This is a genomic window from Salinispora sp. CH2A1_6 (assembly GCF_056820975.1).
Genome location: NZ_JBXEDG010000016.1, coordinates 1 through 55,952, shown reverse-complemented (window position 1 = coordinate 55,952; position 55,952 = coordinate 1). Strand labels below are relative to the sequence as shown.

Genomic DNA, 55,952 nt, shown 5'->3' with positions numbered 1-55,952 from the left:
GTAGGTGTGAAAGTCGATGTTGGCCTTGATCTGCTGGACTCCGCCCACGACCCGGCTGTCCACGAAGTCGCGCACCGCATCAGTCTCCGGGGCGGAGAAGGGCGACGGGCCCCGGTAGGTGTTCGACGAGGGGGAGCCGGAGGAGCCGCCGCAGCAGCCCCAGAGGTAGTCCCAGTTGCGGTTCAGGTCGGTGCCGACCCAGGACGAGCCGCTGTTCGGCTGCCGGTTCTTGCGCCACGACCGGTACGAGCCGGTGGCGATGTCGTACTCGCTGCCGTCCGGGTTCACGGTCGGGACGATCCACAGCTCCCGGCTGTTGACCACATTGGTGACCCGGGAGTTACTGCCGTAGTTGTCGGTGAAGAGGTTGAGCAGGTAGATCGCCATCTCCACGGTGAGGTGCTCCCGGGCGTGCTGCTGGGAGTTGAAGAGAATCTCCGGTTCGTCCTCGTCGGTCCCGACGTTGTCGGAGATCTTCACCGCCATCAGGTCCCGGCCCTCGTACGAGGTGCCGATGCTGATCTTCCGCGCGATGCTGGGGTGGTCCGCCACCACCTGGTTCACCACCGCCGTCAGCTCGGCGTAGTTGTGGTAGTCGGAGTCGGCGGGCGGAAAGTCGAAGGTGCCGACTTCCCCGTGGTCGTGATCGTGGTCGGTGAGCGTTACCGGAACCTCCTCCAGCTCGAAGCCCAGCCGCGTGATCGCGGCGGCCTCGGCGGCGGTGGCGGAGACGTGCAGGACGCCGTGCTCGGAGTAGTCGATCGCGGCGCCGGTGCTGGCCACCGCGCTGCGGTCGGTCAGGGTACGCGGGCCGAGCACCCGGTACTGGACGGCGGCCGACTCACCGGTGGGGTCTGGCGTGGTGTTCGCGGAGACCGGTGCTGCGGCAAAGGTGAGCAGGCCGAACCCCGCGGCGACGACGAGCGCGAGGCGGCGGCGAAGGGTGGGGGTGCGGAAGGCCATAGACAACCTCCTGATGAGCGCGGGAAAGCTTTCCCGCCTGGTACCGCACACTCCACCACTCAGCGCATGGTCATATCAATATTCTTACATCTATAAATTAGGCAATGATCCCGCCGGTACCGCGTTCTTGCTGCCTGGAGGCCCCGCCGCCGAAGCCGGGACATCCCGGCCCGACGGGCCCGCCACGTCGATCCCGGCGACGGCCCGAGTTTCCCGGCCAGAGATCAGGACTTCGGCGCGTCGCCGCCCGGCTCCGTCGCATCCGTCCCCGCGTCGTCCTCGCCGGCCAGCGCGGAACGCAGCCGCTCCTTCTCCGCGCGCCGCCGCTCGGTGGCGGCGGCCATCTCCTCGGCCATCTCCTCCCGCCACGGCCGCAGCAGGAAGAAGGAGAGCGCCGCCGAGAAGATCAACGCCACCATCAGCTTGATGAAGAGATTCAACTCCACGAACCACAGGGCCGCCAGCACGACGACAAACAGTCCGATCCGGCCCAGCGTGTACTTGACCGCCGCGCTCATCTCCGTACTCCGTTCTCCGCCGTCAGCGGGCGGCCTCAGCCCGTCCTCCGGGCGAGCCACCGCACGCCGTGGAACCACACCACCGCGTACCCCACGGTGAAGGTCGCCGCACCCAACCCGCCGGAGAACACCGGCGGCAGGTCAACGGTGAAACCGGCCACCACCAGACCGAGGGTCAGCCCCACGGCCCCGGCCGCCAGGCCCGCCACCACCCGGGCGGCACCGAACCCCCAGGCACGGAAGTCATCCCAGTAGAGCCAGGCCGGCAGGATCACCGCCAACCACCCGTTGGCCTGGCCGAAATCCCCCGAACCGAGCGAGGTGACGCCCCAGTCCAGTGCCACCAGCGCGAGCACCCCGATAACCCAGCCGGCCAGGCTCACCCCGAGCAGGTCCCCCAGGGTCAACACGCGCCCCTCGGAATCTCGCCGGGGAATTCTGTTGCGCTGCTCGGTCATAGCCCTACGAGGGTACGCGAACCGCCAACCAGCACGATCAGGCCCACACCTGCTGCGGCTGGGCGCGACGCTCGGCGAGCGAGGGCGCGGCGTCGTACTCGCGCACGACGTCGTACCGGGTGTTGCGCTCGACCGGGCGGAACCCGGCATCCCAGATCAGGTCCAGCAGGTCAGCCCGGTTCATGGTGCTCGGCGTGCCGTAGGAGTCGGCATCATGGGTGATCTTGTATTCCACCACCGAGCCGTCCAGGTCATCCACGCCGAAGTTCAGCGACAGCTGGGCAACCGAGAGCCCGTGCATCACCCAGAAACACTTCACGTGCGGGACGTTGTCGAAGAGCAGCCGGGACACCGCATACGTCTTCAGCGACTCCGCCGGCGAGGCCATCGTCGTCCGCGCCTGGATCTGGTTACGGATCTTGCCGTCCGCCGAGTCGACGAAATCATGCTGGTAGCGCAGCGGGATGAAGACCACGAAGCCATTGGTCTCGTCCTGCAGTTCCCGCAGCCGCAGCACATGGTCAACCCGGTGCCGGGGCTCCTCGATGTGCCCGTACAGCATGGTTGACGGGGTCTTCATGCCCTTGTTGTGCGCCAGCCGGTGGATGCGGGACCAGTCCTCCCAATGGCAGGCGTGGTCAACGATGTGCTGCCGCACATCCCAGTCGAAGATCTCCGCACCGCCGCCGGTCAGCGACTCCAGACCGGCGTCCATCAGCTCGTCCAGGATCTCGTCGGCGCTCAGGCCGCTGATCTTCTCGAACCACTGCACCTCGGTCGCGGTGAAGGCCTTGAGCCGGACATTCGGCAGCGCCGCCTTCAGCTCACGGAGCACCTTCGGGTAGTAGCGCCACGGCAGGGTGGGGTGCAGCCCGTTGACGATGTGCAGCTCGGTGAGCTGCTCGTCCTCCATCTCCTTGGCCTTGCGGACCGCCTCGTCGATCCGCATCGTGTACGCGTCCTTCTCGCCCGGCTTTCGCTGGAACGAGCAGTACGCACAGCTGGCGCTGCAGACGTTCGTCAGGTTCAGGTGCCGGTTGACGTTGAACATCACCCGGTCGCCGTTGCGCTCGGTCCGCCGGTGGTGCGCAAGCCGCCCCAACCAGGTCAGGTCGTCGCTGTCGTAGAGGGCGATCCCGTCCGCACGGGTCAGCCGCTCGCCGGCGTACACCTTCGCTTCTAGCTCGCGCTTGAGTCCGGCGTCCATCTCCAGCCCCGTCCCTTCCGCCTGCGGTCCCGGTCGAGCCTACGTGGGCCGGCGCACCCACGGTCAGCGCGGGCGGTCGGCCGCGACGAACCTCACCGCCGCCCGTCGGCGCTACCCGAATTCTCAGCTACTCGTAACCCGGCCACACATCGACACTGCTGCGCGCGTGCGATAGACAGGTAGGCCGAGCGCGATACCACTGGTAGCGTCCGGGCACCTGTGCACCGCAATGCGCGGATTGAGCCAGACAAGGAGTGGAATGGGCGACAGCGGCTACGGACGGCGACCTCGACGACGCCCGGTGATCTCACCGGTCCTCCGCCCGAAGCTCTGGTCCGCGTTGCTGGGCATCATCGCTGCCGGCGCGCTCAGTGCGCCGGTCTACGCCGATCCGCCACTGCCCGACGCCGTACCCGACAGCGGCGCCCGCCCGGTCCTGTCCGGCCCACTGCGCCTGCCCGGCGGTGAACCCCTCACCCCGCCTGCGGCAACTCCGGTCAACAACCTCATCGACGGACCGCTCGCCACCCAGATCTACGCGGCCGAGGCCCGCATCGGCCAACTGAGCGACGAACTGCTCCTGCTGAAGCGGCAGCGCACCGAGGCGGAGACGCAGCTCGTCGCCGCCGAGCAGGAGCTGAACCTGGCCCTGACCGCGCTGGCCAAGGCCCAGTCGCGAGCCGATGCCGCGGCCGCCGAGGCGATCAAGGCGGCTGCGGCGCTGCCACCCGTGCCCTTCGCCGATGATCTCCAGGATCTGAACGAGCTCTCCGGCCTTGCCCGGGGAGAGAAAGTCGCGGTCGGGGAGACCAACGCGGCGACCCGGGAGCTCAACCGGGCGCGCGCCGACGAGCAGACCGCGCAGCAGGCCATGACGGCTGGGCAGACCCGAGTACGCTCCATCAACACCGCCTATGCCAGCACCGAGCAGGCGCTGCACAGCGAGCGGGCGAAGCTCGCCACCCTCCGCCAGGACAACGCCGCCCAGCTGCTGGAACTGGAGCGTCAGCAGGAGGCGGCGGAGCAGGCGCTCGGCGCGCAGTGGGTCGCCAACGAGACGGCGAACGGGCTCGCCGCGCACCCCATCGCCCACGCGGCGGTCGCCTACGCGATGGACCAACTCGGCGATCCGTACCTCTGGGCGGCCGAAGGGCCGGACCGATTCGACTGCTCGGGCCTGATCTGGGCCGCCTACCGCTCGGCCGGCTACCGCAGCCTGCCCCGGGTCTCCCGCGACCAGTACTACGCGACCCGGCACCGCACCGTTGCCCGGACCGGCCTACTCCCCGGTGACCTGCTCTTCTTCGCCTCCGGAGCTAGCTGGACCAGCATCCACCACATGGGCATGTACATCGGCGGCGGACGGATGATCCACGCCCCGAGCAGCGGCGACGTGGTCAAGATTTCCACCGTGACCTGGTCGCGCCTCTACGCGGCAACACGAGTGATCGGCGGGGTCCCCGTACCAACCACGCCCACGCCCACGCCAAGCGCCACGACCGCCCCGACGCCGACACCACCCCCGTCACCGTCCTCCTCGGCCACGAGTCCCTCGTCGCCCTCGGCATCTCCGACCAGCACCTCGTCCCCCACCACCAGCCCGAGCAACACCCCGTCCCCCAGCACCTCCCCCTCAGCGCCCCCGACCAGCACCCCGTCCCCCACCGCCTCGGCCTCAGCACCCCCGACCAGCACTCCATCCCCCACCACCAGCCCGAGCAACACCCCGTCCCCCAGCACCTCCCCCTCAGCGTCCCCGGCCGACACCCCGCCCCCCGCCATCTCGTCCTCGGCCGAGCCGATCGAGCCCCCATCGCCCTCGACGATCGGCAGCTCATTCCTGCCGTAGCCCGGCACGACCACTCCGACCTGCCGTCCTGCGGTCAGGGCCGCGGACCGCAGGGGCGTCCGAGGTGCTGCGACAAACGGCCGGCAGCCCTGCTCCAGCTGTGTTCCCTGGACGAAATGTGGCACGGTGAGACCAGGCATCCCCGGCTCGGGTGGCACGAGTCCGGGTGCGAGCACGGCGCGGAGGGCGAACATGGCCGAGCAGAACGACCCGGTGGACCCGTCCGCCGCCGACGCGGCGGCCATTCCGTCGGCGCCGGGGCAGGCCCGGGTCTACCACCAGGCTGGCCCCAGAGAACCTGAGCCGGTGCAGCCGCCCGAGCCGGCGCGACCGCCCGAGCCGGCGCGACCGCCCGAGCCGGCGCGACCGCCCGAGCCGGTGCAGCCACCCGAGCCGTCCGTTCCGGACCCGACCCCACCGGTGCCCCCGCCGCCGGCGCCTCCGGCCCCCGGCCCCCACCCGCCGGGTCCAGTCCGACCACAACCGGCACCACCCGCCCCGCTGCCACCCGGGCCGCCGGCACCCGCGCCAACCGACCCGGCGCCGACTTCCCCGTTCCCACCACCACCCATCACCAGCGGCAGCACCGGGCCGGCCTCACGAGCCAGCACCCCCACGCCCGGCCCCTTTCCCACGCCGCGCACCGCGACATCGCCGGTCTCCGGAGTCCGCGCGGGTTCACTACCGCCGGCGGCCTCGTCCGACAGCACCCAGGTAATCCGAGCACCCGGCCACCAGCACCCACCCACGGCCTCATCCGACAGCACCCAGGTAATCCGAGCACCCGGCCACCAGCACCCACCCACGGCCTCATCCGACAGCACCCAGGTAATCCGAGGCCCCGGCCACCAGAAACGCCCGGGCATGGGGCACCACATCCCACCGGAGGGTGACCTGAGCAGCCTCTACGGCGACGGTTCGGGCCTGTCCACCGTCGCTTTCCCGGTCAACCCGATGGAGAACTCGGGCTCCCTGACCGGGCACATCCTCGCCCAGGGCCGGACGGAGGCATCGAACGAGCAACCGTCCAGCAATACCCGGGTGCTGGTCGCCCTGGCCGCCTCGCTCGCCCTGCTGGTGGCGATCGGTGTGGTGGTCGTCCTCATCGCCAACAGTGCGCTGGACGGGGCTTTCGAGAGCCTGTTGAGCGGGTGAGCCCGCCCACTGTGTCACGGCGGGTGTACGGCGCGGTGGGGAAGCGCCGTACACTGGCGCGGAAACTGACCTGGCGCGCGCCGTAGCGCGCCCATGGGCGATCTTGCGGGTAATCCGGCGGCATTCCGTCGTGGCGGCCATCGCGAAGATGCGCCCCACTCGAGAGGCCATTCTTGACCACGTCGATCGACCCTGGCATGCCCCCGTCCGTCCCCGAACTCGTCGACTTCGCCGCGCTCGGCCTGCCGCAACCCCTGGTCCGGGCGTTGGCCCGGCAGGGAATCACCACTCCATTCGAAATCCAACGCGCCACCATGCCGGATGCGCTCGCCGGCCGGGATGTCCTCGGCCGCGGCCAGACCGGCTCCGGAAAGACGCTGGCGTTCGGCCTCCCCCTGCTCGCCCGGCTGGCCGCCGGGGAACGGGCCCGCCCCCGGCACCCCCGCGCCCTCGTGTTGGTGCCGACTCGGGAGCTGGCTATGCAGGTCAGCGACGCCCTGTTCCCGCTGGGTCGGGCGATCGGCGTATTCCTACGGACCGCGGTCGGCGGAGTGCCCTACGACCGGCAGATCAGTGCCCTACGACGTGGCGTCGAGGTGCTGGTGGCCACACCTGGCCGGCTCGCTGACCTCATTGAGCGAGGCATCTGTCGCCTCGATGACATTGAGGTAACCGTGCTGGACGAGGCGGACCAGATGGCCGACATGGGCTTCCTGCCCGAGGTCACCGAGCTTCTGGCGAAGACCCCCGCCGACGCGCAGCGGCTGCTCTTCTCGGCCACCCTGGACCGAGACGTAGACGCGCTGGTGCGGCGCTTCATGACCGACCCGGTCACCCACTCGACGGCGCCACCGACGGCAGCGGTGGCAACGATGGATCATCACCTGCTGCTGATCCCGCCGCACGACAAGTTCTCGGTCGTCGCGTCGATCGCGGCCCGGGAGGGGCGGACGATGGTCTTCGCCCGGACCCAACTCGGCGTGGACCGGTTGGTGGGGCAGCTCGCGGCGGTCGGGGTGCGCGCCGGCGGCCTGCACGGCGGCAAGACCCAACGAATGCGCACCCGCACCCTGGCCGAGTTTCGGGAAGGCCGGACGAATGTCCTGGTCGCCACCGACGTCGCCGCCCGCGGCATCCACGTTGACGGCGTCTCGCTGGTGCTACACGTTGACCCGCCGAAGGATCCGAAGGACTACCTACACCGGGCAGGGCGGACCGCACGGGCCGGCGAGACCGGGGCGGTGGCGACCCTGGCGCTACCGAAACAACGCCGCAGCACCCTCGCCATGTTGGAGAAGGCAGGCGTGGCCCCGGCACAGACCCGGGTGCGAGCCGGCGATCAGGCGTTGGCCGAGCTGACCGGAGCACGGGAACCGAGTGGCGTACCCGTTCAGGACGAGCCCGAGCCACGCCGACGGGCGGGCCGACCTGACGGGGCTCGCCGATTCCCGGACCGGCACCGCCGCGGCGAATCGGGGCGTTCCGGCGATCGCCGCCATCCGAGCCGGCCGGCGGAAGGCCGGTCGGAGCGGCGGTCGGGAGATCGACGTTTCGGCGGACGGCCGGCCGCGGGCACCCACTGAGCCAGCCGTGCCGCCTGGCCGGCCTGAGGGTGCCCCTCAGGCCGGCCAGGCGCCGGTGGCCAGAAAGCGCTCGATGGTCGCCAGATGCGGGGCGAGATCGAGCCCCTGGGCGGCCACCCAGTCGTCGGCGTAGTAGGTGTCGGCGTAGCGGTCCCCGGCGTCGCAGATCAGGGTGGCCACCGAGCCGGTCTTCCCCTCCGCGAGCAGGCCGGCGATCAGGCCGAAGGCACCCCAGAGGTTGGTGCCGGTCGAGCCACCGACCCGACGGCCGAGCACTGCGGAGCCGGCCCGCATCGCGGCCAACGAGGCGGCGTCGGGCACCTGCACCATCCGGTCCACCACCGATGGCAGGAAGGAAGCCTCCACCGTCGGTCGCCCGATGCCCTCGATTCGCGAGCCACGGCCAGTGCACACCGACCAGTCGGAGGTCTGCCACGCCGGATAGAACGCTGAATTCTCCGGGTCCACCACGCAGAGCTTCGTGGGCAGCCGGCGGAAGCGCGTGTACCGGCCGATGGTGGCGCTGGTGCCGCCGGTGCCGGCCCCGACCACGACCCACGCCGGCACCGGGTGCCGCTCCAACGCCAGCTGCGAAAAGATCGACTCGGCGATGTTGTTGTTGCCCCGCCAGTCGGTGGCCCGCTCGGCGTACGTGAACTGGTCCATGAAGTGGCCGCCCGTGTCCTCGGCCAGCCACCGTGCTTCGATGACCACCTTGGCCGGGTCGTCCACCAGGTGACAGCGCCCCTCCTGGAACTCGATCTTCGCGATCTTCTCCGGCGAGGTGGACGCCGGCATCACCGCGATAAACGGCAGCCCCAGCATCCGGGCGAAGTACGCCTCGGAGACCGCCGTCGATCCCGAGGAGGCCTCCACGATCGTGGTGCCGGGGCCAATCCACCCGTTGCAGAGTCCATAGAGGAACAGGGAGCGGGCCAGCCGGTGCTTCAGGGAGCCGGTGGGATGCACCGACTCGTCCTTGAGGTAGAGGTCGATTCCCCACTGCCGAGGCAGGGGGAACGGCAACAGATGGGTGTCGGCGGACCGGTTGGCGTCCGCCTCGACGGCGGCAATCGCCTCGGTCACCCACCCCCGGATCGCCTCGTCACACCGGTCCAGATGAGTCACGCCCAGCAACCTAGCAAAGCCGGGCCGGCGCGGCCTGATCCCGGCCCACGCGCAGTGACCGAACTCCACAAGGCGGTAGACCGGACCCCGAGGGCCGGATCAGCCCGGACCCGTGCACCGGATGGACCCGGTCGCCCCGGGCCGGCGGAGCGCCAGCCGGGCCAGGCCGCCGGAGAGCCAGCCAGGTCAGGCCGGCGGCATACCGACGGGCTGAGGGCGGTTCTCCCACTTGGTCGACAGGGCGATCCCGGTACGGGTAGAGGCGACACCGGGAGTACGGTTCAACCGTACGATCAGCGCCTCCAGCTCCCCGATGGTGCCGACCCTCGCCTTGAGCAGGAACGACTCCACGCCGGCCATGAAGTAGCAGGACTCGATCTCCGGGATGGCGCGGAACGACTCCAGCACGTCGTCGGTGTCCGCGGCGGACTCCTCAATGATCTCGATCAGGGCGGTCACGCCCAGCCCAATGCTCTCCGGCTCGACCTCGGCTCGGTACGCACGGATAACTCCGCTGGACTCCAGCTTGCCGACCCGCTCATGCACTGCCGGTGCCGAGAGGCCCACCTGGCGGGCAAGCTCGGCGTACGAGAGGCGGGCGTTGCCCCGCAGCAGTTCGATGAGGTTCAGGTCGATCGCGTCCACGGACTGTAGACCCTAGTAGCACTGACCCGCCCTCGGGTGTCCGGTCCCGATGGTCGACCCCGCACCCTGCCATTGTTGACGAACCAACCGCAACAGGGCACAGCTGCGGGTACCATTGCCTAACCTCCTGATCAGTGCTTTTCTCGCGTTTGGCGGACACGACCGGTCGCCGGTGCTGTAATTGCCATACGTCCCTCATGACGGCTCTGGGCTCGCACCGCCGGGGGCAGTGTGTTCAGCCGGGGGCTTCGTCGATGCGAGGAGGGGGCTGTGGACACTGGAGATCGCCTGCTGACACCGGGTGAGGTTGCCGCGCTGTTTCGGGTTGATCCGAAGACTGTGACCAGGTGGGCGGCGGCCGGCCGGATAGGCAGTATCCGGACTCCGGGCGGGCATCGCCGATTTCGGGAATCCGAAGTTCGGGCCCTGCTCGAGGGCGAGGGAATGTTGGACGAGGCGGAGGAGGCAGAGCGACCGAACAACACTGGTCCCGCCGCCCCGACCGGCCCTGGACCGGGTCCGGCCAACGCCGGGATGTACTGAGGTGGTGGCCATCGGGTGATCGCCGGCCGCCGCGCCGCGCCGCAACGGCCAGCTCAGGAGCGCCCCGCTCCCAACTCACCCGCCCAGCGGCGAGCGAGCGTATGCGGCACGCCCAGGGCGTCCAGCACCTTCCCAGCGACGAAGTCGACCAGCTGGGCGGCGGAGGCCGCCGCTCCCGCCCCGTAGAAACCGGGGCTGGCGGGGAGCACCACCGCGCCAGCGTCGTGCAACGCGACCAGATGCTCCAGGTGGCTCCGGGTCACCGGCGTCTCCCGGGGCACCACGACCACCGGGCGGCGCTCCTTGAGGTTGACCTCGGCGGCGCGTTGCAACAGGTCCTTGGAGAGCCCGATGGAGATCCCGGCACAGGCTGCCGTACTCGCCGGGACGACCGCCATCCCACGCACCCGGTAGGAGCCGCTACTCGGCCCGGCGGCGAGATCGCCGGCCGGCCAGTGCCGGAGGTCTGCTCCGCTCAGGTCGTGCCCCAGCCAGGCGGCGAGATCCTCCGCCCAGTGCCCGTCCCGAAACGACCGCCCGGTCTCGTCCAGGATGGTCAGCCGGGCCGCCCGGGACACGATTAGATCAACGGCTTCGCCCGCGTCGAGCAACCCCCGCAGGACAGCAGCCGCGTACGGCGTGCCGGAGGCTCCGGAGACACCGACCACCCATGGTTCACGCATGCTCCCAGCCTGCCTGGTCGCCCTCGACCACCCACGGGCACCCCCGGTCCGGGGTCAGGGCCGCAGCCCGAGGCGTACCACCAGGTCAAGCAGGGCGAAGCCGAAGAGTGCGATGCCGACGAAGCCGTTCGCGGTGAAGAAGGCCCGGTTGACCCGGCTCAGGTCGGTCGGGCTCACCACCACATGTTGGTAGGCGAAGGCCAGCGCGGTCAGCGCCAGCCCGATCCACCACAGCCAGCCGAAGCCGACCAGGGCGCCGAACCAGACGAAGAGCGCGAAGGTCACCACGTGCGCGACGGTGGAGGCGTGCAGCGCGAACCGCAGCCCGTACCGGGCCGGAACGCTGTGCACGCCGATCTCCCGGTCCACCTCGGCGTCCTGACAGGCATAGATCAGGTCGAACCCGCCGATCCACAGCCCGACCGCCACACCGAGCAGCCACGCCGGCCCGGAGCCGGCGAAGGTGCCGGTCACCGCGAGCCACGCACCGACCGGGCCGACCGCCTGCGCCACCGCCAGGACCACGTGCGGCCAGTTGGTGAACCGCTTCGCGTACGGGTAGCCGACCAGCGGTATGACCGCGAGCGGCGCCAGCACCAGGCAGAGGGGGTTGAGCAGCGCGGCGGCGACCAGGAAGACGGCCAGGGCGATGCCCGCGCCGGCCCACGCCGTACGCAGGCTGACCGTCCCGGTCACCAGTTCCCGGCTGGCGGTGCGCGGGTTCAGCGCGTCGATCCGCCGGTCCAGGATCCGGTTGGCGGCCATCGCGAACGTCCGCGCCCCGACCATCGCCACGGTGATCAGTAACAGGTCGAGCCAGCGCACCTGACCGCCGCTGACCTGCATCGCGGTCAAGGCGGAGAGGTAGGCGAAGGGCAGCGCGAAGACGGAGTGCTCGATCGCCACGAGGTCGAGGAACGCCCGGATCCGCCCGCGCGGGTCCGCGTTGGCGGACGCGGCGCGGGCCGAGACGGCGAGGTCCCGCGGATCGGAGGAGCCGGACATCAGATGCCGTACTCCTTCCAGCGCTTGTCGACCAGCGACACCACCTCGGGGGACATGGTCATCTCCTCGGGCCAGCCCCGGGTGTAGCCCTCGCTGGGCAGCTTGCGGGTGGCGTCGACGCCGGCCTTGCCGCCCCAGAACTGCTGGTACGAGGCGTGGTCCAGGTGGTCCACCGGCCCCTCGGTGAGCAGCAGGTCCCGGGCGTAGTCCACGTTGCCGAAGGCCCGGAACGCGACCTCGTTGTAGTCGTGCACGTCGCAGTCCTCGTCCACGATCACGATCAGCTTGGTCATCGACATCAGGTGCGCGCCCCAGATCGCGTTCATCACCTTCTGCGCGTGCTTCGGGTAGCGCTTCCGGATCGACACGATCGCGCAGTTGTGGAAGACCCCGGCGGCCGGTAGGTCGTAGTCGACGATGTCCGGGATGAGCAGCTTGAGCAGCGGCTGGAAGATCCGCTCGGTGGCCTTACCCAGGCCGTGGTCCTCCTGCGGCGGCTTCGAGGTGACGATCGAGTGGTAGACCGGGTTGCGCTGCATGGTCATCGTCTCGATGTGCAGGACCGGGAACGGCTCGACCGGCGTGTAGTAGCCGGTGTGATCCCCGAACGGCCCCTCGGGCAGCCGCTCACCGGGCTCCAGGTAGCCCTCGAGCACCACCTGGGCGTGCGCCGGCACCTGGAGTGGCACGGTCAGGCAGTCGACCATCTCGACCCGCTCCCCCCGCAGGAAGCCCGCGAACAGGTACTCGTCGATGTCGCCGGGAAGCGGGGCGCTCGCGGCGTACGAGATCACCGGGTCACAGCCGATGGCGATGGCGACCGGCAGCCGCTGGCCGAGCCGCTCGGCGACCGCGTGGTGGGCGGTGGAGTCCTTGTGGATCTGCCAGTGCATGCCCAGCGTGTTCCGGCTGTGCTGCTGCAGCCGGTAGAGACCGAGGTTGCGCGCGCCGGTCTCAGGGTGCTTGGTGTGGGTCAACCCGTAGTTGTGGAAGACCCCGCCGTCACCGGGCCACACCTGCAGGCCGGGCAGCCGGTTCAGATCAACGTCGTCGCCCCGGTACACCACCTGCTGGCAGGGGGCCGTCTTCACCTTGCGCGGCGGCACCGACTTGAGCTGCATGACCTTGCCGAGGCCCTCCCGGATGCCGCTCCAGCCGACCGGCAGCTCCGGTCGCACCAGCGCACCGATCCGCGCCCCGATCTCGTCCAGCGACTCGACGCCGAGCGCCATCGCCATCCGCTTCTCGGTGCCGAACAGGTTGATCGCCACCGGCATCTCGCCCCGGGTCGGCTGCGCGAACACCAGCGCCGGGCCCCCGGCGCGGACCGTCCGGCTAACGATCTCGCTCAACTCCAGCGACGGATCGACCGGAACCTCCACCCGCCGTAGCTCACCCGCGCGCTCCAGCGCCGCGAGGAAGTCCTTCAGATCGGAGTACGGAAAGCCACGAGCCGCCATACCGGCAAGTCTCCCCCACCGCCCGGCCCACCACCCCAGCCGGGGTACGGCAACGGGGCCTCGCGCACGTCACCGCTGACGAGATCAGTCGAGGCCGCCGTAGGAGTGCAGCCCCTCGAAGAAGAGGTTCACCCCGAAGAGGTTCATCATCACGGTGAGGAAACCCAGTATCGCGAGCCAGGTGGCCACGTTCCGTTTGACACTCGGGGTGGCCCGGGCGTGTAGGTAGCTGGCGTACACCACCCAGGAGATGAACGCCCAGATCTCCTTCGGGTCCCAGCCCCACGCACGACCCCACGCCGCTTCGGCCCAGATCGCGCCGGCGATCACCGCGAAGGTGAAGATCGGAAACGAGAACGCGTGCAGCGCGAAGGTCAGCCGCTCCAGGGCCGCCGCAGCCGGCAGGCGCTTCGCCAACAGGTAGGGGAAGCTGCGCCGGCCCTGCTCGTAGCCGGCCCGCATCAGGAAGGCGCACGCCGGGACCACGCCGAGCAGGAAGATGCCGGAGCTGAAGACGATCGTGGCGACGTGGATGATGAACCAGTACGAGTTGAGCGCCGGCACCAACGGCACGATCGGGGTGTAGAGCAGCAACTCGGCGGTGGCCACCAGGAGCACCATCACCAGCGTCAGGAACAGCCCGAGCCGGCGCAGCGTGGGACGCTTCCAGAGCACGACGAACCAACTGGCGACCCCGATGAAGGAGACCGTCAGGACGAACTCGTACATGTTGCCCCAGGGCATCCGGTCGGCCGCGACCCCGCGGGCGATCAGCGCACCGAGGTGTAGCAGGGCGGCCAGCACGGTCACCGCGACCGCGCCCAGACCAGCCATCCGGGCGCGGGCAGCGGTCCGCTGGGCGGCGGTGGCAGCAGCGTCGGTCGGCTCCGGCCCGGAACCCGTACCGCCGGCCGCCCCGACCCCGGCGCCGACCAGCTCGCGGGCGGGCGGGCCGACACGGACGCGGGCGTTGCCCAGCGCGTACTCGACGGCGTGCACGACCATCGCCACCAGGTAGGCCAGGATCGAGAAGGTCACCAGCTGGTCGGAGAGTACGGACATCACTCGGCTCCTACTCGCGCTCCGGCCGGCCCGTCAGGATCGGCCCGCCGCCCGGCTCCGCTGACCGCCGCCACGAGCCGGGTGAACTCGTCGGCGAAGCCGGGATGGTCAACGCGCGGCAGACCACCGGCGTCAACCAAACTACTACCGGGCGTCGAAGATTCACCTGCGGGGTCAGCCGGGCGCACCCGAAAAAAGACCCGCCGGCGGCGGCCGAAGAGCGAACCCATCAGGCCCAGCAGCAGCGTGCCGGAGCTGACCAGCAGCAGCGCCGAGCCGGGGTCGTAGCGCACGGACAGCACGATGTACGGCTCGGTGCCCAGGAACTCCAGCGTGGTGCCGTCGTCCAGGGTCCAGACCTCACCAACCTGGAGGAGCTTGGTGCCGATCTCCTTGACCCGGCCAGCGTCGACCTGCCGCTGATCCAGCTCGTACACCGAGCCGGGGATACCGGCATCCAGGCCTAGATTGCCCCGGTACGCGACGAGATTAAGCATCGGATTGCGCTCGGTCGGGAACTCGGACCGAACGAACGGGCCCTCCTGCGGGGCGGTGGGCAGGTACAGGCCGGTGAAGGCCAGCTGGAGCTCCGGGTCCCGCTCACCGGTCTCCGGGTCCACGTTCGCGTCCGGGAAGGCTGCCAGCCCCTCCCCGGTCAAGCCGATGTCCCCGGTGCTGAGGAAGGGATTCGGGCTGCTCTGACTCCGCCCGAACCGATCGGTGTAGCGAACCACCGGGGCGTACCCGTGGCCGAGCAGGTAGACGTTCGCCCCGTCCAGCCGCAGCGGGGAGTTCACCGAGAACTCCGCCGGGCGGGGGGCGCCGCCGTTCTCGTCCACGGTCACCTTCGCGTTGAAGAACTCCGGCTGGCCGTTGGACTCGAGGAACCTCGCCTCGAAGTCATCCAGCTGCAAGCAGAACCGGGGCAGATCGGCGCTGCCCACCCGGGGACCGAACGATGTCTCGGCGTACTGCTGCTGAGTGTTACAGAAGGCGTTGTCCGCGCCGGCAACCAGGACCCGGTTACCACTCCAGCCGTACCAGGAGCCGATGGCCACGCCGATGAGCACCACCACCATTGAGGCGTGGAAGAGCAGGTTGCCGGTCTCCTTCAGGTAGCCCTTCTCGGCGGATACCTCGTCGCCGCGTACCTCCACCCGCCAGCGGTGCCGACGCAGCACGGCGGCGATCTCCGGCGCGCCACCGGCCGGGGCCGCGAACACGGTGTGCTGGGGCAACCGGTCCAGCCGCTTCGGTGCCGCCGGGGGCCTGGACCGCAGGGCGCGGACGTGGTCACGCAGCCGGGGCGTGATGCAACCGACCAGCGAGGTGAAGAGCAACAGATAGATGGCGGAGAACCAGACCGAGCTGAACGCGTCGAAGGCACCGAGCCGGTCCAGCACCGGCGCCAGATCGGGGTACGCGACGAAGTAGTCCCGGACATCCTCGGGGTTGACGCCGCGCTGTGGCAGAACCGACCCGGGAATCGCGGCGATCGCCAGCAGGAAGAGCAGCACCAGCGCCGTACGCATGCTGGTGAGCTGCCGCCACGAGTTGCGTAGCAGCGCCAGTACCGGGTTGGGGCGGCGCCGGGGGGTCTCGGCCGGTGGCGCCGGCCGGTCGTCGGTGACCGTCATCAGATGCTTACCTGGCCCGTCCCGAAGGTGGTCTGCAGCAGGGTGACGAAGCTGGTCCAGCCACCGGTGACAAGCGCGAGGCCGATCAGGATCAGCAACCCACCACCGATCCGGGTGACCCACCGGCTGTTGCGACGCACCGTCTGGAAGACCCCGAGCAGGCGGTTGAACCCCAGCCCGAAGACGATAAACGGTATCCCCAGCCCGAGGCAGTACGCCACGGCCAGCACGACCGCCCGGTTGGTCTGCCCCTCGACGAGGGCCATGCCCATCACCGCGCCGAGGGTCGGACCGGTGCAGGGCAGCCAGCTGAGCGCGAAGACCGCGCCGAGCACGGGCGCGCCGAGCAGCCCGGCAGCCGGCAGCCGTTGGATGCGCAGCTCGCGCTGCAGCCCCGGGACCACGCCGAGGTAACCCAGTCCGAGCAGCACCACCACGCCGCCGATGACGATCTCCAGCGTCCGCTCGTAGGCGAAGAAGACCTGGCCGACTGTGGTGACCAGGACCGCGGTGGCGGTGAAGACGGCCGTGAAACCGGCGATGAACAGCAGCGTGCCGGCGAGCACCCGGCCCTTGACGGCCGCGGTCACGACGCGGGCGGTCCGCTCCCGCACCGCGACGGCCCCGGCGGCGGCACCCGGGGCTCCCCCGGCCACCGGCGGCGCGCCTCGGGAGTCTTTGCCCGCTCCCCGGCCTTCCAGGTCGGCGCCGGCCAGGCCGGTCACGTAGGAGAGGTAGCCGGGCATCAGCGGCAGGACGCACGGCGACAGGAAGCTGACCAGCCCGGCCAGCGCCGCCGTACCGATGGCGAGCAGCAGGGGACCCGACTGCGCGATCTCCCGGAACGTCTCGCCCATCAGTGGTCGCCGGTCGAGGCGGGCGACTCCGCGGCGACCCGCTCGACGATCGGTTGGAGCCCCTCCTGCTTGACGGCGGCCCGGATCACCGCCGCGATCCGTCCGTCCCGGTCCAGCACGACCGTCGCCGGGATGGTGTTCGGCGGGATCTCCAGCTCCAACGCCAGTCGGCTGCCGGGATCGAAGATGCTCGGATAGGTGACCCGGCCCTCCTCGAAGGCGATCGCCTTGTCCCGGCTGTCCTGCACGTTGATGCCGAGGAAGGTCACCCCCGAGCTCTTGGTGGCCTGGTAGGTGGCCTCCAGGTCATCGGCTTCCGCCCGGCAGGGCGCGCACCACGAGCCCCAGAAATTGACCACCACGACCTGCCCACGGTCCTGCGCCACGTCGTAGCTGCCCCCGTCGAGCAGCTCGCCGGCGAGCTCGGGCGCGGCGGAACGCTGATCGGGGGCACACTCGATCACACCGTCGGCGTTGGTGTCGCAGGCCTTCCCCCAGTCCGGGGTGGCGCAGGCGCCGAGCGCCACCGCGACCATGATGGCGAGCAGGCTGGCAGACCACCTCCGGACAGTCATCAGGCCCCCTTGGCCGTCCGAGCCGTCGGCGAGCTCGCGATCAGGTGGGCGGCTGGCTCGCTGTAGCCGATCCCGACCACCTTCGACCCCTCGAAGTGAAAGGTGGTGAGACTGGCCAGCCCGCACTGCCGCTTACGCGGGTCGTGCCAGAGGCGCTTACGCTCGACAAACCGACGCAGCGTCCAGATCGGCAGCTGGTGGGAGACGAGCACCGCCTCCCGCCCCTGCGCAGCCTCCCGGGCGGCCTGCAGGGCGGCGAACATCCGCTCCGCGATGGCGCGGTACGCCTCGCCCCAGGAGGGGGTGACCGGGTCCCGCAACACCCACCAGTTGCGCGGGTCGCGGAACGAACCATCACCCGGCGAGACCTTCTTGCCCTCGAACCAGTTGGCGCTCTCGATCAACCGCTCGTCCACCCCGATCGGGAGCCCGAACTGCGCGGCGATCGGCTCGGCGGTCTGCTGGGCACGCTCCAGCGGACTGGCGACGACGTGCACCACCTCCCGCTCGGCGAGGCCCTGCGCGGCGGCCTTCGCCATCTGCACGCCCAGCTCCGACAGGCGGAAGCCCGGCAGCCGCCCGTACAGAATGCCCTCCGGGTTGTGCACCTCACCGTGCCGCAGCACGTGGACCACAGTCTTACTCACCGTCACTACCCCCCGTGACCTGCCGCGGCTGCCGCTGCCGCCGCCGCTGGCAGCGCCGCGGCGATCTGCTCCAGGGCGGCATCGTCGATCGCCGCCGAGACGAACCACGACTCGAAGGCGCTCGGCGGCAGGTAGACGCCGGCCGCCAGCATCGCGTGGAAGAACGCCCTGAACGCGGGCACCTGCTGGGCGCTCGCGGAGGCGTAGTCGAAGACGTCGGCGTCGGTGAAGAAGACGGAGAACATGTTGCCGGCGGAGGACAGCCGGTGCGGCACTCCTTCGGCGGCGAGCGCCTCGCTGGCGAGCCGGCCCACGACGGCGGCCGTCTCGTCCAGCCGACGGTAGAGGGCGTCGTCGGCGAGCCGCAGCGTGGCGAGCCCGGCAGCGCAGGCGAGCGGGTTACCGGAGAGGGTGCCGGCCTGGTAGACCGGACCGGCCGGAGCCAGCTGGGACATGATCTCCGCTCGCCCGCCGAAGGCGGCGGCGGGCAGGCCGCCCCCCATGACCTTGCCGTAGGTCCAGAGGTCGGCGGCGCAGGGATCGAGGCCGTGCCACCCGGCGCGGGAGACCCGGAAGCCGGTCATGACCTCGTCCACGATCAGCAGCGCACCGTTGGCATGGGCGAGGGCGGCGAGTCGCTGGTTGAAGTTGTCGCGGGGCGCGACCACGCCCATGTTGCCGGCGGCGGACTCAGTGATCACCGCGGCGATCTGCGGGCCCTCGGCGGCGAAGACCGCCTCGACGGCGGCGAGGTCGTTGTACGGCAGCACAATAGTGTCCCCGGCCGCCGCGCCGGTCACGCCCGGCGAATCGGGCAGGCCGAGCGTGGCGACGCCGGAACCGGCGGCGGCGAGCAACGCGTCCGAATGACCGTGGTAGCAGCCCGCGAACTTGATGATCCGGCTACGACCGGTGTAGCCCCGGGCCAGCCGGATCGCCGACATGGTCGCCTCGGTCCCCGAGTTGACCAGCCGTACCTGCTCGACGGGCGCGCGGTTGACGATCTCCGCGGCCAGCTCCACCTCACCCGGGGTGGGGGCGCCGAAGCTGGTGCCGAGCGCGGCGGCGGAGCGAAGGGCCTCCACCACCGCGGGATGGGCATGTCCAAGGATCATGGGGCCCCACGAGCAGACCAGGTCGACGTAGCGCCGCCCGTCGGCGTCGTAGAGCCACGGCCCCTCCCCCCGGACGATGAAGCGCGGGGTGCCGCCGACGGCACGGAACGCGCGGACAGGGGAGTTCACCCCGCCGGGCACAAGGGCGCAGGCGCGGTCGAACAGGGCCTCGGAGGCCGGCGCGGCGGCCGGGTAGCGGCCGGGTCCGGCAGGGAAAACGTCGGTCACGATGCCGCCATTGTGTCAGCGTCGGCAGGCAGACCGGCAGGCACCCCGGGGCTCCGGGTCACCAGTCTCACCCGGGCCGACGGCCGAGACAGCTCGCCGTCCTGGGGCGGCACCTCACGGTCGCGCTAGGCTGACCGGGTGGATCGTGCCGAACTGTCCATCACGCTACACCGGTTGGGGGACGAGGTTGTCCTTCGGCTCGCCGGTGAGATCGACATGGTGACGGCCGCCCAGCTCTCCACCGTCGTCCACGAGGTGTTGACCGAACCGCCCCCGCGAATCGTCCTGGACCTGGCCGCCGTCACCTTCTGCGACTCGCAGGGCCTGGGCACGCTGGTCGTGCTCAGCCGCAAGACCAGTCACTCCCAGAGCCTGCTGGTCCTCACCAACGTGGCCGAGTTCCTACGCCGTGTCCTCGACATCACGGGCCTGCGTAGCGCCCTGATGATTCGCGACGACTGATTCTCAGCCGGGGTTGCCCCAGCGAGCCTGTTCCAGCAGGCCGATCGCGCGCTGCACCGCCGTCGGGTCGGTCTCGGCGCGAAGCAGCGCGGTGGCCTCGTCAATGGCGTCGGTCAGCAGCCGCCGCTGGGTCTCCCGCTCCTGAAGCAGGGCCGACTGAGCGGTGAGCTGCCCGGTCTTCACCCACAGGTCGACGAAGACCGACACCTTGGCCCGCAGCACCCACGGGTCGAATGGCTTGGTGAGGTGGTCCACCGCGCCGGCGGCGTACCCGCGCATGGCCAGCTGGGCGTCCTGGTCCGCGGAGGTGAGGAAGATGATCGGTACATGTCGGGTTCGTTCCCGCCGCTTGATGTGACTCGCCGTCTCAAAGCCGTCCATCTCGGGCATCTGGGCGTCCAGGAGGATCACCGCGAAGTCGTCAACGAGGAGCCGCTTCAGCGCCGCCTCGCCGCTCTCCACGGCCACCGACTGGACCTGAAGCCCCTGCAGGATCGCCTCCAGAGCCGTCAGGTTCTCCCGACGATCATCCACCAGCAGCGCCTTCGCCATCTGCGTCATCGGCTCTCCTCGCTCCGGCCTCCGCTGACCCAGGACGAGATGAGCTCGATCAACTCATCCAGATCAACGGGCTTGGTGATATATCCGCTGCCCCCGGCCGCGAGCGCGGACTCCCGATCACCGGGCATCGCCTTCGCGGTCAGGAAGACGATCGGGAGGTCGGCGAAGCGGTGGTTACGCCGGATCTGCCGCGTCGTCTCGTATCCGTCCTGATCGGGGATCATGGCATCCATCAGCACGATGTCCGCCTCCGGATGCTCGGCCAGCAGACGTACGCCGTCGGCCCCGTTGTCCGCGTACAGCACGGTCATCCCGTGCAACTCCAGGGCGCTGGTCAGGGCGAACACGGTACGCACGTCGTCGTCCACGATCAGTACGGTGGCGCCGGCCAGCTGGCGGGTCACCGTCGCCTCAACGGTGGTGGGCAGCAGCTCCACGGCGGGCATCAGTAACGACGACGGGAGACCGGCTCGCGCGGGTGAGGGCGGCGCCGGCGCCACGACCGCGTCCGGGGCCAGGACGTCGGGGAGGAAGAGGGTGAAGGTCGAACCCTGCCCGGGCACCGACGAGACACCGATCGCGCCACCCAGCAGCCGGGCCAGATCCCGACTGATCGACAGCCCCAGGCCGGTCCCCCCGTACCGGCGGCTGGTTGTCCCGTCAGCCTGCTGGAACGCCTCAAAGATGATCGACAGCTTGTCGTCGGAGATGCCGATCCCGGTGTCCGTGACGGTGAAGGCGACCACCTGCCGCGCGTTGGTCAACGCCGGCACGTCGAAGACAGCCGACTCCGGCACGGGGCCGATACCCAACCGCACCGCCCCGGCGTCGGTGAACTTCACCGCGTTGGAGAGTAGGTTCCGCAGGATCTGCTGCAGCAGCTGTACGTCGGTGACGATCTCCTTCGGCAACTCCGGGCTGACCTGGACCTCGAAGGTGAGACCCTTCTCCTCCGCCTGCGGGACGAACGCCTGCTCGACATAGCCGCGGACCTCGGTGAACTGAATCTCGGTCGGTTCGACATCCGTCCGACCAGCCTCGATCTTGGACAGGTCCAGAATGTCGTCGATCAGCGAGAGCAGTTCGGTGCCGGCGTTGTGGATCGTCCGGGCGAACTCGATCTGCTTCGGACTGAGGTTCTGCTCCGGGTTCTGGACCAGCAGCCGGGCCAGCAGCAACAACGAGTTCAGCGGCGTCCGCAGCTCATGGCTCATGTTGGCCAGGAACTCCGACTTGTACGCCGAGGCGCGGGTGAGCTGCTGCGCCGTCTCCTCCAGGCCCAGCCGGGCCAGCTCGACCTCCCGGTTCTTGGTCTCGATGTTGCCCTTCTGCTCGAAGAGGAGCTTCGCCTTCTCCTCCAGTTCCGCATTCGTCCGCTGGAGTTCGGCCGACTGCTCCTGCAGCTCGTGGGCCAGCCGCTGCGACTGGGCGAGCAGCTCCTCGGTACGCCGGTTCGCCTGGATGGTGTTGACCGCGACGCCGATGGTGAGGACGAGCCGTTCCAGGAAGGAGAGGTACAGGTCGGAGAGGGGTGTCACGCTGGCAAACTCGATCACGCCGAGCAGCTCACCCTCGAAGATGACCGGTAGCACCACCAGATCAGCCGGTGGAGTGTCCGCGAGGCCGGAGCGGAGCCGGAGCCGGTTGTCCGCCGACCCGGTAACCCGGATCGTGCGCCGGGACAGCGCCACCTGGCCGACCAGGCCCTCTCCGGGGCCGAACGTCACGTCCTGTCCCCGAGCCACGTAGCCGTACGAGGCCGTGAGCCGCAGCCGGAGGTTCCCCTCGACGTCATCCACCAGGAAGAACGCGCCGAGCTGCGCGTCCACCAGCGGAGTCACCTCCATCATGATCATGCGGCAGACCTCACCGAGGTCCCGCTGCCCCTGCAGCAACCCACCGATCCGGGCCAGGTTGGAGTCCAGCCAGCCCTGCTCGGAGTTCACCGTGGTCGTCTCCCGGAGAGTCCCGATCATCTGATTGATGTTGTCGGTAAGCTCGGCGACCTCCCCCTGCGCCTCGACCGCGATCTGCTGGGTCAGGTCGCCGCGGGTCACCGACGTGGAAACCTCGGCGATGGCGCGCAGCTGAATGGTCAGGGTGGAGGCGAGCTGGTTGACATTCTCGGTGAGGTCCCGCCACGTCCCGGCGACGCCCTTCACCTGGGCCTGACCACCCAGCTTCCCCTCGGTACCCACCTCCCGGGCCACCCGGGTCACCTCGTCGGCAAACGACGACAACTGATCCACCATCGTATTGACAGTGTTCTTCAGCTCCAGAATCTCGCCCTGCGCGTCAACCGTGATCTTCTGCCCCAGATCACCCCGGGCAACCGCCGTCGACACCTGCGAGATGTTGCGGACCTGGCTGGTCAGGTTGCCGGCGAGCTGGTTGACGTTCTCGGTGAGGTCCCGCCACGTCCCGGCGACGCCCTTCACCTGGGCCTGACCACCCAGCTTCCCCTCGGTACCCACCTCCCGGGCCACCCGGGTCACCTCGTCGGCAAACGACGACAACTGATCCACCATCGTATTGACAGTGTTCTTCAGCTCCAGAATCTCGCCCTGCGCGTCAACCGTGATCTTCTGCCCCAGATCACCCCGGGCAACCGCCGTCGACACCTGCGAGATGTTGCGGACCTGGCTGGTCAGGTTGCCGGCGAGCTGGTTGACGTTCTCGGTGAGGTCCCGCCACGTCCCGGCGACGCCCTTCACCTGGGCCTGACCACCCAGCTTCCCCTCGGTACCCACCTCCCGGGCCACCCGGGTCACCTCGTCGGCAAACGACGACAACTGATCCACCATCGTATTGACAGTGTTCTTCAGCTCCAGAATCTCGCCCTGCGCGTCAACCGTGATCTTCTGCCCCAGATCACCCGTCGCCACCGCCGTCGACACCTGCGAAATGTTGCGGACCTGTGCGGTCAGGTTCGCTCCCATGGTGTTCACCGAGTCCACGAGGTCCTTCCAGGTGCCGGCGGCGCCCCGGACGTCAGCCTGACCACCCAACTTCCCCTCGACGCCCACCTCCTGCGCCACCCGGGTCACCTCGTCGGCGACGGACGACAACTGGTCCACCACGGTGTTCACCGTGCGCCCGATCCGCAGGTACTCCCCACGCAGCGGGCGGTCATCCAGCTCCAGCGCCACGTGCTGGGAAAGATCGCCCTTGGCGACCGCCGCGATGACCCGAGCGAGCTCGATGGTCGGGCGCCCAAGGTCCTCGATGAGCGAGTTGACCGCCTGCGGCCCCTCCGCCCAGGAACCATCAAGGTCCTCGTCGTCGAGGCGCTCGGCGAGCCGCCCGTCCCGGCCCACGATCCGGCTGATCCGGCGCAGATCGTGGTACTGCCGTTCCTGGAGCGACACCACCTCGTTGAAGGCGTCCGCCACCTCGCCCGCCCGGCCCGACCGGTGCGGCAGCCGAACCTTGAGATCGCCCTGGCGAACGCGCCGCAGCGCCTCGGTCAGCTCGATGAGGACCGCATCGGGTTCCGGCGCGGACAGCTCCACCGCCGGCTGCTTCGCCGTGGTCATCATTCCTCGCTCACGTCGGGGGCCGCGTTCACTCTGGTGCCGCCTGCCGCCGGCAGGCCGGACATCCCACTATTGTGCCCACCACCGCTACCCGCCAGACCGACGCGACGTGAGCTGGCACCGGCTCGGGGCCGACCGACGTCGGCTCGCCGCTGGGTCCGGTTGGCGCCCACCAGGGCAGCGGTGGAGGATACGGGGGTGTCAGCGGAGAGGGGGCCCGCGCCGACCGGAGGCCGAGACGAGTACGTCCGGCGAGTCCGGCTCCCCGCCGACCCCCGGACCCCCGCCGCGGCGCGGGCACTCGTCCGGTCCCTGCTCGCCGAGGCGGACCTGGCGGAGCTGACCAACGAGGCGCTCCTACTCACCACCGAACTCTCCACCAACGCGGTGGAGCACGCCCGCACCGACTTGGACCTCGAGGTGGTCGCCGACCGAAGGGGTCTCACCGTCACCGTCTCCGACTTCGCCCGCGGCCCGGTCGAGGAGCTGACCATCGGCGTTCGCAACGAGAGCAGCGACATCGCCGACATCGCCGAACGGGGCCGGGGCCTGCTCCTGGTTGACCACTTCGCCAGCCGCTGGGGCACCACGTACCTGCCCGCCGGTAAGGGTGTCTGGTTCCGGCTCGACCGGCCCGACTCTCTCGATCGCCCCGGCCGGTCGCCGGTCAACGGCGCGTCGGCCGCGGCGGTGGCCGGCGACCAAGCCGCCAGCGAGGGCAGCTTCACGCCGAGCGCCGCGGCGATGAGTGAGCTGATGCAAACCGCGCCCGACCCGTACGCGGAGGACTCCCTGCCAGACTTCGCGACCAGCCTGTTGACCCGGGTGGCCGAGATGGTCGGCGCGGCCGGCGGCCTGGTCCGGCTGGACCGGGGCGACGGGCAGGGCCCGCAGCTACTGGCCCGCTACGGCCGGCAGCTCCGGGTCGACCATGACCTGGTACGGGTGCCGCTGACCGTGCACCGGCCGTACGTCGGCGAGTTGGAGCTGGACGCGGCACCGTCCGCGTACGCCCACCCGCTGGCGGCGTTGATGGCCGAGCGGCTCTCGCTGCACCTGGAGAACGACCGACTACACCGGGCCGACCTGCGCCGGCAGGCCTGGCTGACCTTCCTCGCCGAGGCGAGTGAGCTACTCGCCCAGTCGCTCGACGTCGAGTTGACCATGGCGCTCATCCCGCAGCTCGTGGTGCCCCGCCTGGGGCAGTGGTGCGCGGTGCACACCAGCGATGAGTGGGGGCGGCTGCGCCTGGCGGCGGCCAGCCACGCGGACGAGTCGATGCTGCCCCAGCTACACGCGGTACTGGCGGAGACCGGGCCGGATTCGGTCCAGTCCCGACTGCGGGAGGCCTCCCGCAACGGCACCCAGCTCCCGCTCGGCGCGCCGACCGAGGGCTTCGCCGTCCCGCTGATCGCCCGGGGCCAGCGGCTCGGCACCCTCGCTGTTGGCCGGCACCAACGGCACCGGCACGACCCGGACGAGGTCGCCGTACTCGAGGATGTGGCTCGGCGCGCGGCGCTGGCGATCGAGAACGCGCGCATCCACGCCGAGCGCCGCCGGGTCGCCCAGGCACTCCAGCAGTCGCTGCTGCCGCCCGTACTGCCGGTGGTGGCGGGGATCGGCTTCGCCGCGGAGTACGTCCCGACCGGGGACGACGCGGACGTCGGCGGCGACTTCTACGACGTACTGCCGCTGCCGGACGGGCGGTGGCTGGTGGTGATCGGTGACGTCTCCGGCAAGGGAGTGCAGGCGGCCGCCCTCACCGGCCTGGTCCGGGACGTCATCCGGACCCTGATCAGGGACGGCAAGCCACTGTCGGAGACGCTGATCCGGCTCAACGAGACGCTGGTCGAGCGGGGCGGCGGGCGCTACTGCACCCTGGCCCTGGCCGCGGTTGGACCGGGTGCGGGTAACCAACTGGAGGCGGGTAACCACCTGGAGGTCAGCCTGCACCTCGCCGGGCACGACCGGCCGGTGCTGCTGACGGCCGCCGGTACGGCCGGGTTCGTCGGCACCGGCGGCACCGCGCTCGGGCTACTCGACTCGATCTCCTCGCCGGCCACCGAGCTCACCCTGGAGCCCGGCGAGGCACTGATCTTCTACACCGACGGGGTCACCGAGCGGCGGCGCGGGCGGGAGCTCTTCGGGGTGGACCGGCTCCGGGAGGCGACGGCGCCGCTCGCCGGCTACTCGGCGGACGTGGTGGCGGCACGGCTGCGCTCGACCGCGCTCGGGTTCTCCACCGAGACGCCCCGGGACGACATCGCGATCCTGGTCCTGCGCAATGACGCCAGCTAGCCGCGGCACCGCGCCAGTTCCTCGTCACCACGGCGCCGGTCCCCGATGGCCACCAATGTCGCTGAGCGGACGAGGCACGTCGCCGCTGGTCACAGCGCCGCCTGCAGGGGCAGGCCGGCGTGGAACCGCAGCAACCGGACCTTGTGCTCGCCCAGGATCGGGCGAGCACGCTCGATCAGCTTGTCGAGTTCGGCCGCACGCTCGCGGGACGGCCCGTGGTAGGTCGTAGCCGCCTGCCGATCGAGCCACCCGGTGAGGTCCGCCCGCGCGCTGCCACGCAACCGGTCGTCGGGATCAGCGATCAGCCGCAGGTTGGTGATCAGCCGTTGCCAGGCGTTCCCCGCCGTCAGAAGCCGGTAGCCCGCGAACCGGACATGCGGCGGGTTGCCCGGACCGAGCAGGGCCTGCAGCATTCCCGGATCAAGAATGCCGAGGTCGTGCCGCAGGGCAACCACCACCTGGCGGGTCACCGCTCCAGACTCGTCGCGCAGCAGCGGTACCAGTTCAGCCGACGGGGTCACGCTGAGGCGACGCAACGCTCGGACCGCTTCGACCCGACCACGCGAACGTGGATGCGCCAGCCATCGCCGAACCAGGCCGGCGTCCTCGGCGTCACCGGTCTCGCCCAGCCCGGCAATCGCCCCCGGCGCCGGTGACTCCCCCACAGCGAGCAGGCGATAAGACTCTGCTGGATCCGCGCCGCTGCGGCGGAGCACGGCCTGCGCGATGGCCCGCACCAGGGGATGCCGATCAGGCAGCGCCGCCTCAGCCGCCCCCAGATCACCGACCGCGGTCACGGCCTGCAGCGCCTCAGCCCGCACCAGCGCAGTACGGCTGACAAACAGCCCGCGCAGTTGAGCCGGACTCGTCGCGGACTCCACGGCAGCCCGGGCACACAGGGCCCGAATCAGCACGTCGTCGTCTTTCATCGCGACCGTTGTCAACCGGCGCAAACTCAACAGGCCCCGGGTTGTCGCAGCGCGGTACGCCGCCCGCCGGGTCCGGCGATCCCGCGCTATCAGCAACGGCTCCAAGCCATCCAACGGCAGGTCCCACAGGACACCCTCGACGCGCTCGGCCAGCCACGCGCCCTCACCCCGACCGCGCAGGGCGAACGCCATCTCCGCCAGCTGGGCCAACGACCCCTGCGATGACGAAAGCCAACCCTGCACCGCACTCCTTGCCCGTTGACGCACCTCAGCGACCCAGTCGACCGTCCGAAGCGCCAGCACCGCCAGCGCCGCCGGGTGCGCGTAATCAGCCAGGTGAACGACCGCCGCCTCGCGGATCCGCCCGTCACGGTGGCAGCCCGCTAACACCAAGTGCAGTAGCTCCACCTCACCGTCAGCCAGATCCGCCGCGAGGATCCGCGACCAGCGTGGCGCCGACCACCACTGCTCCCGTAACGCTCCATCCACCGCCAACCACCACCGCGCCTCAGCGGAACCAAGCACATCCACAGTCGCGGCCCGCATACCCGGCTCGCCATCGCGGGCCACCGCCAGCAACCCAGCAGAAAACTCCGCTGGACTCACACTTCGATCGAACCCGCCAACCCCAGCACGCAGCCATTCGACGGGCAGCAGCTCAGGCAGATAGTCACGTTCAGGCAACTCGCTCGAGCCGACACTCACATTACGCAGCCACCGCCGCAACGTCGTCCCCAGCGACACGCTCACCGACGCCCCCATACCCGATCACCATGGTCGCGGCCATCCTGTCGCCCTTGCGTCGAACGAGCGACCGCATTCCCGCTGCGCCACAATGACGCTGCTGCAGCGGCAGCCCGGCAACCCGATGCACCTCGACCCCGGCCGTCCCAAGCAGATGGTCGCCGAGGCGCGGGGCGCCGTCGGCTACATCATCGGCAGGAGGGTGGCGGGGCGGCCCGGCCGGTAACGTAGCGCCGTGACCACCGAGACCCCAGCGCCCGTCGCCACGCGGATGCCGACCGAGCGAACCCACCACGGCGATACCGTCACCGACGAGTACGCCTGGCTCGCCGACAAGGACGATCCCGCCACGATCGCCTACCTCACCACCGAGAACGCCTACACCGAGGCCCGGACCGCCCACCTCGCGGACCTGCGCGAGCAGCTGTTCGAGGAGATCCGCCGGCGGACCCAGGAGACCGACCTGTCGGTGCCCACCCGCAAGGGCGGCCACTGGTACTACACCCGCACGGTCGAGGGGCAGCAGTACGGGGTGCACTGCCGCCGGGTCGTCCACCCCGGCGATACCGACCCGCCGGTCAGCCGCGACGGTGCCCCCCTGGCCGACGAGGAGGTGCTGCTCGACGGCAACGTGCTCGCCGCAGGGCACGACTTCTTCGCGCTCGGGGCCTTCGACGTGAGCCCGGACGGGCGTTGGCTGGCGTACTCGACCGACTTCTCCGGCGACGAGCGGTACACGCTCCGGGTCAAGGACCTCAGCACCGGGGAACTGCTGCCCGACGAGGTGCCCGGCACGTTCTACGGTACGGCCTGGTCCGCCGACGCCTCGGTGCTCTTCTATGTCACCGTTGACGACGCATGGCGGCCGAACCGGGTCTGGCGGCACACGCTGGGCACCCCGGCCAGCGAGGACGTGGTGGTCTACCAGGAGGACGACGAGCGGTTCTGGGTCGGTGTCGAGCTGACCCGCTCCGAAAAGTTCCTCCTCATCGACATCCACAGCAAGGTGACCAGCGAGATCCTGGTCATCCCCGCCGGCAATCCGACCGGCGCCCCGGTCCCGGTGGCCCCCCGCCGCCAGGGCGTGGAGTACACGGTCGAGCACCACGGCCACCGGTTCCTGATCCTGCACAACGACGGCGCCGAGGACTTCGCCCTCGCGTACACCTCGGCCGATGCCCCCGGCGACTGGGTGCCGCTCATCGAACACTCCCCCGGCACCCGCCTGGAGGCGGTCGACGCGTTCGAGAACCACCTGGTGGTCACGTTGCGCGCCCACGGGCTGACCGGGCTGCGGGTGCTACCGATCGGGGGCGGCGACCCGCACGACATCGACTTTCCCGAGCCGCTGTACAGCGTCGGCCTGGACAGCAACCCGGAGTACCGCACCGGTCAGCTCCGGCTCCGCTACACCTCGCTGGTCACCCCGGACTCGGTGTACGACTACGACCTGACCACCCGCCGGATGATTCAGCGCCGGCAGCGGCCGGTGCTGCCCGGGCCGGACGGCCGCCCGTACGACCCGGCCGGCTACGAGCAGCACCGGGACTGGGCGATCGCCGACGACGGCACCCGGGTGCCGATCTCATTGGTCTGCCGGGCCGGCACCCCGCGCGACGGCTCCGCGCCGTGCGTCATCTACGGCTACGGCTCCTACGAGGCGAGCATGGACCCGTGGTTCTCGGTCGCCCGGCTCTCCCTGCTGGACCGGGGTGTCGTCTTCGCCGTGGCGCACATCCGCGGCGGCGGCGAGCTGGGCCGGCGCTGGTACGACCAGGGCAAGCTGCTGGCCAAGAAGAACACCTTCACCGATTTCGTGGCCGGCGCGCGGCATCTGGTCAAGGCGGGCTGGACCGCGACCGACCGGCTGGTTGCCCGGGGCGCCTCCGCCGGCGGGCTGCTGATGGGCGCGGTGGCCAACCTCGCCCCGGACGCGTTCACCGGAATCGTGGCGCAGGTTCCCTTCGTTGACGCGCTGAACTCGATCCTCGACCCGTCGCTGCCGTTGACCGTCACCGAGTGGGAGGAGTGGGGCAACCCGCTGGACGACCCCGAGGTGTACGCGTACATGAAGTCGTACACGCCGTACGAGAACGTGCGCGCCGTGGACTATCCCGCGATCCTCGCGGTGACCAGCCTCAACGACACCCGGGTGCTCTACCACGAGCCGGCGAAGTGGATCGCGCGACTGCGGGCCACCGCGCCGCGCGGCGACTACCTGCTCAAGACCGAGATGGGCGCCGGGCACGGCGGGCCGAGCGGTCGGTACGACGCCTGGCGGGAGGAGGCCTTCATCAACGCCTGGCTGCTCGACCAGCTCGGCCGCGCCGGGAGCTAGTCGGCGAGCGCCGCGGCCAGCACGGCCGGCTCCACGTTGCCACCGGTCACGACGGCAGCCGTACGCCCGGCGGGTAGCTCGGCGCGGCGGAACAGCCGGGCGGCGACCGCCACCGCGGCGCTCGGCTCCACGACGAGCCGTGCGTCGCGGACCAGCCGGCTCAGCGCCGCCCGAATCTCGTCCTCGGTGACGGTCACGATCCCGTCCAGCCGCGCCAGCAGGTGCGCGAGGGTCAGCTCGGACGGCGGCAGGCGCAGCCCGTCGGCACAGGTCCGGTAGGTGCGCTCCTCGCCCCACGACACCACCGACCCGGCCGCCAGCGAGTCCCGGGTGTCGGCGGCCAACTCCGGCTCCACGCCGATGACCGCCGCCGCCGGCCGAAGCGCCCGGACCGCGGTCGCGACGCCGGACGACAACCCACCCCCGCCGACCGGCACCAGCACCACATCGACATCGGGTAGGTCCGCCACGATCTCCAGGCCGATCGTGCCCTGGCCCGCGATGATCCGCCGGTCGTCGAAGGGCGGCACCAGCACCGCGCCGGTCTCCGTCGCGATCTGCTGCGCCGCCGGTGCACGGCGCGACGGTGGCACCGGCACCACCTCGACGCCGTACGCCCGGATCCGGTCGACCTTGACCGCCGGCGCCCCCTCGGGTACGACGACTCGGCACGGCACACCGGCGGCGGTAGCCGCGTGCGCCAACGCCAGGCCGTGGTTGCCCGAGGAGTGGGTGACCACGCCGGCTGACCGCTGCTCCGCGGTGAGCCGGGCCACCGCGTGGGTCGCGCCACGCAGTTTGAAGGAGCCGACCGGCTGCAGGCTCTCCGCCTTGAGCCACAGCTCCGCATCCCATGGGGCCCGCATCAGCGGGGTACGCAGGACCTGGCCGGTGAGATCGGCGGACGCACCCCAGATGTCGTCAACAGTCACAAGCTCCATCACCTGATCCTGCCCGGTGGTGATCCCGCCTAGACTTCCGGGGCGTGAGCAGCGAGCGTCCGGTCGCCAGCGGCGGCGACGATCCACCGATGGGCGGCCGGCCCCGCCCCGGCCTTCGCGTGATCGCCCGGGACCGACGGGTCTGGGTAATCCTCGGTGTGGTCGCCGCCGTGCTGGGCTGCTGCTGCGCATCGGCCGCCGGCACCCTGTTCGCCCTCGCCACCGGCCTCTTCGCCGCCGGGTGAGCAGGAGGTCGGCGAGGGCCGTGATCAACCTCCTGATCTGCGTAACACCCCCTGGTGACATACCGTTTTTCTGGTAGCAGGAGGTCCGGCGGATGTCGTTGACGGTGCACACCCAACAGCGCGGCGAGTTCGCCGTCATATCGGTCGGCGGCGAGCTGGATCTGGCCACCGCGCCACGGTTACAGGAGCACATCACCGACCTGTTGGACCGGGGCCGCAGCCGGCTGGTCTTCGACCTGACGCAGGTCTCGTTCTGCGACTCGACCGGGCTGGCCACCCTCATCCACGCGAAGAACAGCTGCGACGAGGCGGGCGGATTCGTACGGCTGGCCGCCCCGCCGCGCGAGGTGCTGCGCATCCTCGAGGTCTGCGGGCTCGTCGAGGTGCTACGGACATACCCGACGGTCGAGCAGGCCGTCAACCCCACCGCGGCGTCATCGTGACGCCCCCGCGTCACCGGCTCGGGGACGCTACCCCTCGTCCTCGATGTAACGCGGACGGGCGATGACCAGGCCCGCGCTGGTCTGTACCGCAAGCGCCAAGATTAAAAATCCGACCGGCACGACCCACCCACCGGTAGCCCCGTAGAGGACGCCGACGAGCAGCGGCCCCAGCGCCGCGATGAGGTAGCCGGTGCTCTGTGCGAACGCCGACAGCGCCACCGTTCCCTCCGCCGTACGCGCCCGTAGCCCGATGGTCGCGAGGACCAACGGGAAGGCGCCCTGCCCGACGGCCAGCAGGGCCGTCCAGAGCAACGCGCCGCGGTACGGCGCCAGGGCCAGCCCCAGGTAGGCCAGCGTTGAGGCAGCGGCCAACGACAGCACCAGTGGTCGCAGCGTCCGCAGCCGACCGGCCAACGTCGGCATCAGGAGTGCGACCGGCACGCCCAGCGCGGTGACCCCGGCGAGCAGGAGGCCCGCCGTAGCCGGGCGGAACCCGGCGTCCCGGTACAGCTGCGCCAGCCAGCCCATGATCGCGTACCCGCTGAGGGACTGGGTGCCGAAGTACACGGCCATGGCCCAGCCGAGCCGGGTGCGCGCCGGGCGCACCCGAACGCGGGTGGTGGTATCGGTCGGCGTCGATCGCCGGGCAACAGAGCGGGCCCGGCGCGCCAACGGCACCCACGGGAGGACGGCTACCGCGGCCAGCCCGGCCCAGACGCCGAGCCCGGCCCGCCAGGAGCCGAAGGCCTGCGCGATCGGCACCGCGCTGGCGGCGGCGACCGTCGTGCCCGCGGCCATGGCCATCGTGTACGCCCCGGTGGCCAGGCCGGTGCGGTGCGGGAAGTACTGCTTGACCAGCAGGGGCAGGAGGATGTTCGCCACCGCGATCCCGGCCAACGCCAGCGCGCTGGTGAGGACGAAGACCAGTGCCGAGTCGGTGGCCACCCGAAGCACCTGGCCAGCGGCGAGCACCGCCATCGCCACCACCAGCACCCGAGCCGGTGCGACCCGACGGACCAGCCACGGGGTGATCGCCCCGAGCCCGGCGAACGCGATCGTCGGCAGCGTGGTGACCAGGCCAGCGGCGGCGCCGGAGAGTCCGAGCCCGGTACGGACCTCATCCAGCAGCGCACCGAGGCTGGTCACCGCCACCCGCAGGTTCGCACCGACCAGAACTATCCCGACCAGCACGAGCGCGGCTCGGCGCGCCACCTGGCGCTCTCCGACCAGAGCCGTGGCCGTGTCATCCGGAGCGCCCTTCGTGGCTGCGGCGCTCGGCGCGCTCTCCGTGGCCACGCCACCCGGAGCACCCGTTTCCGCTGGGCCCGCGCCCTGCGGGCGAGGGCGGCCGGGCACCTCCGGAAAGTTGCTCTCGCGGGGCGGGCGCGGCCTCATCCTGGTGGACGTCGCGGACGGTGGCGGGGTCATGCCCCCGAACCTACAATCATGGGATGAATTTTCGGCAGGAGATGTAACCAGTGCCACCCGAGGTCGAAACCACCGCCGTCCCACCACGAGGCCAACGGGTCCAGGAGACGATCGCCCAGCTCCGCGACCGGATCCTCGGCGGCGAGTGGCCGGTCGGCAGCCGAATACCAACCGAGCCGCGACTTGTCGCGGACCTCGGTGTGGGGCGCAACACCGTTCGCGAGGCGGTCCGCGCCCTGGCGCACGCCGGAGTGCTGGAGATCCGGCAGGGCTCCGGCACGTACGTGGTGTCGGTTGATGAACTGGCCCCGGTGGTGGCCCGCCGGCTCACCGACGACCGGATGACCGAGGTGGTCGAGGTTCGGCGCGCCCTCGAGGTGGAGGCCGCCCGACTCGCTGCGCTGCGGCGCACCACCGAGGACCTGGCGGCGCTCACCGACGCGCTCGCCGCCCGAGAGTCCGCGTGGCACGGCGGACGGGTCGACGAGTTCGTGGCAGCCGACGGCATGCTGCACACCATCGTCGTCGCGGCAGCACACAACGGCATCCTCGCCGAGCTACACGCCTCCATCGGCACCGCGATGCACAGCACGGTCGCCGCGACCGTGGGTGAGACCCTGACCCCCGATCGCTACGTGGACCACTCCCGCCTGGTTGACGCCATCCGGGCCAGCGATCCGGAGTGGGCGGCGATCGAAGCAGGCGCCTACCTGAGGCCACCGCCGCCGACCTAGGCCACCCCGAGGCACACCGACACCCGTGGAAATCCCACGGGCGCCGACATTATTCGTACATGTGTTCGATAAAGTCCTGGTCATGGAGCAACGAAAGCACTGGTGGAACGGGAAGTGGGGGCGGCTGGCCCGACGCGACGTCTTCCTCCGCGTCAACGCCGACCGGTGGCACGTCGAACAGCGCGCCGGCGGCTCGGAGGGGGTCTCCCAGTTCTACGAGTACAGCAGCGTCGAGGAGGCCGAAGAGACGGTCCGGGCGCTACTCCACGGCACCGACACGTGGCGTGAGCTCTCCCCCCGACCTCCGGGCGGCTGGGGCGGTGTTTAACGCACAGAGCGGCCGGGAACGGCGCCAGCATGAACGAGCAACGTGTCCTCTCTCGGGTCACCACCGGGATGCGGGTGGTTGACGTCGCCGGCAGTGAGATCGGCACCGTGGACCTGGTCCAACGGGACGACCCGAACGCGGTGACCGTGCAGGCACCGACCACCGATCCGGGCAGCAGCCTGAACGAGTTGATCGAGTCCACCGCGGTGGAGGAGCCGGACGTCCCGGCCGATCTGGCGGCCCGATTGCGCCACTCGGGCTACCTGAAGGTCTCCACCGACCGGGTCCGCACCGGGGCGGTCTACGTGCCCGCCGACCAGATCGCGGCCGTCACCGACGCGGTCCGTCTGGACGTCCCGCTGGCGGATCTACCCGCCGAGGAGTGACCCCTCCGACCGAGACTTTCCCAACCCCGCGCATCTGTGTAGAGACGAACGGAGGGTGTTCTTGGCAAGCTTGGTCCCATGACGTTGATCCTCCGTTCGGCCATCCGCAACGACATCGGCCTTGTCCGGAACAACAACGAGGACTCCGCCCTGGCCGGTGAGCGCCTCCTCGCAGTCGCGGACGGCATGGGCGGACTGCCCGCCGGGGAGGTGGCGAGCGAGATCGTCATCCGAATCCTGGACGAGCTGACCCCGCCAACCACCCCCGCTGCGGCCGCCGACGCGCTCCGCGCCGTGGTCAGCGCCGCCAACCAGCGCATCCACGCCGCGATCGCCGCGGATCCCGCCCGGGAGGGCATGGGGACGACGCTGACCGCCACCCTGCTCGCCGACGACACGCTGGTGCTGGCCCAGGTCGGCGACTCCCGCTGCTACCTGTTGCGCGAGGGGGAGCTGACCCTGATCACCCGGGACGACACGTTCGTACAGGCGCTGGTAGACCAGGGGTCGATCACCCCCGAACAGGCCCGGCACCACCCCCAGCGGTCGCTGGTGACCCGAGCGGTGCAGGGAGCCGGCGCCCCACCCTCGATCGGGACCCTGACCGTGACCTCCGGCGACCGGCTGCTGCTGTGCAGCGACGGGCTCTCCGACTACGTGGAGCACGAGGCGATCGCCGCCACCCTGACCCAGTACGGTGACCGGCAGCTCTGCGGGGAGCAGCTGGTCAAGCTCGCCCACCAGGCCGGCGCACCGGACAACGTCACCGTCGTGGTTTCCGACGTCACCACGGCCTGAGCGGCCAACCGGTGGAACCGGCCACCCGGCGGGACACCGGGGTGGCCGGTTCCACGAGCTACCTCCTCCCTCTGGTGACGATGTCCGTCAGGGCGATCAGGAGGGCGACGAGGATGAACGCCGAAATGATCAACAAGGTGGTGCGGAAGGCCGCCAACCAGTCACCGCCGGTACGGTCCAACGTCGCGAACAGCGCGGAACTGACGCCGACTATCCCGGCGGAGATTCCCAGGCGGTGCCCGGTCTGCAGCATCCCGGCCGCGCTGCCGGCCCGCGTGTCGGAGACCTGTGACATGGTCACGGCCTGGTTGGGGATGTTGGTCAGTCCGCTACCCAGGCCGCTGAGGACGAAGCCCGCGCCGAGGCCGGCGAGGAGCAGCGGCAGGGCCGCCGAGTGCGGGCTGTCGAAGGTCGGCAGAAAGAGGTCACCGACCATGACCGCCACTACGCCGACGAGAGATGTCAGCAGTCCGAGGGCGACCACTCGGCGGCCTGCTCGCCAGGCCAGCCGGCCCCCGACGACCGCCCCCGCCGCCGTGCCCCCGGCGATCGGCACCATCACGAGACCGGTGGTGATCGGGCTGTGCCCCATCCCGTCCTGCAGATACAGCGCGAGTACGAAGTACAGCGCGTCGTACGCGCCGAACAACACCGCGATGAGTGCACCCAGACCGTAGGACCGGATCCGCAGTAGGCCCAGGTCGACCAGGGGCGACTCCCGGTGCGGACGCCGCTCCCAGAACACGAGGCCGGCGAGAACGAGCACGCCGACCGGCACCAGTACCCACAGGACAGGGGTCCGGGCCGTCTCCTCCACCATCGGAATCCAGAGCGCCACCATTCCGACGACGAACAAGACGACGCCCACCGGGTCCGTGCGTCGCCACCAGAATCGGTCCGGGCGTACCCGCAACGCGGGAATCACGAGAAACCCCAGGGCAGCTGCCAGGAAAGCGATCGCGGCGTCCGCGACGAAGATCAGCCGCCAGCCGTGTTCCGGACTGACGTCAACCAGCAGCCCGCCCAGGACCGGCCCGGACCCGAGGGCGACGCCGAACGCCACCCCGAGCAAACCGTATGGACGGCCCCGCTCCTCCTTGCGGAACAGCTGCTGGAACAGCCCGAGAATCTGCGGGCTGACCGCCCCGAGCGCACCACCCTGCACCAACACGGAGAGCACCAGCCAGACCGGCGTTTGGGCGAGGGCGGCGGAGGTGGCCGCCAGCCCACCGAGCACCAGGCCGGACACGAAGACCGCGCGCCGTCGCCACACGTCACCGAGCCGGCCACCGGGCACCAACATCAGGGCGTAGGCCAGCGCGTGGCCAGCGACCAGCCACTGCTGGCCGTCCTCGTCAAGGCCGATCGTCGCGGCGATCTGAGGCACCGCGATAACCAACATCGCGGTGGTGACCGTCCCGAGGAACACGACCACCTGACAGACACCGGCTACCAGCCACCGCCGGGCCCGCCCGTGGGGCCCCTCCCCCACCGGTGGCCGCCCGGAACGAGGCTCGGCGGCTGTCAACGCGACATCCCGACACACTCACGACTGCGCACGCGACCCCCTTGTCCGCCCGGGCGGCGCTACCTCACGCGTGGGGCTCCCGTGAACCAACCCTGCCGCAGCCCGATCAGTTCACGGGAGCGCGGCCGCCCCTCGTCAGTGCGGCCGGATGCTCTGCTCGTACTGGAAGAACTCGTACGGGTCGTACTTGGTCTTGATCGCGCGCAACCGGGGATAGTTGTCGCCGTAGTACGCAGTGGCCCAATCACCGATGCTGCTGTCCGGAACATTGACGTAGGAGCCGCTGACGTAGGGCAGTAGCGCCTGACGGAACCGCTCCGTCCACGACAGAACCGTCTTCTGCTCCTCGTCGTCCTCCCAGTTCCCACTCCACTCCAGGTAGTACTTCGGGCTCCGGTGATAGAACGCGGTAGCGTCGGTCGCTATCCGGTTCACCGCGCCACCCCAGTTCAGGCACCAGACCTCGCCGCCGAGGTCGGGAAGTTCGGCCAGGTACCGAATAATTGTGTCGATCCCCTTCTTCGGGAGCAGTTCGTATGCCCAGGAGGAGGGAATGTGGGTCTTCCGCGGCGTGTCCGTCGTGCCGGCGAGCTGGTTCCAGGCGTCCAGGTATGAGGTGGTCTCCGTGCTGACCTGAGGGTTTCCGACCTCGACCAGCGGTCGAATTATCTCGCGCAGCCGGTGCGCAGAACCACGATAGATTCCGTTACAGTAGATATGGCCGTCTGCTCGGGTCTTCGGGTTGAAAACCGAACCAAATCCGTCGTCCGCGAAGGGCGCAATTCTCTGCCAGCGCTCGAACAGCTCTCCGACGTATTGCCAATCATCCCAGGTAATCTGATACACCACGACATCCGATACCGGGTGAATGCTGTACGTGTATTTGGTCGCGATGCCGAAGTTGCCGCCGCCACCCCCACGCGAGGCCCACAGCAGATCGGCGTGCTGCGTTTCGTCAGCGTGGACGAGCTGGGCCCCCCGCTCCCCTTCCGGAACAACGATATCGAGGCCGACCAGGCTGTCGCTGGTCACCCCGAGGCTCCGGCTGAGCTGGCCGATCCCGCCACCCAGGGTAACCCCGGCCACACCGACACCAACCTCGGCTCCGGTGGGAACGGCGAAGCCCTGCTCCCCCAACACCGCAACGACCTGGTCCTGCGTCGCTCCGGTCTGCACTGTCGCCTGACGTGCGTGCGTGTCCAGCTCGACCGCCTGCATTTCGCTGACGTCGATGATGACACCGCCGTCCACTGCCGACCACCCCTCCAGGGCGTGCCGACCACCGCGAGCCCGGAAAGCCACATCGTGTCGACGGCACCAGGTGATCGCATTGATCACGTCCTGGGAGTTCTGACAGAAGACGATAACCAGCGGGTAGGGGTTGAACCGCCGGTTCCACCCGATTCGCGCCTCGTCGTAGTCGGCGTCGTCGGGGAACACCAACCGCCCGGTCAGCCAGCCCGGATCCGGGTGTGGACCTCGCCCCGGCATCGGTTCGCGTAGGGCAGCTGTGTCACCGTAGGTTGCCAGAGCGGAGGGGGAGATGGCGGCAGCGCCGGCAACGCCCGCACCTACCGCCAGGACCCGTAGGACGTTTCGTCGAGTGGCTTCCATTTCCTTCTCCTTCAGCGCCGGGAAACGACCCAGGGTCGTCCGGCCCGCGAATTCGGCCATTGTGGGCACCGTTGTTGCCCGTCACGGACAGATCCGGAGTCGTCGGGCCAATGCCGTGCATCACCCGTCGATTTAGGCGCCATAACGCCGTCAACGCACCTCACATCACGCTAGGCGCGTTTCAGTCCTGTAGCGCCGGATCGTCTGTTTTGACCGTATCAGTCAGCCCCACCGACCGAAGGCGCTTGACTGGATCGCCAATAGCCACGTGAAACGCCCGAGACTGATGGGAATCCAGCTATCTCATGGGAAACGCGAGTCAGCGACGGCCCCTCCGGCTCACCACCGACCACGTGAGGCCGACGACCAGCGCCAGCGATGCCACAAGACACACCAGCAGGGTGAGGTGCCACGGTTTGATCGCGCCCATGGTCCGACACCGTATCCAGAGCCGGCAAGACCCGCGCCCGAGGAGACGCTTCCGGTTCACTGGCCGGGCTGGACGAGGTATGAAGGTGCACAGGCGACAATCCGCACACCGGAAGGACCTGGCTCGATGACCCTGGAACGACCGATCGCCCCGGACCCGTACGAACTGCTGCCGACGGTGCCATCGTTCACGCTCACCAGTGCCGACGTCCGCGACGGCGAGCCGATGGACGCCACGTACGCCCATCCGAGCGTCGGCGGCGAGGACCTCTCCCCGCACCTGGCCTGGTCCGGCTTCCCCGCGGAGACCAAGGGCTTCGTGGTGACCTGCTTCGACCCGGACGCGCCGACCGGCAGTGGCTTCTGGCACTGGGTGCTGGTCGACCTGCCGGCACGGGTGACGGAGTTGCCGCGGGGCGCGAGCGGCGACGCCCTGGGCGGCGCCTTCGCGGTGCGCAATGACTACAGCCAGCAGGATTACGGGGGCGCCGCCCCGCCACCCGGTGATCACCCGCACCGATACCTCTTCGCGGTACACGCGCTGGACGTGGAGCGCCTCGACGTCGCCCCGGACGCCTCCCCGGCGTACGTGGGCTTCAACCTCGCCTTCCACACCTTGGCCCGCGCGGTGATCCGGCCGACCTACCAGGTCACGCAGTAGCCGTCCCCGGTTGCCACGATCCGCGTCCGGCCTGGTGGCGTCCACGGGGACGGTGGGGCGACCAGCGCCGGGTCGCGGAAGGCGGGTAACCGTCGGGTCAGGAGGGCGTACGGGCCACCGCGAAGACGGACTGGCCGAACGGGGGACGGGCCAGCTGCTCGGCGGCCCTGGTCAGCGGGAGCACCAGGGTGTCGTACACCTTGACCATCGGGCCCTCCTTCGGCATCAGCCGGCAGACCTTCGTCGCCATGAAGTAGCCGATCAGCCCGAGCGCATTCGCGTAGTGGATCTTTTCCACGGTCAGCCCGGCTTCGGTCATCGCGGCGGCCAGGGTCTTCGTCGTGTACCGCCGGACGTGACCGGTGGCGATGTCGGCGGGGCTCATCGCGAACTCGAACGCTGGCACGATGATGATCACCGGGCTGCCCGGCCGGACCAGGTCGCGCATGCCGCGCAGGGCCCCGACGTGGTCCTCGATGTGTTCCAGAACGTTGTACGAGACGACGGCGCTGTAGTCGCCGCGGTCGGTCTGCGGCAGCAGCATCTCACGCACCTCGATGCCGGGCTGCTCGGCGGCGAGCCGTTCCTTCAGGGCGACCAGTCGCTCCGGGTCGGCCTCCGTGGCCGTGAAGCGGGGTACTCGCGCGGCCCACTCCAACGCATAGTCACCGAGGCCGCTACCGACCTCGATCGGGTTCTCACCGAGGTACGGCAGGGCCAGCTCAACGAACCAACGGCGGTGGTTCACGGCGGTCGCGAGGCCTTCCAGCACCTCGGACTGGACACGCTGATTACCGGTTATTTCTGCCATACGTCGATTCCTCACGGTGTGGCTGTCTTGACCCCGCCTGAACCGACAGAGTGAACCATTCACCTAGAAGGCGGAACAAACCGGGGCATCGGGGTGACCGAAATACGATCGGAGTAGGTGCATGATCGGCGACCGGGAGCCGGCACATGCTACCAATCGACCAAAACCCGGCACAGTGCGGCCACATATGACTACTCTATGAATTGGTATGACTACCGCTGATTCGAGTAGCGCAGCCGACGCCTCCGCGGAGGGAGCGCCGGCTCCCCGGTCTGACCAGCCCGGCACGCGGTGGCGGCTCGACCTGTTGGCAGTACTGAGCTTCGCCCTACTCGCGCTCTGGGTGACCCTCCGGCTCTGGCTCGACCCAGCCGACGGGCTCCGGGACAACCGCACCGATCAGTCTCAGTTCGAGTGGATGATGGCGCACGGGTCACGAGTGGTGACCGATTTCGCCTACCCGTTCACCTCCGACCGAATGAATGTGCCGGAGGCCGTCAATTTGATGGCCAATACATCCGTACTATCCGTATCTATACCAATGACGCCGGTCACCCTCCTGGCCGGCCCCCGGATGTCCTTCCTGCTCTTCCTAACCCTGGGCATGGCGGCCACCGCGACATCGTGGTACTTCCTGCTCTCCCGGGTGGTGGTCCGCTCCCGCGGCCCGGCCTGGCTCGGCGCCACATTCTGCGGGTTCGCGCCCGCGATGGTCTCGCACGCCAACGCCCACCCCAACATCGTCTCCCAGTTCGTCGTACCACTGATCATCTGGCGCACCCTGCGCCTCGGCGAGCCGGGCCGCTGGCTCCGCAACGGGATCCTGCTCGCCCTGGTCATCGTCTGGCAGGCCTTCCTCAACCTGGAAATCCTGCTGATGACCGCGATCGGCCTCGGCGTGGTCATGGTCGCGCTCGCCCTCCGCCGGCCCGACCTTCGCCAGCGGGCCCGCCCATTCCTCGCCGGACTGGGCGTCGCCGCCGCAGTCGCGCTCCTCCTGCTGGCGTATCCGCTCTACGTGCAGTTCTTCGGCCCCGGCGCCTACCGAGGACTCTCCCCCCTCATCCGCGGCTACTCCACCGACCTCGCCTCGTACGTGGCGTACTCCCGGGAGTCGCTGGCCGGCGACGAACCCGGCGCGCGTGGGCTGGCGCAGAACCCCACCGAGGAGAACGCCTTCTTTGGCTGGCCCCTGTTGGTGCTCATCGCCGCGCTCGTCTGGTGGCTGCGCCGCAATGTCGTCGTCTGGGCTCTGGCCCTGCTCGCGGTGATCTTCGCAGTGCTCTCGCTCGGCCGGGAAATCGTGTTCAACGGCGAGCTCACCGGCATCCCGGCTCCCTGGGCCGTGCTGGAGAACCTGCCCATCCTGCACTCGGTGGTACCCACGCGGTGGGCGCTGGCCATCACCCCGCTGTTCGGGATCCTGCTCGCCTACGGGGCACAACACGCCCGGACCCTCGCCAACCGGAATCCCGCCGCCCGGCCACAGATCCGCTTCGCCACCGTCACCGTACTGGCGATGGCGCTCCTGCCGCTCCTGCCGACCCCGCTGCCAGCGGTCCGGCTGGAGCCCACCCCCGCCTTCGTCACCTCCGGCGCGTGGCGGCCATACGTGGCCGATGGACGCAGCATCGTCACCCTGCCGCTACCGGACACCCACTACGCCGACCCACTGCGGTGGTCCGCCGAGACGGGCCTGGACATGCCGATCGCCCGCGGCTACTTCCTCGGCCCGGACACCCGTCCCGGTCGGCACCGAGTCGCCCTGTTCACCGCGCCGGCCCGCCCGACCAACGAATTCTTCGACGAGATCCGACGCACCGGCACGGTGCCACCGATCACCGAGCAGGAACGGACGGCCGCCAAGGAGGACCTGCGCTACTGGCGGGCCGGTGCGGTCATCCTCGGTCCGCACGAGCACGCCGACGCGCTACGCAGCGGCATGACCGAACTGATCGGGATAGCGCCGACCTACACCGAGGGCGTCTGGCTCTGGGACGTGCGAAAACTGACCGCCTGACCGGTGCCGGCCCGACCAGGACCCGGCGGAGCTGACCGACACCGGCCCGACCAGGACCCGGCGGAGCTGACCGACACCGGCCCGGTCAGGACCGGCGGAGGCAGCAGCCCGCGCACGTCGTCGGGCGAGGAAGGGTGAAGGCGAGGCAGCAGGTGTACCGCTGCACCGTCGGCTCGCCGGCCGGACCCGGCACCAGCTCGATCAGATCCTGCAGGTCGAGTGCCGTGAGCAACGTGTCGATCGTGGCGTGGGAGGAGCCCGGCAGGCCGTCGGCGCCGCGCAGGATGGCGTGGGCCATCCCGGCGGCCACCGAGCCCAACAACGTTCGCGTACCGATCCGCACTTGCGCCTGGATCGCCGCGATCATCGGGGCAAGGTGAGCGTCGAGCAGCGTCGCCCGGAGAGTCGCGAGCAGCTCCGCCTCGTCGGCCACCACCTGCACCTCGGGCCGGCCGGCCAGCGCCAGCGGATCACCGGGCAGGACCGCCACCGCGGTGGACCGGCGCAGGCCCAGGGTGAGCAGCGAGCGATGATCCGCAAAGTGAAACAAGACATCGGCGGGAACGAGCAGGGGAACCCGCTGGGCCGAGGCCCAACCCAGCACCGCCGGCAGCGCCGCCCAGTAGCTGTATGCCTTCCACGCCAGCGCCGCATTGGCGTGCCGGGTGCCACCCCACTGGTCGGTGGCCGCGGCCAGGAGCTCGGGCAGCCGCGTCCCGTCCACCAAGCTGGTGGCGGGTGACCAGCCAACCTCCTCGGCGACCAACAGGCCGCGGGCCAGGCCGGGCACGTCGTCGGTACCGAAGAGCTGGCGAATCGCCATGGTGATCGGAGCCAACGGGGCGGTAGCCGCCGTCGCGGGCATAACTGTTGTCACCCGACGCTCCTCCCGTCTCCCACCCTTCCGATAAGCCAAGGCTAGCCTAACTTGGTGCGGGCTCGGTGACTTCGGCGCATCCCGCGCCCCGGCGTACTACCCGCCCGCCAGCCCGGGGAAACAGTCGCCGCACTATCGATCATCGTCGCTGGAGAGTCAAGACTCATGTCGACAAGATGGCACTTCTATATCCGACCAATGACAGAACGTGAAACCTATAGTCCCGGCCCCAAGGAAGCTGATGACGACATCACCGCTCGATCGGGCGGCCAACTCCTTCGCCGTCGAACTCGCCCGCCACCGGGCCGAGCGAGGGCTGTCCAAGAAACAGCTGGCGACGCTGATGGGATTCGACCCGTCGTACGTGAGCCACGTGGAGGGACGCCGGCACCGGCCCACCGAAGACTTCGCCCGGCGGGCAGAGGCCGTACTGGAGACCAGTGGGGCGATCTGGCAACGCTTCTGCGAATACGACGAACTCCGACACACCCGCAGCGACCGGACGACGCACCGCGAGCCACCCTCCCCCGGGCATTGGCTGCCGCCCGGCACCGGCCTGATCGTCGAACGGGAACACGCCAGCCTCACCTACCGGGACGAGACGTACCACTGCGTCATCCGCCGGGACCTGCACAACGCCGGGACCGAGCCGATCACCCGCTACCTCATCCGCGTCGCCGTTGACCGCTACCCAGGTGACCCTGGCCGCTCCAACCGGCACCACCGGGCACACCCGCTCACCTTCGCCGAGTTGCAGCTGCACGCGTACCGGCTGGACGGGCCGGAGCACGAGGCGATGCACTGGCGAACCAAACACGACCGGGACGCCTTCAAGGAGATCTGGCTGCTCTTCGAGAACGCCGACCGGCGCTTCCCGCTCTACCCGGGCGACCGCGCCACCCTCGAGTACGCCTACCGGGTCGGGGCAGACAAGTGGGGTCCCTGGTTCCAGCGGGCGGTCCGGGTCCCCACCCGGCACCTCGCCGTCCGGCTCGACCTGCCGGCCGCCCTCGACCCGCAGGTCTGGGGCGCCCAGACCTCGCTCTCCGCGGCGGAAGGTCCGCTGCGCACCCCGGTGGCCCGCCGGGAGGAGGGCGACCGAACAATCTTCGACTGGGCGGCAGCCGAGCCGCCGCTGAACGGCCGCTACCGGATGCAGTGGCGATTCCGATCCCGACCCGAAGGGGAGCCGACAGAACCCGGCTGGCTGCGGCCAAGCGACCGGATGCGGAGCCTCGGCATCCTCCAACACGACGCCGGCCTACTCCGCCAGCCCACCCAACCGTTCGACCTACCCCGCGAAGCAGAGATCGCTCAGGAGACCGTGGAACGGCTCACCGCAGCCCTGCTCCGCCTGGACGAGCTACATCCGTTCAGCAAGGGGGTCGGCGTCGCCGCTCCGCAGATCGGCATCGACCGCGCCGCCGCCGTCGTCCGTCCCCCGGACCGCGGCGGCGAACCCGTCGTCCTGCTCAATCCGCAGGTGGTCGACGCCGCGTCCGACACCGACGAACAGTACGAAGGGTGCCTCTCCTTCTTCGACCAGCGCGGTCTCGTGCCCCGCCCGCTGCGGATCGACGTCGAGCACACCCACCTCGACGGCAGTCGGGTCATCACCTCCTACGAGTACGCCATGGCACGCCTCGTGGCACACGAGATCGACCACCTCGAGGGGCGCCTCTACGTCGACCGGATGGCCCCCGGCGTGCCCCTGGTGCCGGTCGAGGAGTACCGGCACACCGGACAGCCCTGGCGCTACTGACAGCGTTGGTACGGCCACGTCCGCCCGGGGGAAGGAGGGCCGGGCGGACGTGGCCGTTGCGGGCGGTGCCGGTCCGCCCAGTGGGTAAAGTCCGCTACACCTCACCGAAGGTGTCGTACCGAGTGCGATCCGGCGGCACCTCATCGCCGGAGAGCACCCGCAGCGTGGCCCGGACCATCGGCGCCGACCCGGAGACATAGCAGTCATGCGCCGTCCACGGGCCGTACCGGCCGATCACCTCGGAGATGTCGCCCAGCTCACCGTCGAAGCCCTGGTCCGCGCTACACGCCGGGGTCACCGACAGCCACGGATGCCGGGCGACCAACTCCTGGAGCCCGGCCAGGCCGTAGAGGTCAAGAGGCGTACGGGCGCCGTAGAAGACGTGCACCCAGCGGGTCCGGTTGTAGGCCGCCAGCTCCTCGACCAACGCCTTCACCGGAGCCAGGCCAACCCCGCCGGCGACACAGAGGATGTCCCGGTCCGACGCCCGATCCAGGGTCATCGACCCCATCGGCGCCGCCAACCGCAACAGGTCACCCGGCTTCACCCGACGAACCAACGCGCCGGACAACCATCCCGCACCCGGCGGGGTCCGGACGTGGAACTCCAGCACGTTGTCGTCGTTCGGCGCGTTCGCCACCGAATAGGTCCGCCACACCCGCGGGTGATAGCGGGGCGCCTCGATACTGACGTACTGGCCCGCCTGCCACCGCAGCGGATGCTGGAGGGCGCGGACCGTCAACACCGCCGTGTCCGGCCCGTACCGAACGTGGGTCAGCACCTCGGCATGCCAGAACGGCGGGTTGTCGTCCGCCGCCGCCCCCGCGAGCATCTTGCCGGAGATGGCCGCGTACGCGTCCCGCCAGGCCTGGTCGAAGGTCAGATTCCAGCCGTCGCCGGCGGTGCTGCGCAGGGCGTCCAGCAGGGCGACGCCCATGGTCTCGTAGTTCGCCGCCTCGACGTGGTACTTGCGGTGGTCCCGGCCCAGTGAGCGGAGGAACTCGTCGAAGCTCTCCGGGTCGTCCACCGTGTGGGCGGCGGTGATGACCGCCTCCAACAGCCGATCACCCTGACCCGCCAGCTGCGCCGGAAACAGCGAACGCAGCTCGGGGTCGAGCAGGAACAGCCGGGCGTAGAAGTGCTCGCTCAGCCGGTCCCGGTGCTCCTCAACCAGGGTCCAACTCTCCTTGAGTAGCCGCGCGACATCGTCCACGGGAGCGCGCTCCTTCTCCGTACGGAAAAACGGGCAGGTACAGAATGGCCACGGAGCGTGCCGCACGGTCGCACAGAATGTGCGACCGTTCATGAGGTCTCCTCGGTGCCACGATCAGGAGTCGGGTCAGGCACAGTGGTGCGGTGACCCTCGATCTGGACCGACCGCTGACTCGCCGGACGCTGAGCACCGAGACGTGGCTGGTCCTCGGCTTGTCGCTCGGCCAGTCGGCCGTCTACGCCCTGACCTCGATCGTCGCGAAACTCACTGCCGAGGGACCACTGTCGGCACAGACCGCCGCCCTCAACACCTCCCGGTCCGAGCGGCCCTACCTCGACCTCACGTACCAGTTGCTCGGGATCAGCTTCGCCCTGTTACCGGTGCTGCTCGCCGTACACCTGCTGGCGCGCAACCCCGGCGATCCGGGCCGGACTCTCGGCCTGGACGCCCGGCGACCCGGCCAGGACCTCGTCCGCGGCGCCGGCCTGGCCGCGCTGATCGGCCTGCCCGGCCTGGCCCTGTTCTGGGCCGCGGCGCAGCTCGGGCTCAACGCGACACTGGTGCCCGCCGCGCTGCCGGACATCTGGTGGGCAGCACCAGTGTTGATCTTCGCGGCGGTGCAGAACGCCGTACTGGAAGAAGTGATCGTGGTTGGCTACCTCGTCACCCGACTGCGGCAGCTCCAGTGGCGACTCGGTGCGGTCGTCGCCACCAGTGCGCTACTCCGCGGCTCCTACCACCTCTACCAGGGCTTCGGCGCCTTCGTCGGAAACGCGGTCATGGGCGTCATCTTCAGCCTGTACTTCCTCCGAACGCGGCGGGTGATGCCGCTGGTGGTGGCGCACACGCTCCTGGACATCGTGGCCTTTGTCGGTTACGCGGCGCTGCCGAAGGAGTGGTTCGACTGGCTCTGAGGTCCGCGGCGACCCCGACCTCCGACCGGCCCGCGGGTAGTCGCTTTGCTCCCGGCGGCCGGGGCCCTGTATCCTCAACCCCCGGTGGCCTGCGAGGCCGCCAGGGAGACTTCGCCTAGTCTGGTCTATGGCGCCGCACTGCTAATGCGGTTGGGGTTTTAAAGCCCCTCCCGGGTTCGAATCCCGGAGTCTCCGCGCGAAAGTCGGTCGTGTAAGCTGACCAAGCACCAGCGCCCGTAGCTCAACGGATAGAGCATCTGACTACGGATCAGAAGGTTAGGGGTTCGAATCCCTTCGGGCGCGCAAGATCGCAAGGCGCTTGACCTGCAAGAACAGGGGTCAAGCGCCTTTGCTTTGTCATCCCTAGTGGACGGTTGGGTGCTCCGTGGGTGCTCGTGCGACGCGCATCCGCTCCGTCCCGGCAGTAGCCCGTCCTGTCCCAGTGGGTTTTGATCATGGTTCCCCCCTTTCGGCCTACGAGCCCAGACAACGAGACGGCGAGGCCGGCCGGGCTCCCTGGTCGGGTGTCGCGGCGCTGGCGGTACGTCTTCGTCAATCTCTCCGGCTCGCGGGCGCCGATATGTCCCTGTCGCTGACATCCGTTAATGTCAACGTGCCGTTAGGAAAATATAGAGAGCGGTGACCGTCTTCCTCCGATCGCGATGGAGGTCCTCCCCCTTGGACCCGCAGCCACTCAAGGACGTGAAGCGGGCGCTTAGACGGCGGCTCGCCGCGTGGCGCAAGACGCGTGGCCTGATTCAGGATGACGTGGCGCGGCTGGTGAACAGCACTCGAAGCACGGTGGCCGGGGTCGAACGCGGCGAGCAGGTGGTCGACCGGGTCTTCTGGGTGCAGTGCGAGTCACTTCTCCACGCCGGCGGCGAGCTGATCGCCGGCTACGACGAGTACCGGTCGTTCGAGATCAGACATCGGGAGGAAAAGGCCGACGCGGCACGCCACGCCCGCTGGGTGTACCGTGCCAAAGTTGCGTTCCGTGTCGTGAGCTGGGGTTTTGAAGATCGGTTCAGGCTGCTCGGTGGTACTCGTTGATCACGCCGGCGAGGCGTTGTCGGCGTCGTACCGGGGCGTCCATCGCGATGACGACGGCGGGGTTGTGGTTGGGTGGAAGTTGCTGCCGGCCTTGGTGCGGGCGGTGGTTGTTGAAGTGGTCCACGTACTCGCCGGTCACGGTCCGGGCGTGTCGTTCGTCGTAGATCAGCAGCCGGTCGGCGCACTCCTGGCGGAGGAGCGGCCCCAGCGTTCGATGTAGCAGTTCGCACGCGGTGTCCGTGGCGGGATCTTGACCACCTGGATACCCTCGGCGGCGAAGACCTCGTCGAACGCGGCGTTGTACTTGCCGTCCCGATCTCGGATCAAGAAACGGAACCGAGTGGCCTGTTGGCCGAGGTCCATGACGAGGTTAGGGCCAGCTGGACGACCCAGGCGTGATCCGGATGCGCGGTGATCCCGAGCAGATGGACGCGTCGGGTGGCCACCGCCATCACCGCCAGGACGTACAAACGTCGCAGCAGAATCGTGTCGACGTGAAAGAAGTCGATCGCCAGCAGGCCGTGCGCAGCGCGTAGGCACGTTCGCCAGCTGGTGTCCACGGTTCGCGGTGCCGGGCCGAGACGCCGGGTGGCAAGGATGCGGCGGATCGTGCCCGCGCCGACATGTGGCCCAGCCGCAGCAGCTCGCCCTGGATGCGGCGGTGCCCCCACCTGGGGTTCTCTCGGGCGAGGCGTCGGACCAGGTGCCGGATCTCGTCGCTGACCTGTGGCCGGCCGCTGTCGCGCAGGTGGTCCAGTGGCGGCGTAGTAGCCGCCGATGCCAGGCCAGCAGGGTTGCCGGGGTGACCAGCCGGTGGACCCGGACCGCTGTAGGCAGCAGTCGGGCCAGCGCGGACAGGATGGCCCGGTCCGGCCAGGACAACCGGGGCCTGCCCTTCAGCTGCCGCCGGAGCACCGCCACCTCATGACGCAGGGCGAGGACCTCCGCCAGCAGGGCGGTGTCGCTACGGACCAACAGTCCGAGACCGCCGACCAGCCGGATCATCATCAGGTACACCAGTCGCACCAACGCACCGTCGATCGTTATCGTGGACCGGGAGATCCCAGCTCACCACATGTGCGACAAGTTCTGGCACGGTACAGGCTTCAGGTGGGTTAAGAACCGCGCCGCTCATTGCGTACTTCCAATCTCGGGGGCCGGACCGACCGCTGTCGCCAGCTGTGCTGTTCGCTTCTCGACCCGCCCGGCCCAGCGTACGGTCGGGCAGGTGAGCAGCGCCGCTAGAACGAAGCATGCGGCGATCACGAACCAGCCCCAGCCTCCGGTGGACAGTGCGAGGGCGATGAATCCCGCAGGGGCGACGATGTCCCGGAGCTGGTTGGCGAACTTGAACGTGGCGACGTAATCGCCGCGTTGGCCCGGAGGTGCGAGAGCTGCCACGATGCCCCATGCGCCGGCCGATTGCCGTAGCTCCGCCATGGTGAGGAAGATTGCGCCCGCCACGAGAGTAGCGATGGTCGCGATCCCGGTCGTCAGGGCGGCCGTAGCGAACACGGCGCAGGCCGCTGCGGCGAGGACTCCGCTCTGCCTGAGTGCTCGCGCCGATCCTTCCGCGGTCTCCGCCCCGGCACTCGCTCTGACCTGCAGCAGGACGACGAGGGCGGTGTTGATGGTGAAAAGCGCGGCGGCGACGGGCGGCCCGGCGTCTGTTTGGTTGATCGTCCAAAGCGGAAAAACAACGAGGAGCACGTTCTGGTTCGCTTGCAGGATCCCGGTGAGCGCGGCGGTGGCGACTACGGACGGCTTCCGGATAGCGCCGAACAGCGGCGGCGTTCGCTCACTGCGACCGTCGTTGCCAGTTGGGGCAAGCGGGCCACCATCAGGGTCGCGATCGCTAGTACTGCAGCGATCGACCAGACCATCAGGAGATAGGCGGACGAGCTATCCACGGCGAGCACCACGCCCGCAGTGACCCCGCCGCCGGTCATCCCGAGATTCAGCGCAGCCCGCTGATACGCCAGCCCCCGTACCCGCTCGTTTTCGGGCAGCGCACCGATGCTGTAGACCTGGACCGCGATGCTGGTGGTCGTCTGGGCCGCCGACATGAGAACGATGACGCCCAGGAAGACCGCGAACCCCGGCACCATCGGATAGAGGGTGTACAACAGTACCTCCACCACGCCGCCGGCTAGCCACACCGGCTTTGCACCGACTCGGTCCATCAGCGTGCCGAGCGGTAGCGAGGCCACGGTGGAGATCGCCGCCGCGACGCCTAGGCCCAGTCCCACCTGGACTGGGCTCAGCCCGAGGTAACGGTTGAAGAAGACGGTGCCGCCGGCCATGAAAATGCCGGCGCCCAGGGCGAAGACCAGGGATTGGATGGCGAGCGTGCGACTCAGGCCGGCCGGCGGAATCCAGTGGGTCAGACGTGAGCGGATTTCGATCATGTGGCTGTCTGCCTTCCAGCGGAACACCGACGGCGAACGTCGCTGCCGTGCGTTCAGCCTTCCCCGCGAGGGCCTGCGTGTCATGTCCCCGATTTTGGTGACATAGAAGCCTTCAGGCGTTGGCGGGTCGCCACAGCCAGCGGAGCGCGTCGGGGAGCACGACCCCGCCGTGGTTGGCGTTGTGGCCGCCGTCGCCTAGGACGATGCGGAAGTCGTAGCCGGTTTCGGCCAGCGCGGCAGCCGTCCGCAGATTCTCGGCCAGCCAGTTCATCTCGGGGTCGCTCCAGCCCAGATCACGGTGGCCGACCTGCATAAAGATACGGAGCGGCTTACGGTCCTCGCGGTGCAGGAGGGCGGGATAGGGGTTGCCGCCCGGCATTTGCGCGAAGCTGGCGAGGCAGCAGATGACGCGGCGAAATTTGTCCGGGCGTAGCCACGCAGCGGTGACCGCACAGTTGCCGCCGCTGCTACCACCGCAGATAATCCAGCGGTCCGGATCTTCGCTAATCGAGTAGCGCGCGGCAACCTTGGGAATAATCTCGTCAAGTAGGAACGTGACGTAACGATCGTCGAAGGCGTCGTATTCGAAGTTGCGGTTCTTGCGGTTCTCGAGGTTGTCGCTGTCAAAGACGCCCGGATCGACGAAAACGCCGATGGTAACTGGAATGTCACCGCGGTTAATCAGATTATCCAGGACGATCGCACCGCGGACCTCACCGTCCGGATCGAGGTACCAGGCGCCGTCCTGGAAGACCACCAAGGACGCCGGTTCGGACGTGTCGTACTGGGCGGGCACATGGATCCAGACCTTGCGTGACGTACCCGGATAGACGGCACTGTTGGCCCAGGTAAACTCGAGGGTCTTGCCCACCGGCACCCCAGGCTGTCGGGTCGAGTCGGGGCCGTGAACGTAGCGGACGTCGGTCTGGTCCACAGGGAGTGCTTGGTAAGGCATCAAGATGGTCATCGCGACAAGTCTATTCGCTGCGGATGGCGCCTCATCGGCGCACCAGGGCATGGAGAAGCGGCCGTTCCTCGCAACCACGGAGCCGTTTGGCCGGCAACGCCTCGACACCGAAGTAGATCCAGCTGAGCCCCTGCCGGGCGCAGTACTCGATCGGCTCGTAGTACATGACGTTGAAGTGCGCGAACGCCTCCGTCGGCCGGGCGCCATAGTCGGTTGCGGTAGCCCTTATGTACAACCCGTTCCGCCACGCGAAGCCCAGGGCGGCGGATACTAGCCTCGGGCCTTCATTAGGGGCTGTCCAAAGAGTGGACCGAGAACGAAGAAGTGCCTTCTGATCAGGGAAAATAGGGCTTGTCGAAGGTCCCATAGTCCCGCCACGGAAGGCACTTGCAGGGTGCAGGCTACCGCAACACGTCCGAAGATCATCGTGACCGGGAACGGGCGGGGCGTGGTCGGTCATGCCGGTGCCCGGCTGCTCGCTGATCTCGCCGATGCCACCGGGTTGACCAGCGCGTTCAGTGAGGCCTTGGCGAGTCTGCGGCAGCGCCGCAGAGGCCATGATCCGGGCCGTGTCGCTGTCGATCTGGCGGTGATGCTCGCCGACGGCGGTGAGGCCATCGCCGATTTGGCCGTGCTGCGTGACCAGACGGCCCTGTTCGGGACGGTCGCCTCCGACCCCACGGCCTGGCGACTGTTGTCGCGACTCGACGAGACGCTGCTGACCGAGCTGCGTGCCGCGCGGGCCCGAGCTCGGGAGGTCGCCTGGGCCCAGCACGCCGACACCCGCGGTGACCTGCCGCAACCGGCGGTCGCCGGCCAGTTGGTCGACGGCCTGGTCCTAGACATCGACGCGACCATCGTGATCTGTCACTCCGAGAAGGAAGCGGCGACCCGCACCTGGAAGAAGACCTTCGGCTACCACCCGTTGCTGTGCTTCCTGGACAACACCGGCGAAGCTCTTGCCGGGCTGTTGCGGGAGGGCCGGGCCGGTTCCAACACCACCGCCGACCACATCACCGTCCTCGACCACGCCCTCGCCCAGATCCCCGACGTCTGCCGGCACGGCACCCCGATCCTGCTCCGCGCCGATGCTGCCGGTTCCAGTCACCGATTCCTCGCCCATATTCGCAGCCTGCGGGATCAGCACCTCGACATCCGGTTCTCGGTCGGCGCCGCGATCACCGAACCCGTGCATGAAGCGATCCGGGCCGCGACTGGCTGGGTCCCCGCCGTCGACACTGACGGTGACCTGCGCGAACATGCCGAAGTCTGCGAGATCACTGGCCTGTTCGACGCCAGCGGCTGGCCCGAGGGCACCCGCTTCCTGGTCCGCCGGGAACGCCCGCACCCCGGCGCTCAACTGTCGCTGTTCGACACCGTCGAGGGCTGGCGGCACCAACTCGTCGCCACCGACACCCCACCCGGCGCCGGCAGCATCCAGTTCCTGGAAGCCCGCCACCGGGCTCACGCCCGGGTCGAAGACCGCATCCGCACCGGAAAAGACACCGGCTTCGGCCGGTTCCCGTCCCGACTGCTCGCGATCAACCAGGCCTGGCTCCAACTCGCGTTGACCGGCATCGACCTGCTCGCCTGGACCCAGAATCTGCTGCTGGACGGTGACCTCGCCACCGCTGAGCCCAAGAAACTGCGCTACCGGCTGCTGCACGTCGCGGCCCGGATCACCCGCACCGCCCGCCGAACCCGTCTCGCTATCGCCAACGGCTGGCCCTGGACCGACGCGTTGACCAGCGCATTCACCGCTCTCGCCGCGTTACCCCGGCCCACCGGCTGATCCCGCAGCCCCACACCACTACCAGTCGACACGGAGGAACCCGGCCCCACGCCGGGTCCTCAACATGCCGTCAAACGTCAGCAACCACGCGAATCGCACTCATCGAGAGTCGGCTATGCAGCCACCCTCAAATGAAAGACCGAGGCTAGGGCGCCGCCGGGGTCACGACAGGTGAAGACGCGCGCGTGCTCGGCATCCGATGCGATCGTCGCCTCCAGGTAGCGGCGCAGACCGTCGACGGTGGCCCGGCGGCCGTACTTGTTCTCCACTTGCGCCATGAGGCTGGCAAACTCGTCGATGGGTTTGGCGCGCTCCACCGCGAATTCCATGCCCATCTCTCGCGGTCGGTCCCGTTCGTGGAGAATGCTCCAGCGCCGCTTCCTGCTGCGGGCGGCTAGGTACTGCGCAAAGCTGCCGGGTACGGCCAGGACGCCCTCGGTGTCGACCTGTTCTACCCGCTCGACGTGCTTGCTGCTGGCGAGCGGCTCCAGGTCCGGCTCCGAGAGGTATGGGACGACGACGGCATCGCACCCCCACTGCTCCGCCACCTCGAGCGCTGTTCTCACTAGAAGGGAGACGGCTTCGGCCGCCCGGCCGTGGTCGATCCCTGGACGGAGCAGCTCGTGGTGGGCCTGCGGTCGGGCCGGTTCTTGCGGGCGCTGGCTTTTGATTTTCGCGGATGCGGCTCAACTGGGCAGGGTTTCGATCGACTGGCCGGTGAGCGTGGCGATGAGGTCGAAATCCTTGTCGACGGCCAAGACGGTCAGTCCGGTCTGTTCGGCGGTTACGGCGATCAGCAGGCCGGGGATTGACGGGGCACGGTGTTGGCCGCGGTCGGCGAGCAGCATCTGCACTTCCAGCGCCCGGTCCTCGATTGCGGGTGTGAGGTGTTCGACCGGCATCAGTGACAGCGGTGGGGTGGCGAACTGCCGGCGTCCCGCTTCTCCGGTGCGCGCCGAGTAGCCGAGTTCGAGGCGCGTGATGGTGGAGAGCCGGACGAGGCCTCGGCTGATGCGCGCGCTCCACTCGTCGAGGACGCTGCCATGAGCTTCCCATGACAGCGCGACGACGGGAGGGTCGTCAACAATTTCCTGGCAACGCACGCCCGGGAACCGTACCGTGACGACCGGCGCATTCTCGTCGCCATGTCCAATCTGGACGTAAACACAGGCACCAATGAAAAGCCTACCACTGAGAGCGGCATGCGGATCCGAACAGCTACAGAGGCCGAGGCCGGCTCGGTCGCCAACTTCATCGTGGACGAGCCGGTCAGCTGGATCACGAGGGAGCGGTTCGACAGAGAATACTCCGAGCGGCGCTTTCGCCCGGAGTGGACCTGGATCGCCGAAGACAACGAGGGACGGATCGTCGCACGCGCCCTGTGGTGGGGCCGCTCCGACTCCGCGCACCCGGTCGCCCTGGACTGCCTGCACGTCCTCGGCTCTGTCGAGGACCGAGGCGGGCTCGCCACGGAGCTACTCGCGGCCGGACACGCGGCGTTCGCGCGGGCCGGCGCCAAGGGACGGCCCCAATACACCATCTCGCTGGACAACGGCTGGCGCGACCGACCCGAGGTGGCCGCGGCAGTGGCCTGGCGCAGCGAGGCGGCCCGCCGCGCCGGACTGACCGAGGAAGTCGAGCGGCTGCAGTACGAGTGGACCCCCGAGGCTGGCCTCCCCGCACCCGCCACCCAGCTCGAATTCCGCCCGGACAGCAACGACGAGACATTCGTCGAGGCCTTCACGCAGATCGCCGTCGGCAGCCTCGACATCGCGACCCTGCGCGAACTGCCGGTGCTCGGCGCGGACCGGCAGGCCCGCGAGGACGTGGAGTTCTACCTCAGCTGCCCCGGCAAACGGGAGTGGTGGCGCCTGGCCTACACGTCGGAGGGCGAGCTGGCCGGGCTGGCCATCCCGTCGGCGACGCCGTACAACCGCAACGTCGGCTACCTCGGCGTGGTCCCCGCGATGCGCGGACGCGGCTACATCGACGAGATACTCGGCGAGATCACCCGGCTGCACGCCGCTGACGCAGCGGAGCTGATCACGGCGACGACAGACACCACCAACACACCGACGGCCGCGGCCTTGGATCGGGCCGGGTACACCAACACCGAGATCCGGCTGATCTTCGAGGCCCCGGCGAGCTGACGGGCACGCCCGCAGGGAAGCCACGAGAAGGGCGATCCCGTCCCACTTGCTGGCATGGCGTTGGGGTGGTGCTCGGACGTCGGAGAACTGACACGGACGTACAGCTATGCAACCGCTTCCAGCCCTCAACGTCCTCCTCGGCCATCGGGTCCTCGATCGAGGCGATCGGGTACCGCTCGACCAAGCCGCCGAGGTACCCCAGGTGCTCCTCGATCGAGCGCTTGCGGCCCTCACCGGCGTAGTCGTAGCCGCCGTCGCGGAAGAACT

55 protein-coding genes, 2 tRNA genes and 1 pseudogene (1 of these 58 running past the window's edge) are annotated in these 55,952 nt (G+C 69.5%); 24 read left to right on the top strand and 34 right to left on the bottom strand.

Annotated features, from left to right (window positions below):
• The 4 genes from AC1UKG_RS21150 to mqnE form a co-directional block, all read right to left on the bottom strand.
• Positions 1-963, bottom strand: partial view of a M14 family metallopeptidase gene (locus AC1UKG_RS21150; protein WP_018743804.1) — the 5' portion only. Its footprint begins 915 nt before the window's first position; 963 of the gene's 1,878 nt are visible here — the first part of the coding sequence; it begins with the start codon at positions 961-963; the stop codon falls past the left edge of the window.
• A 224-nt stretch (positions 964-1,187) separates the two neighbouring features.
• Positions 1,188-1,481 (bottom strand): DUF4229 domain-containing protein, encoded by a 294-nt coding sequence (locus AC1UKG_RS21145; protein ID WP_018743803.1) that lies wholly within the window; start codon positions 1,479-1,481, stop codon positions 1,188-1,190.
• Positions 1,482-1,516: 35 nt separating this feature from the next.
• Complete coding sequence (locus AC1UKG_RS21140; RefSeq protein WP_018743802.1) at positions 1,517-1,939, bottom strand: hypothetical protein; 423 nt, start codon at positions 1,937-1,939, stop codon at positions 1,517-1,519.
• A gap of 37 nt (positions 1,940-1,976) precedes the next feature.
• Complete coding sequence (gene mqnE, locus AC1UKG_RS21135; protein WP_018731207.1) at positions 1,977-3,146, bottom strand: aminofutalosine synthase MqnE; 1,170 nt, start codon at positions 3,144-3,146, stop codon at positions 1,977-1,979.
• Between the two features lie 259 nt (positions 3,147-3,405).
• Here mqnE and AC1UKG_RS21130 point away from each other — a divergent pair, with 259 nt between their 5' ends.
• The 3 genes from AC1UKG_RS21130 (at position 3,406) to AC1UKG_RS21120 (ending at position 7,733) form a co-directional block, all read left to right on the top strand.
• A complete protein-coding gene (locus tag AC1UKG_RS21130) occupies positions 3,406-4,995 on the top strand; it encodes an NlpC/P60 family protein (protein WP_026325286.1) in 1,590 nt (529 codons plus the stop codon).
• An 864-nt stretch (positions 4,996-5,859) separates the two neighbouring features.
• The gene (locus AC1UKG_RS21125) at positions 5,860-6,150 is read left to right on the top strand and encodes a hypothetical protein (RefSeq protein ID WP_018743800.1); all 291 of its coding nucleotides are present in this window, start codon (positions 5,860-5,862) and stop codon (positions 6,148-6,150) included.
• Between the two features lie 197 nt (positions 6,151-6,347).
• On the top strand, positions 6,348-7,733 hold the full coding sequence (locus tag AC1UKG_RS21120; protein WP_018743799.1) for a DEAD/DEAH box helicase: 1,386 nt from the start codon (positions 6,348-6,350) through the stop codon (positions 7,731-7,733).
• Between the two features lie 36 nt (positions 7,734-7,769).
• Here the strand turns inward: AC1UKG_RS21120 and cds1 are convergent, their stop codons facing one another.
• Both cds1 and AC1UKG_RS21110 read right to left on the bottom strand, forming a co-directional pair.
• Entirely contained in the window at positions 7,770-8,870 is a 1,101-nt protein-coding gene (cds1, locus tag AC1UKG_RS21115) for an L-cysteine desulfhydrase Cds1 (protein WP_018741137.1), read from the bottom strand.
• A 177-nt stretch (positions 8,871-9,047) separates the two neighbouring features.
• The gene (locus tag AC1UKG_RS21110) at positions 9,048-9,506 is read right to left on the bottom strand and encodes an Lrp/AsnC family transcriptional regulator (RefSeq protein WP_018743798.1); all 459 of its coding nucleotides are present in this window, start codon (positions 9,504-9,506) and stop codon (positions 9,048-9,050) included.
• 270 nt (positions 9,507-9,776) lie between these two features.
• Here AC1UKG_RS21110 and AC1UKG_RS21105 point away from each other — a divergent pair, with 270 nt between their 5' ends.
• Positions 9,777-10,049, top strand: a complete 273-nt coding sequence (locus AC1UKG_RS21105; RefSeq protein WP_018743797.1) for a BldC family transcriptional regulator — start codon at positions 9,777-9,779, stop codon at positions 10,047-10,049.
• A 53-nt stretch (positions 10,050-10,102) separates the two neighbouring features.
• Here AC1UKG_RS21105 and AC1UKG_RS21100 read toward each other — a convergent pair whose 3' ends face one another.
• From AC1UKG_RS21100 to hemL, 9 genes are all read right to left on the bottom strand, one after another.
• Positions 10,103-10,732 (bottom strand): UbiX family flavin prenyltransferase, encoded by a 630-nt coding sequence (locus tag AC1UKG_RS21100; RefSeq protein WP_018743796.1) that lies wholly within the window; start codon positions 10,730-10,732, stop codon positions 10,103-10,105.
• A 54-nt stretch (positions 10,733-10,786) separates the two neighbouring features.
• Positions 10,787-11,737, bottom strand: coding sequence for a menaquinone biosynthesis prenyltransferase MqnP (mqnP, locus tag AC1UKG_RS21095; RefSeq protein ID WP_482643139.1), 951 nt, complete (start codon positions 11,735-11,737; stop codon positions 10,787-10,789).
• Positions 11,737-13,197 (bottom strand): menaquinone biosynthesis decarboxylase, encoded by a 1,461-nt coding sequence (locus AC1UKG_RS21090; RefSeq protein WP_018743794.1) that lies wholly within the window; start codon positions 13,195-13,197, stop codon positions 11,737-11,739. Before AC1UKG_RS21090 ends, mqnP begins: the two co-directional genes overlap by 1 nt.
• Before the next feature lie 84 nt (positions 13,198-13,281).
• Positions 13,282-14,259 (bottom strand): c-type cytochrome biogenesis protein CcsB, encoded by a 978-nt coding sequence (gene ccsB / locus AC1UKG_RS21085; protein WP_018743793.1) that lies wholly within the window; start codon positions 14,257-14,259, stop codon positions 13,282-13,284.
• Complete coding sequence (resB, locus tag AC1UKG_RS21080) at positions 14,259-15,896, bottom strand: cytochrome c biogenesis protein ResB (protein ID WP_018743792.1); 1,638 nt, start codon at positions 15,894-15,896, stop codon at positions 14,259-14,261. Before resB ends, ccsB begins: the two co-directional genes overlap by 1 nt.
• Positions 15,896-16,753: a cytochrome c biogenesis CcdA family protein gene (locus AC1UKG_RS21075; protein WP_482643140.1), complete on the bottom strand. Its 858-nt coding sequence runs from the start codon at positions 16,751-16,753 to the stop codon at positions 15,896-15,898. The genes resB and AC1UKG_RS21075 overlap by 1 nt, the downstream gene beginning before the upstream one ends.
• Positions 16,753-17,328, bottom strand: a complete 576-nt coding sequence (locus AC1UKG_RS21070; protein WP_026323446.1) for a TlpA disulfide reductase family protein — start codon at positions 17,326-17,328, stop codon at positions 16,753-16,755. The genes AC1UKG_RS21075 and AC1UKG_RS21070 overlap by 1 nt, the downstream gene beginning before the upstream one ends.
• Positions 17,328-17,981 carry a histidine phosphatase family protein gene (locus AC1UKG_RS21065; protein ID WP_018731195.1) on the bottom strand — a complete coding sequence of 218 codons (654 nt, stop codon included), beginning with the start codon at positions 17,979-17,981 and terminating at the stop codon, positions 17,328-17,330. The genes AC1UKG_RS21070 and AC1UKG_RS21065 overlap by 1 nt, the downstream gene beginning before the upstream one ends.
• Positions 17,981-19,318: a glutamate-1-semialdehyde 2,1-aminomutase gene (gene hemL / locus AC1UKG_RS21060; RefSeq protein ID WP_018743790.1), complete on the bottom strand. Its 1,338-nt coding sequence runs from the start codon at positions 19,316-19,318 to the stop codon at positions 17,981-17,983. The genes AC1UKG_RS21065 and hemL overlap by 1 nt, the downstream gene beginning before the upstream one ends.
• Before the next feature lie 138 nt (positions 19,319-19,456).
• Here hemL and AC1UKG_RS21055 point away from each other — a divergent pair, with 138 nt between their 5' ends.
• A complete protein-coding gene (locus tag AC1UKG_RS21055) occupies positions 19,457-19,780 on the top strand; it encodes an STAS domain-containing protein (RefSeq protein ID WP_018743789.1) in 324 nt (107 codons plus the stop codon).
• Between the two features lie 3 nt (positions 19,781-19,783).
• On the opposite strand, the gene AC1UKG_RS21050 is transcribed toward AC1UKG_RS21055, so the two are convergent.
• Together AC1UKG_RS21050 and AC1UKG_RS21045 are read right to left on the bottom strand one after the other, a co-directional pair.
• A complete protein-coding gene (locus AC1UKG_RS21050; RefSeq protein WP_018814418.1) occupies positions 19,784-20,341 on the bottom strand; it encodes a response regulator in 558 nt (185 codons plus the stop codon).
• Positions 20,338-23,877 carry a HAMP domain-containing protein gene (locus AC1UKG_RS21045; RefSeq protein ID WP_482643224.1) on the bottom strand — a complete coding sequence of 1,180 codons (3,540 nt, stop codon included), beginning with the start codon at positions 23,875-23,877 and terminating at the stop codon, positions 20,338-20,340. The genes AC1UKG_RS21050 and AC1UKG_RS21045 overlap by 4 nt, the downstream gene beginning before the upstream one ends.
• Before the next feature lie 198 nt (positions 23,878-24,075).
• On the opposite strand from AC1UKG_RS21045, the gene AC1UKG_RS21040 reads away from it, so the two are divergent.
• Positions 24,076-26,175: a SpoIIE family protein phosphatase gene (locus AC1UKG_RS21040; protein WP_482643142.1), complete on the top strand. Its 2,100-nt coding sequence runs from the start codon at positions 24,076-24,078 to the stop codon at positions 26,173-26,175.
• An 89-nt stretch (positions 26,176-26,264) separates the two neighbouring features.
• Here AC1UKG_RS21040 and AC1UKG_RS21035 read toward each other — a convergent pair whose 3' ends face one another.
• On the bottom strand, positions 26,265-27,854 hold the full coding sequence (locus AC1UKG_RS21035; RefSeq protein WP_482643143.1) for a hypothetical protein: 1,590 nt from the start codon (positions 27,852-27,854) through the stop codon (positions 26,265-26,267).
• A gap of 85 nt (positions 27,855-27,939) precedes the next feature.
• Here AC1UKG_RS21035 and AC1UKG_RS21030 point away from each other — a divergent pair, with 85 nt between their 5' ends.
• The gene (locus AC1UKG_RS21030; protein ID WP_018743785.1) at positions 27,940-28,074 is read left to right on the top strand and encodes a hypothetical protein; all 135 of its coding nucleotides are present in this window, start codon (positions 27,940-27,942) and stop codon (positions 28,072-28,074) included.
• A 9-nt stretch (positions 28,075-28,083) separates the two neighbouring features.
• Positions 28,084-30,186 carry a S9 family peptidase gene (locus tag AC1UKG_RS21025; protein ID WP_018743784.1) on the top strand — a complete coding sequence of 701 codons (2,103 nt, stop codon included), beginning with the start codon at positions 28,084-28,086 and terminating at the stop codon, positions 30,184-30,186.
• Here the strand turns inward: AC1UKG_RS21025 and AC1UKG_RS21020 are convergent.
• A complete protein-coding gene (locus tag AC1UKG_RS21020) occupies positions 30,183-31,127 on the bottom strand; it encodes a pyridoxal-phosphate dependent enzyme (RefSeq protein ID WP_018814420.1) in 945 nt (314 codons plus the stop codon). The genes AC1UKG_RS21025 and AC1UKG_RS21020 overlap by 4 nt on opposite strands.
• Before the next feature lie 44 nt (positions 31,128-31,171).
• Between AC1UKG_RS21020 and AC1UKG_RS21015 the strand changes: the two genes are divergently transcribed.
• Both AC1UKG_RS21015 and AC1UKG_RS21010 read left to right on the top strand, forming a co-directional pair.
• Positions 31,172-31,372, top strand: a complete 201-nt coding sequence (locus AC1UKG_RS21015; protein WP_029125092.1) for a hypothetical protein — start codon at positions 31,172-31,174, stop codon at positions 31,370-31,372.
• 92 nt (positions 31,373-31,464) lie between these two features.
• Positions 31,465-31,815: an STAS domain-containing protein gene (locus AC1UKG_RS21010; protein WP_018743781.1), complete on the top strand. Its 351-nt coding sequence runs from the start codon at positions 31,465-31,467 to the stop codon at positions 31,813-31,815.
• A gap of 27 nt (positions 31,816-31,842) precedes the next feature.
• Here the strand turns inward: AC1UKG_RS21010 and AC1UKG_RS21005 are convergent, their stop codons facing one another.
• Positions 31,843-33,111, bottom strand: coding sequence for a CynX/NimT family MFS transporter (locus tag AC1UKG_RS21005; protein ID WP_196234128.1), 1,269 nt, complete (start codon positions 33,109-33,111; stop codon positions 31,843-31,845).
• A 182-nt stretch (positions 33,112-33,293) separates the two neighbouring features.
• Between AC1UKG_RS21005 and AC1UKG_RS21000 the strand changes: the two genes are divergently transcribed.
• From AC1UKG_RS21000 to AC1UKG_RS20985, 4 genes are all read left to right on the top strand, one after another.
• Positions 33,294-33,977, top strand: a complete 684-nt coding sequence (locus AC1UKG_RS21000; protein ID WP_018743779.1) for an FCD domain-containing protein — start codon at positions 33,294-33,296, stop codon at positions 33,975-33,977.
• 82 nt (positions 33,978-34,059) lie between these two features.
• Complete coding sequence (locus AC1UKG_RS20995; protein WP_018743778.1) at positions 34,060-34,305, top strand: hypothetical protein; 246 nt, start codon at positions 34,060-34,062, stop codon at positions 34,303-34,305.
• 29 nt (positions 34,306-34,334) lie between these two features.
• On the top strand, positions 34,335-34,691 hold the full coding sequence (locus tag AC1UKG_RS20990) for a hypothetical protein (protein ID WP_018743777.1): 357 nt from the start codon (positions 34,335-34,337) through the stop codon (positions 34,689-34,691).
• Positions 34,692-34,769: 78 nt separating this feature from the next.
• Positions 34,770-35,489, top strand: a complete 720-nt coding sequence (locus tag AC1UKG_RS20985) for a protein phosphatase 2C domain-containing protein (protein WP_018743776.1) — start codon at positions 34,770-34,772, stop codon at positions 35,487-35,489.
• Between the two features lie 58 nt (positions 35,490-35,547).
• Here AC1UKG_RS20985 and AC1UKG_RS20980 read toward each other — a convergent pair whose 3' ends face one another.
• Both AC1UKG_RS20980 and AC1UKG_RS20975 read right to left on the bottom strand, forming a co-directional pair.
• Positions 35,548-36,924 (bottom strand): MFS transporter, encoded by a 1,377-nt coding sequence (locus tag AC1UKG_RS20980; RefSeq protein WP_018814424.1) that lies wholly within the window; start codon positions 36,922-36,924, stop codon positions 35,548-35,550.
• 228 nt (positions 36,925-37,152) lie between these two features.
• The gene (locus AC1UKG_RS20975) at positions 37,153-38,631 is read right to left on the bottom strand and encodes an FAD-binding oxidoreductase (protein ID WP_482643168.1); all 1,479 of its coding nucleotides are present in this window, start codon (positions 38,629-38,631) and stop codon (positions 37,153-37,155) included.
• Between the two features lie 556 nt (positions 38,632-39,187).
• On the opposite strand from AC1UKG_RS20975, the gene AC1UKG_RS20970 reads away from it, so the two are divergent.
• Positions 39,188-39,721: a YbhB/YbcL family Raf kinase inhibitor-like protein gene (locus tag AC1UKG_RS20970; protein ID WP_018743773.1), complete on the top strand. Its 534-nt coding sequence runs from the start codon at positions 39,188-39,190 to the stop codon at positions 39,719-39,721.
• A gap of 97 nt (positions 39,722-39,818) precedes the next feature.
• On the opposite strand, the gene AC1UKG_RS20965 is transcribed toward AC1UKG_RS20970, so the two are convergent.
• Entirely contained in the window at positions 39,819-40,532 is a 714-nt protein-coding gene (locus AC1UKG_RS20965) for a class I SAM-dependent methyltransferase (protein ID WP_018743772.1), read from the bottom strand.
• A gap of 208 nt (positions 40,533-40,740) precedes the next feature.
• On the opposite strand from AC1UKG_RS20965, the gene AC1UKG_RS20960 reads away from it, so the two are divergent.
• Entirely contained in the window at positions 40,741-42,552 is a 1,812-nt protein-coding gene (locus AC1UKG_RS20960; RefSeq protein WP_482643144.1) for a DUF6311 domain-containing protein, read from the top strand.
• Between the two features lie 85 nt (positions 42,553-42,637).
• On the opposite strand, the gene AC1UKG_RS20955 is transcribed toward AC1UKG_RS20960, so the two are convergent.
• Positions 42,638-43,417, bottom strand: a complete 780-nt coding sequence (locus AC1UKG_RS20955; RefSeq protein WP_482643169.1) for a hypothetical protein — start codon at positions 43,415-43,417, stop codon at positions 42,638-42,640.
• Between the two features lie 253 nt (positions 43,418-43,670).
• Between AC1UKG_RS20955 and AC1UKG_RS20950 the strand changes: the two genes are divergently transcribed.
• Positions 43,671-45,191, top strand: coding sequence for a peptide deformylase (locus AC1UKG_RS20950; protein ID WP_018743769.1), 1,521 nt, complete (start codon positions 43,671-43,673; stop codon positions 45,189-45,191).
• Between the two features lie 94 nt (positions 45,192-45,285).
• Here AC1UKG_RS20950 and AC1UKG_RS20945 read toward each other — a convergent pair whose 3' ends face one another.
• Entirely contained in the window at positions 45,286-46,404 is a 1,119-nt protein-coding gene (locus AC1UKG_RS20945; RefSeq protein ID WP_018743768.1) for a globin domain-containing protein, read from the bottom strand.
• A gap of 143 nt (positions 46,405-46,547) precedes the next feature.
• Here AC1UKG_RS20945 and AC1UKG_RS20940 point away from each other — a divergent pair, with 143 nt between their 5' ends.
• The 4 genes from AC1UKG_RS20940 to AC1UKG_RS20925 all read left to right on the top strand — a co-directional run bounded on the left by AC1UKG_RS20940 (position 46,548) and on the right by AC1UKG_RS20925 (position 48,368).
• Positions 46,548-47,318 (top strand): CPBP family intramembrane glutamic endopeptidase, encoded by a 771-nt coding sequence (locus AC1UKG_RS20940; protein ID WP_018734931.1) that lies wholly within the window; start codon positions 46,548-46,550, stop codon positions 47,316-47,318.
• Between the two features lie 104 nt (positions 47,319-47,422).
• A tRNA-Ser gene (locus AC1UKG_RS20935) sits at positions 47,423-47,513 on the top strand.
• Between the two features lie 35 nt (positions 47,514-47,548).
• Positions 47,549-47,621, top strand: a tRNA-Arg gene (locus AC1UKG_RS20930).
• 375 nt (positions 47,622-47,996) lie between these two features.
• On the top strand, positions 47,997-48,368 hold the full coding sequence (locus tag AC1UKG_RS20925; protein ID WP_482643145.1) for a helix-turn-helix domain-containing protein: 372 nt from the start codon (positions 47,997-47,999) through the stop codon (positions 48,366-48,368).
• Here the strand turns inward: AC1UKG_RS20925 and AC1UKG_RS20920 are convergent.
• Together AC1UKG_RS20920 and AC1UKG_RS20915 are read right to left on the bottom strand one after the other, a co-directional pair.
• Complete coding sequence (locus AC1UKG_RS20920; protein ID WP_482643146.1) at positions 48,343-48,507, bottom strand: transposase; 165 nt, start codon at positions 48,505-48,507, stop codon at positions 48,343-48,345. The genes AC1UKG_RS20925 and AC1UKG_RS20920 overlap by 26 nt on opposite strands.
• Positions 48,508-48,533: 26 nt before the next feature.
• Positions 48,534-48,731: a hypothetical protein gene (locus AC1UKG_RS20915; RefSeq protein ID WP_482643223.1), complete on the bottom strand. Its 198-nt coding sequence runs from the start codon at positions 48,729-48,731 to the stop codon at positions 48,534-48,536.
• 32 nt (positions 48,732-48,763) lie between these two features.
• On the opposite strand from AC1UKG_RS20915, the gene AC1UKG_RS20910 reads away from it, so the two are divergent.
• Positions 48,764-48,904 (top strand): hypothetical protein, encoded by a 141-nt coding sequence (locus AC1UKG_RS20910; RefSeq protein WP_482643222.1) that lies wholly within the window; start codon positions 48,764-48,766, stop codon positions 48,902-48,904.
• Positions 48,905-49,499: 595 nt separating this feature from the next.
• On the opposite strand, the gene AC1UKG_RS20905 is transcribed toward AC1UKG_RS20910, so the two are convergent.
• Genes AC1UKG_RS20905 through AC1UKG_RS20890 form a run of 4 tightly spaced genes read right to left on the bottom strand, consistent with a single transcriptional unit; the run spans position 49,500 to position 51,978 of the window.
• Complete coding sequence (locus tag AC1UKG_RS20905; protein WP_482643148.1) at positions 49,500-50,078, bottom strand: MFS transporter; 579 nt, start codon at positions 50,076-50,078, stop codon at positions 49,500-49,502.
• A gap of 44 nt (positions 50,079-50,122) precedes the next feature.
• Positions 50,123-50,860: an MFS transporter gene (locus tag AC1UKG_RS20900; protein ID WP_482643149.1), complete on the bottom strand. Its 738-nt coding sequence runs from the start codon at positions 50,858-50,860 to the stop codon at positions 50,123-50,125.
• Positions 50,861-50,888: 28 nt separating this feature from the next.
• Positions 50,889-51,743 carry an alpha/beta hydrolase-fold protein gene (locus tag AC1UKG_RS20895; protein WP_028188427.1) on the bottom strand — a complete coding sequence of 285 codons (855 nt, stop codon included), beginning with the start codon at positions 51,741-51,743 and terminating at the stop codon, positions 50,889-50,891.
• Positions 51,744-51,774: 31 nt separating this feature from the next.
• Positions 51,775-51,978 (bottom strand): hypothetical protein, encoded by a 204-nt coding sequence (locus AC1UKG_RS20890; protein ID WP_482643150.1) that lies wholly within the window; start codon positions 51,976-51,978, stop codon positions 51,775-51,777.
• Positions 51,979-52,137: 159 nt separating this feature from the next.
• Between AC1UKG_RS20890 and AC1UKG_RS20885 the strand changes: the two genes are divergently transcribed.
• Positions 52,138-53,535, top strand: coding sequence for an IS1380 family transposase (locus AC1UKG_RS20885; protein WP_482642074.1), 1,398 nt, complete (start codon positions 52,138-52,140; stop codon positions 53,533-53,535).
• Between the two features lie 113 nt (positions 53,536-53,648).
• Here AC1UKG_RS20885 and AC1UKG_RS20880 read toward each other — a convergent pair whose 3' ends face one another.
• Positions 53,649-54,083: a hypothetical protein gene (locus AC1UKG_RS20880; RefSeq protein ID WP_482643151.1), complete on the bottom strand. Its 435-nt coding sequence runs from the start codon at positions 54,081-54,083 to the stop codon at positions 53,649-53,651.
• 138 nt (positions 54,084-54,221) lie between these two features.
• Positions 54,222-54,638: a PIN domain-containing protein gene (locus AC1UKG_RS20875; protein WP_482643152.1), complete on the bottom strand. Its 417-nt coding sequence runs from the start codon at positions 54,636-54,638 to the stop codon at positions 54,222-54,224.
• 99 nt (positions 54,639-54,737) lie between these two features.
• On the opposite strand from AC1UKG_RS20875, the gene AC1UKG_RS20870 reads away from it, so the two are divergent.
• Positions 54,738-55,685, top strand: a complete 948-nt coding sequence (locus AC1UKG_RS20870; protein ID WP_482643153.1) for a GNAT family N-acetyltransferase — start codon at positions 54,738-54,740, stop codon at positions 55,683-55,685.
• Here the strand turns inward: AC1UKG_RS20870 and AC1UKG_RS20865 are convergent.
• Positions 55,579-55,952: pseudogene (locus AC1UKG_RS20865) on the bottom strand (hypothetical protein); the annotation flags it as partial. The gene AC1UKG_RS20870 and the pseudogene AC1UKG_RS20865 sit on opposite strands and share 107 nt — an antisense overlap.

Coding starts and splice junctions, on each gene's coding strand:
- AC1UKG_RS21145 (WP_018743803.1), bottom strand. CDS start 1,481: ATGAGCGCGGCGGTCAAGTACACGCTGGGCCGGATCGGACTGTTTGTC.
- AC1UKG_RS21140 (WP_018743802.1), bottom strand. CDS start 1,939: ATGACCGAGCAGCGCAACAGAATTCCCCGGCGAGATTCCGAGGGGCGC.
- mqnE (WP_018731207.1), bottom strand. CDS start 3,146: ATGGACGCCGGACTCAAGCGCGAGCTAGAAGCGAAGGTGTACGCCGGC.
- AC1UKG_RS21130 (WP_026325286.1), top strand. CDS start 3,406: ATGGGCGACAGCGGCTACGGACGGCGACCTCGACGACGCCCGGTGATC.
- AC1UKG_RS21125 (WP_018743800.1), top strand. CDS start 5,860: ATGGGGCACCACATCCCACCGGAGGGTGACCTGAGCAGCCTCTACGGC.
- AC1UKG_RS21120 (WP_018743799.1), top strand. CDS start 6,348: ATGCCCCCGTCCGTCCCCGAACTCGTCGACTTCGCCGCGCTCGGCCTG.
- AC1UKG_RS21100 (WP_018743796.1), bottom strand. CDS start 10,732: ATGCGTGAACCATGGGTGGTCGGTGTCTCCGGAGCCTCCGGCACGCCG.
- mqnP (WP_482643139.1), bottom strand. CDS start 11,737: ATGTCCGGCTCCTCCGATCCGCGGGACCTCGCCGTCTCGGCCCGCGCC.
- AC1UKG_RS21090 (WP_018743794.1), bottom strand. CDS start 13,197: ATGGCGGCTCGTGGCTTTCCGTACTCCGATCTGAAGGACTTCCTCGCG.
- ccsB (WP_018743793.1), bottom strand. CDS start 14,259: ATGTCCGTACTCTCCGACCAGCTGGTGACCTTCTCGATCCTGGCCTAC.
- resB (WP_018743792.1), bottom strand. CDS start 15,896: ATGACGGTCACCGACGACCGGCCGGCGCCACCGGCCGAGACCCCCCGG.
- AC1UKG_RS21075 (WP_482643140.1), bottom strand. CDS start 16,753: ATGGGCGAGACGTTCCGGGAGATCGCGCAGTCGGGTCCCCTGCTGCTC.
- AC1UKG_RS21070 (WP_026323446.1), bottom strand. CDS start 17,328: ATGACTGTCCGGAGGTGGTCTGCCAGCCTGCTCGCCATCATGGTCGCG.
- AC1UKG_RS21050 (WP_018814418.1), bottom strand. CDS start 20,341: ATGACGCAGATGGCGAAGGCGCTGCTGGTGGATGATCGTCGGGAGAAC.
- AC1UKG_RS21045 (WP_482643224.1), bottom strand. CDS start 23,877: ATGACCACGGCGAAGCAGCCGGCGGTGGAGCTGTCCGCGCCGGAACCC.
- AC1UKG_RS21030 (WP_018743785.1), top strand. CDS start 27,940: ATGACGCTGCTGCAGCGGCAGCCCGGCAACCCGATGCACCTCGACCCC.
- AC1UKG_RS21020 (WP_018814420.1), bottom strand. CDS start 31,127: ATGGAGCTTGTGACTGTTGACGACATCTGGGGTGCGTCCGCCGATCTC.
- AC1UKG_RS21010 (WP_018743781.1), top strand. CDS start 31,465: ATGTCGTTGACGGTGCACACCCAACAGCGCGGCGAGTTCGCCGTCATA.
- AC1UKG_RS20995 (WP_018743778.1), top strand. CDS start 34,060: ATGGAGCAACGAAAGCACTGGTGGAACGGGAAGTGGGGGCGGCTGGCC.
- AC1UKG_RS20990 (WP_018743777.1), top strand. CDS start 34,335: ATGAACGAGCAACGTGTCCTCTCTCGGGTCACCACCGGGATGCGGGTG.
- AC1UKG_RS20985 (WP_018743776.1), top strand. CDS start 34,770: ATGACGTTGATCCTCCGTTCGGCCATCCGCAACGACATCGGCCTTGTC.
- AC1UKG_RS20975 (WP_482643168.1), bottom strand. CDS start 38,631: ATGGAAGCCACTCGACGAAACGTCCTACGGGTCCTGGCGGTAGGTGCG.
- AC1UKG_RS20970 (WP_018743773.1), top strand. CDS start 39,188: ATGACCCTGGAACGACCGATCGCCCCGGACCCGTACGAACTGCTGCCG.
- AC1UKG_RS20965 (WP_018743772.1), bottom strand. CDS start 40,532: ATGGCAGAAATAACCGGTAATCAGCGTGTCCAGTCCGAGGTGCTGGAA.
- AC1UKG_RS20960 (WP_482643144.1), top strand. CDS start 40,741: ATGACTACCGCTGATTCGAGTAGCGCAGCCGACGCCTCCGCGGAGGGA.
- AC1UKG_RS20955 (WP_482643169.1), bottom strand. CDS start 43,417: ATGCCCGCGACGGCGGCTACCGCCCCGTTGGCTCCGATCACCATGGCG.
- AC1UKG_RS20950 (WP_018743769.1), top strand. CDS start 43,671: ATGACGACATCACCGCTCGATCGGGCGGCCAACTCCTTCGCCGTCGAA.
- AC1UKG_RS20915 (WP_482643223.1), bottom strand. CDS start 48,731: ATGGACCTCGGCCAACAGGCCACTCGGTTCCGTTTCTTGATCCGAGAT.
- AC1UKG_RS20900 (WP_482643149.1), bottom strand. CDS start 50,860: ATGACACGCAGGCCCTCGCGGGGAAGGCTGAACGCACGGCAGCGACGT.
- AC1UKG_RS20895 (WP_028188427.1), bottom strand. CDS start 51,743: ATGACCATCTTGATGCCTTACCAAGCACTCCCTGTGGACCAGACCGAC.
- AC1UKG_RS20870 (WP_482643153.1), top strand. CDS start 54,738: ATGCGGATCCGAACAGCTACAGAGGCCGAGGCCGGCTCGGTCGCCAAC.